This window comes from Streptomyces sp. SID486, from assembly GCF_009865385.1.
Lineage (GTDB): Bacteria > Actinomycetota > Actinomycetes > Streptomycetales > Streptomycetaceae > Streptomyces.
Map to the genome: position 1 here is coordinate 1 of NZ_WWJT01000093.1, position 41,000 is coordinate 41,000.

At 70.0% G+C, this 41,000-nt stretch carries 31 protein-coding genes, 1 tRNA gene and 1 pseudogene; 19 read left to right on the plus strand and 14 right to left on the minus strand.

Features of this window, described 5'->3' with window-relative positions:
• Positions 1-114 precede the first annotated feature (114 nt).
• The 3 genes from GT045_RS04445 to GT045_RS04455 form a co-directional block, all read right to left on the minus strand.
• On the minus strand, positions 115-453 hold the full coding sequence (locus GT045_RS04445) for a MerR family transcriptional regulator (protein WP_161287725.1): 339 nt from the start codon (positions 451-453) through the stop codon (positions 115-117).
• Between the two features lie 324 nt (positions 454-777).
• On the minus strand, positions 778-1,122 hold the full coding sequence (locus GT045_RS04450) for an ANTAR domain-containing protein (RefSeq protein ID WP_161333345.1): 345 nt from the start codon (positions 1,120-1,122) through the stop codon (positions 778-780).
• 241 nt (positions 1,123-1,363) lie between these two features.
• Entirely contained in the window at positions 1,364-3,595 is a 2,232-nt protein-coding gene (locus tag GT045_RS04455; protein ID WP_161333346.1) for a serine/threonine-protein kinase, read from the minus strand.
• Positions 3,596-3,999: 404 nt separating this feature from the next.
• Here GT045_RS04455 and GT045_RS04460 point away from each other — a divergent pair, with 404 nt between their 5' ends.
• Positions 4,000-4,548 carry a DUF4232 domain-containing protein gene (locus GT045_RS04460; protein ID WP_161287728.1) on the plus strand — a complete coding sequence of 183 codons (549 nt, stop codon included), beginning with the start codon at positions 4,000-4,002 and terminating at the stop codon, positions 4,546-4,548.
• Positions 4,549-4,639: 91 nt separating this feature from the next.
• Here GT045_RS04460 and GT045_RS04465 read toward each other — a convergent pair whose 3' ends face one another.
• Positions 4,640-7,870: an FG-GAP-like repeat-containing protein gene (locus GT045_RS04465; RefSeq protein ID WP_345942539.1), complete on the minus strand. Its 3,231-nt coding sequence runs from the start codon at positions 7,868-7,870 to the stop codon at positions 4,640-4,642.
• A gap of 995 nt (positions 7,871-8,865) precedes the next feature.
• Positions 8,866-13,956, minus strand: coding sequence for a caspase family protein (locus GT045_RS04470; RefSeq protein WP_161333347.1), 5,091 nt, complete (start codon positions 13,954-13,956; stop codon positions 8,866-8,868).
• 574 nt (positions 13,957-14,530) lie between these two features.
• Between GT045_RS04470 and GT045_RS39460 the strand changes: the two are divergent.
• A pseudogene (locus GT045_RS39460) lies at positions 14,531-14,763 on the plus strand (DNA-binding protein); the annotation flags it as partial.
• A gap of 528 nt (positions 14,764-15,291) precedes the next feature.
• Here the strand turns inward: GT045_RS39460 and GT045_RS38740 are convergent.
• Positions 15,292-15,477: a hypothetical protein gene (locus tag GT045_RS38740; RefSeq protein WP_202527150.1), complete on the minus strand. Its 186-nt coding sequence runs from the start codon at positions 15,475-15,477 to the stop codon at positions 15,292-15,294.
• A gap of 260 nt (positions 15,478-15,737) precedes the next feature.
• Here GT045_RS38740 and GT045_RS04480 point away from each other — a divergent pair, with 260 nt between their 5' ends.
• Positions 15,738-16,781, plus strand: coding sequence for a phosphotransferase (locus GT045_RS04480; protein WP_345942540.1), 1,044 nt, complete (start codon positions 15,738-15,740; stop codon positions 16,779-16,781).
• Here the strand turns inward: GT045_RS04480 and GT045_RS40650 are convergent.
• Positions 16,751-17,008, minus strand: coding sequence for a hypothetical protein (locus GT045_RS40650; RefSeq protein WP_345942541.1), 258 nt, complete (start codon positions 17,006-17,008; stop codon positions 16,751-16,753). The genes GT045_RS04480 and GT045_RS40650 overlap by 31 nt on opposite strands.
• A gap of 165 nt (positions 17,009-17,173) precedes the next feature.
• Here GT045_RS40650 and GT045_RS04490 point away from each other — a divergent pair, with 165 nt between their 5' ends.
• Positions 17,174-17,569 carry an immunity 7 family protein gene (locus GT045_RS04490; protein WP_132784709.1) on the plus strand — a complete coding sequence of 132 codons (396 nt, stop codon included), beginning with the start codon at positions 17,174-17,176 and terminating at the stop codon, positions 17,567-17,569.
• 64 nt (positions 17,570-17,633) lie between these two features.
• Here GT045_RS04490 and GT045_RS04495 read toward each other — a convergent pair.
• A tRNA-Gly gene (locus tag GT045_RS04495) sits at positions 17,634-17,704 on the minus strand.
• Between the two features lie 260 nt (positions 17,705-17,964).
• On the opposite strand from GT045_RS04495, the gene GT045_RS38745 reads away from it, so the two are divergent.
• From GT045_RS38745 to GT045_RS04505, 3 genes are all read left to right on the plus strand, one after another.
• On the plus strand, positions 17,965-18,123 hold the full coding sequence (locus GT045_RS38745) for a hypothetical protein (RefSeq protein ID WP_202515129.1): 159 nt from the start codon (positions 17,965-17,967) through the stop codon (positions 18,121-18,123).
• A 116-nt stretch (positions 18,124-18,239) separates the two neighbouring features.
• Positions 18,240-18,815, plus strand: a complete 576-nt coding sequence (gene dcd / locus GT045_RS04500) for a dCTP deaminase (protein ID WP_161287729.1) — start codon at positions 18,240-18,242, stop codon at positions 18,813-18,815.
• 13 nt (positions 18,816-18,828) lie between these two features.
• Positions 18,829-19,332 carry a phosphoribosyltransferase gene (locus GT045_RS04505; RefSeq protein WP_161287730.1) on the plus strand — a complete coding sequence of 168 codons (504 nt, stop codon included), beginning with the start codon at positions 18,829-18,831 and terminating at the stop codon, positions 19,330-19,332.
• A gap of 235 nt (positions 19,333-19,567) precedes the next feature.
• On the opposite strand, the gene GT045_RS04510 is transcribed toward GT045_RS04505, so the two are convergent.
• The gene (locus GT045_RS04510; protein ID WP_202515130.1) at positions 19,568-20,617 is read right to left on the minus strand and encodes a Yip1 family protein; all 1,050 of its coding nucleotides are present in this window, start codon (positions 20,615-20,617) and stop codon (positions 19,568-19,570) included.
• Between the two features lie 405 nt (positions 20,618-21,022).
• On the opposite strand from GT045_RS04510, the gene GT045_RS04515 reads away from it, so the two are divergent.
• Positions 21,023-21,364, plus strand: coding sequence for an antibiotic biosynthesis monooxygenase (locus GT045_RS04515; RefSeq protein WP_161287732.1), 342 nt, complete (start codon positions 21,023-21,025; stop codon positions 21,362-21,364).
• Positions 21,365-21,436: 72 nt separating this feature from the next.
• Here the strand turns inward: GT045_RS04515 and GT045_RS04520 are convergent, their stop codons facing one another.
• A complete protein-coding gene (locus GT045_RS04520) occupies positions 21,437-23,704 on the minus strand; it encodes a (Fe-S)-binding protein (RefSeq protein ID WP_161333348.1) in 2,268 nt (755 codons plus the stop codon).
• A 223-nt stretch (positions 23,705-23,927) separates the two neighbouring features.
• Here GT045_RS04520 and GT045_RS04525 point away from each other — a divergent pair, with 223 nt between their 5' ends.
• The 7 genes from GT045_RS04525 to GT045_RS04555 all read left to right on the plus strand — a co-directional run bounded on the left by GT045_RS04525 (position 23,928) and on the right by GT045_RS04555 (position 32,071).
• Positions 23,928-24,953 carry an MraY family glycosyltransferase gene (locus GT045_RS04525; RefSeq protein WP_161287734.1) on the plus strand — a complete coding sequence of 342 codons (1,026 nt, stop codon included), beginning with the start codon at positions 23,928-23,930 and terminating at the stop codon, positions 24,951-24,953.
• 94 nt (positions 24,954-25,047) lie between these two features.
• Positions 25,048-26,895, plus strand: a complete 1,848-nt coding sequence (gene dnaK / locus GT045_RS04530) for a molecular chaperone DnaK (RefSeq protein ID WP_161333349.1) — start codon at positions 25,048-25,050, stop codon at positions 26,893-26,895.
• Positions 26,892-27,536: a nucleotide exchange factor GrpE gene (gene grpE / locus GT045_RS04535; RefSeq protein WP_161287736.1), complete on the plus strand. Its 645-nt coding sequence runs from the start codon at positions 26,892-26,894 to the stop codon at positions 27,534-27,536. Before dnaK ends, grpE begins: the two co-directional genes overlap by 4 nt.
• 33 nt (positions 27,537-27,569) lie before the next feature.
• On the plus strand, positions 27,570-28,739 hold the full coding sequence (gene dnaJ / locus GT045_RS04540; protein ID WP_161287737.1) for a molecular chaperone DnaJ: 1,170 nt from the start codon (positions 27,570-27,572) through the stop codon (positions 28,737-28,739).
• Between the two features lie 4 nt (positions 28,740-28,743).
• Entirely contained in the window at positions 28,744-29,193 is a 450-nt protein-coding gene (locus tag GT045_RS04545; RefSeq protein ID WP_161287738.1) for a helix-turn-helix domain-containing protein, read from the plus strand.
• A gap of 449 nt (positions 29,194-29,642) precedes the next feature.
• Positions 29,643-30,749: a substrate-binding domain-containing protein gene (locus GT045_RS04550; protein ID WP_161287739.1), complete on the plus strand. Its 1,107-nt coding sequence runs from the start codon at positions 29,643-29,645 to the stop codon at positions 30,747-30,749.
• 293 nt (positions 30,750-31,042) lie between these two features.
• A complete protein-coding gene (locus GT045_RS04555; RefSeq protein ID WP_161287740.1) occupies positions 31,043-32,071 on the plus strand; it encodes a LuxR C-terminal-related transcriptional regulator in 1,029 nt (342 codons plus the stop codon).
• Here the strand turns inward: GT045_RS04555 and GT045_RS04560 are convergent.
• Both GT045_RS04560 and GT045_RS04565 read right to left on the minus strand, forming a co-directional pair.
• Positions 32,034-32,660, minus strand: a complete 627-nt coding sequence (locus GT045_RS04560) for a helix-turn-helix transcriptional regulator (protein WP_161333350.1) — start codon at positions 32,658-32,660, stop codon at positions 32,034-32,036. The two genes, GT045_RS04555 and GT045_RS04560, sit on opposite strands and share 38 nt — an antisense overlap.
• Before the next feature lie 4 nt (positions 32,661-32,664).
• The gene (locus tag GT045_RS04565) at positions 32,665-33,609 is read right to left on the minus strand and encodes a helix-turn-helix transcriptional regulator (protein WP_237538346.1); all 945 of its coding nucleotides are present in this window, start codon (positions 33,607-33,609) and stop codon (positions 32,665-32,667) included.
• Positions 33,610-33,975: 366 nt separating this feature from the next.
• Here GT045_RS04565 and GT045_RS04570 point away from each other — a divergent pair, with 366 nt between their 5' ends.
• Positions 33,976-34,311, plus strand: a complete 336-nt coding sequence (locus GT045_RS04570) for a hypothetical protein (protein WP_161287742.1) — start codon at positions 33,976-33,978, stop codon at positions 34,309-34,311.
• 139 nt (positions 34,312-34,450) lie between these two features.
• Here GT045_RS04570 and GT045_RS04575 read toward each other — a convergent pair whose 3' ends face one another.
• Positions 34,451-34,864, minus strand: coding sequence for a TIGR03618 family F420-dependent PPOX class oxidoreductase (locus tag GT045_RS04575; protein WP_161287743.1), 414 nt, complete (start codon positions 34,862-34,864; stop codon positions 34,451-34,453).
• Positions 34,865-34,990: 126 nt separating this feature from the next.
• On the opposite strand from GT045_RS04575, the gene clpB reads away from it, so the two are divergent.
• A complete protein-coding gene (gene clpB, locus GT045_RS04580; protein ID WP_161333352.1) occupies positions 34,991-37,588 on the plus strand; it encodes an ATP-dependent chaperone ClpB in 2,598 nt (865 codons plus the stop codon).
• A gap of 111 nt (positions 37,589-37,699) precedes the next feature.
• Positions 37,700-38,230 (plus strand): YbjN domain-containing protein, encoded by a 531-nt coding sequence (locus GT045_RS04585; protein WP_161287745.1) that lies wholly within the window; start codon positions 37,700-37,702, stop codon positions 38,228-38,230.
• A gap of 168 nt (positions 38,231-38,398) precedes the next feature.
• Here GT045_RS04585 and GT045_RS04590 read toward each other — a convergent pair whose 3' ends face one another.
• Positions 38,399-39,583, minus strand: a complete 1,185-nt coding sequence (locus GT045_RS04590; protein ID WP_161287746.1) for a pyridoxal phosphate-dependent aminotransferase — start codon at positions 39,581-39,583, stop codon at positions 38,399-38,401.
• A gap of 642 nt (positions 39,584-40,225) precedes the next feature.
• Between GT045_RS04590 and GT045_RS04595 the strand changes: the two genes are divergently transcribed.
• A partial coding sequence (locus tag GT045_RS04595) for a CAP domain-containing protein (protein WP_161333353.1) occupies positions 40,226-41,000 on the plus strand: 775 nt, incomplete at its 3' end.

A 41,000-nucleotide genomic window follows, 5' to 3' on the forward strand; every position in this document is an offset into this window, starting at 1 on the left:
AACCAAAACTGCAACTGCTATCACGCTAACACACGGCACGGGAAAAACGCAGGGCCCTGGAAAATGTCGCGGCCACCCCGGTCCGCCCGGCAAGGCATTTCTGTACCGGCGGCACTAGGTATCCAGGTCGCGCTCGCCCAGTTTCCGGCGCATTCTCTCGTTCAGCCGGAGGGCGTCGCCGAGCCGGTCCTCCAGGCTGACGATGCGGCAGGCGGCCTCGATGGGGGTCCCCTGGTCGACCAGCTCACGCGCGCGGGCGGCGACCCGCAACTGCCGGCGGGAGTAGCGGCGGTGTCCGCCGTCCGAGCGCAGCGGCGTGATCAGCTCGGCCTCGCCGACGGCCCGCAGGAAGGCCGGGGTGGTGCCGAGAACATCGGCGGCCCGACCCATGGTGTAGGCGGGATAGTCGTCGTCGTCGAGGTTGTCGGCGACGGGTGGGTTCTCGGCGGGCATAGCACCTTCGTTGAGGAAACGCGGCGAGGGATCCGGGCGTGTGCGGCGCCCCTGCTCCGGAGAAGACCCCGAAGAACTCGGCCCTCTGTCGTGGTGCCACAACCCTATCCCCGGCACACACGCAGATGTGGTCCGGCCGGGACAGGTTCTGGCGCGCTCCCCTCGTCGCGCGTTTGAACGAGCGCCCCGTGGTGACCTGTGCGGGGGAGAGCGGCCGTGCCGCATGTGGGTTCGGACCAGCAGCCGGCATTCCGGGCGTCCGTCCCCCACTCCGCCGCCCGGACGCCACAGGCCGGGCGGCGGGGCCGGCCCGGCGGGCCGGGTTCAGCCGCCCCCGGCCTCTTCCAGCGCGGCCCGCAGCGCCGGCCCGACGTCATCGGGCAGCCGGTCGCGGCTGGGCCACTCCACGATCAGCCGGGCGACGTCCGCGAGGGCACGGCCGGTGCGCCGGGAGACGGACCGCAGGACCTCGAGGCCCTCGTCGGGGCGCAGGGCACCGAGGGTGATGATCACTCCGGTCGCCTGGTCCACCACGGCGTGCGAGACGAGGGCCTCCTGAAGCCGCCGGGCCTCCCGCCGGAGTTCGCCGATCCGCCGCGCCGGGTCGGCGCCGCCGGGCGACGCGGGTGCCTCACCCCGGGCGGGGGCTGTGCTCCCTGAGCGGTCCATCGTGATCACTTCCCGTCCATGGAGGCGACAGTTCCCCTTCTACCCGCTACGCCGTCGCATGCGCATACCGGGCCACGAGCACGGAAGGTGGCCGGAAAGACCACACCGGCGATAATCATCCGGTCGAGTTTCCGACTGATTCGGTTTTCCCTCACGAATACCCACCGGCTTTCCCCCGGCGTCATCCCGATACGGGGTCCGGGGAAAACCCGGCGCCGGCTCACCGCCGTGCGACCAGCGGTCAGGAGGGTCCGTCCGGGCTCCGGGAGAACACCGTGTCACCGGCCGTCGCCACGATCGCGTCCCGGACGAGCAGCACGTGCGGCGGACAGCCCTGCGCCTTGTCCCCGGGGTCGTCCAGCGCGGACGTGCGCCAGACCTCGGCTCCGGTACGACGGTCCAGTGCCAGCAGCCGGCCGAAACGGTTGGAGAAGTAGACCCGCCCGTACGCCGCCGACACCACGGGCGCGGACAGGCTCTCCACGTCCGTCACCTTCTGCCAGAGCCGCCTGCCGCTGTCCGCCGACACCGCGGTGACCGACCCGTCGGACCGGACGAAGTAGACGACGCCGTCCACCAGGGTGGCCGCGCCGGTCAGCGGACGCGCCAGCGGTGTCCGGGTGACCTGCCCGGTCTCCGGAGCCACCCGCAGCAGCGCGTTGTACGGCCGCTCGTACCCGGCCTCGTACACGTCCTTCGCGGTCTGGGGGGCGAGGAACAGGGGGTGCCCGCCGACGGCGCCGAGCAGCTCCGCCTTCCTCGGCAGCGTGGCGGTCGCGGTCAGGCCGCCGGGCCTGAGCCTCAGCAGCTCGACCGGTGCCCGGCCCGGTTCGCTGCCGTTCGAGCACAGGGCGTAGGGGACGCCGCCCGGTGCCGACGGGGCGCAGTACTCGTCCAGCGCGGGCGCCTGCCACAACTCCTCGCCGGCCGGCCCGTACGCCCTGAACGACGAGGAGTCCGCGGACATCACCAGCAGCCCGCCGTCGTACAGGACCGCGTCCGCGGACTTGCTGATGTCGCGCTGCCACCGCCGGTGCCCGGTCGCGGCGTCGAGGGCGACCACCCGCCTGACGTCGTCGTCCGGATCCTCGTACACGTAGACCAGCCCGTCGCGCACGCCGATCGGCTGTACCTCCTGCGGGCGGGTGCCGAACCGCCACAGGGTACGGCCGGAGGCCGCGTCGATCCGGGCGGCCGTGAAGCCGGTACCACCGCAGAACAGGGCGCCTCCCCGCGTCACGCATCCGGGCCTGCCGTAGTCGAGGGGGACGCCCTTCGCGTCGTGGCGCAGCGCTCGCTGCCACGGCCGCCAGCCGGCGGGCAGCGACGCGGTACGGGCGGTGGCGCCGGACGCGGTCGTCCGGGAGGCGGCCGCGGTGGTGTCCGGACCGGAGACGAAGGCACCCGCGCCGACACCCAGCGCCGTGACGGCCAGCGCCACGCCGAGGCCGGTGAGCAGCAGCCGGGCCCGGCGCCGCCCGCCGGTGCCGGTACCGGGTTCGGTGCTGGTGCTGGTGCTGGTGGTGCTGGTGGTGCTGGTGGTGCTGCGGCTGGTGCCGCTGCCGCTGCCGGTCGGGGCGGTCGAGGGGGTGGTGGCCGCGCCCGGGGAAGCGGGGCGGACCCGAGGTCTCGTGGGCCGGGGCACCGGGGACGCGGCGGCATCGGACTCGGGCAGCGCCCGCAGCATGCGGTGTACGGCCGTCAGTTCCGGACGCGCGGCCGGATCCTTGTCCAGGCAGCGCTCGACGACGCCCCGGAGGGCCTCGGGCACCCCGTCGAGGTCCGGCGTCCCGAACACCACCTGATAGCCGGTGATGTAGGGGCTGTCGGCGTCGAACGGCCCCGTGCCGACGGCCGCGAACACCAGCAGCGACCCCAGCGAGAACACGTCCGAGGCCGGGGTGACGTCCCGGGGGGAGGCCAGCTGCTCCGGCGACATGAAGGGCGGGGTGCCGATCATCCGCCCGGTCGTGGTGAGGCTCTGGTTGTCGGAGGCGCGCGAGATGCCGAAGTCGATGACACGCGGCCCGTCCCCGGTCATCAGGACGTTGCTCGGTTTGAGGTCCCGGTGCACCAGGCCCGCCCGGTGGATGTCGCGCAGCGCCTCGGTGAGCCCCAGCCCCAGCGCGCGCAGGTCCCGCCCGCTCAGCGGCCCGTCCCTCTCCACGGTCTCGGCGAGGCTGAGCCCCGGCACGTGGAGCGTCGCCATCCACGGCCGGTCGGCGTCCGGATCGGCGTCCACGACAGGCGCGGTGAAGGCGCCGCTCACCTTGCGCGCCGCCGCGATCTCCTGCCGGAAGCGCGTCCGGAACTCCTCTTCCTCGGCGTACGGCCCATGGACGACCTTGACCGCCACCTGCCGCCCCGAGGCGGAGACTCCCAGATAGACGACGCCCATGCCGCCCGAACCGAGCCGGCCGAGGAGGGTGTAGCCGCCTATGGACTCCGGGTCCCCGGTGCTCAGGGGCGTCATCGCCGATCATCCTCCTCAGCGCCTGCCTGCCTCACGGGGATCAGCGTAGGGCCTGGCGCCCCGCGGACCGAGCCGCACACCCCCGTCCGCCGCGCCCACGCTCCGCCGTTCCACCCGGCGTTCCAGGAAAGCCACGTCCGTGCAGGTCAGAGCCGGTGCGAGCGTTCCAGCGTCCCGAACCTCCCAAGGGGGATGGCGGACGGAACGCCGCAGGGCACAGTCTTGGGCCGGCCGAACGCGGCACCCCACCGGACACGGTGACCCGGCCCGCGCAACCCGGCCCCCAGGGCACGTACTTCCGCTGCCCCGCCGGACACCGGCGCGGCACGACGAGGACACGCCCGCCCGTCACAGTCCACCGGCAGCGGATCACCTTCCTGCTGTGCAGAGAAAGCAGTTCACTCATGCGTATCGCCACTCGCCTCGCCCCCCGCGCGGCCGCCTCCTCCCTGGTCCTCGCCGCAGCCCTGGCGCTCGCCGGCCTCCAGGCCACCGAGCAGACCGCCTCCGCGGCCACCGCGAAGGCCCCCTCGATCGTCACCTGCACCACGGCGAACACCACGCTGACCGTCACCGAGGTGAGCCGCCCGATCAACCACCTGCTGCTCAAGGCCACCAACACCGGCACCCGGCCCTGCTACGCCTACAGCGCCCCCTACCTGAGGGCCGGCGCCGACGCCCAGGCCCCGCTGGCCTGGGCCGAGGAGACCACGCCGCAGGCCGTGGTGACGCTCGAGCCCGGCCGGTCCGCGTACGCCGGCATCACGACGTCCACCCCCGAGGGCGAGGGCGGAGCCAAGGAGAAGACCCTGGGCGTGTTCTTCGCCGCCGGCGACGGCAACGCCACCGGCAAGGAGAAGACCCTGACGCTGCCGAACGGCGGCGTCTTCTTCGACAGCGCCGCCACCGTCACCTACTGGCAGGACAACGCCCAGGACGCCCTCGCCTGGTAGTTCCCCGAGCCGCGGCGGGCGGACCGTCGCCGTGGTGGGTGCAGGCACGGCGGAGGGCCCGGATCAGTGACCCGGGCCCTCCGCCTCCGGCTCAGAACAGACCCTTGAACCCGTTCCAGCCGCCGGTGCCGATCAGTACCCGGGCACCGTACGTACCGGCCCCCGTGGAGGCGTACCGCCACAGCTTTCCGGCCGTGTCCCGCGCCAGCAGGTCGGTGCGTCCGTCACCGGTCAGGTCACCGGCGCCGACGAGCGCGGAGTAGGAGCCCCACCCGCCGCTGACCCGCACCCGCTTGGTCACGCCGCCGGTGGCGGTCCCGTAGTACCGCCACAGCACACCGGCGGAGTCGACCCCGAGCAGGTCACCCCGCCCGTCCCCGTTCAGGTCACCGGCGCCGACGAGCTGCCGGTACAGCTTCCAGTCCGTCTGGATCCGGACCCGGGACTTCAGCCGGTGATCGGCCGTGCCGGCGTAGAAGTAGACGTCACCGGTGGTCGTCTGGCGCGCGATCAGGTCGGCGAAGCCGTCCCCGTTCACATCACCCGGCGACGTCAGCCGGTCGTACTGGGACCAGCCAGAGCCGATCGCCGTGTACGGCGACGAGGCGGTGACGACCTTCCCGCACCCCGGCCGGTAGGCCCGCAGCACGGTGCCCACCCGCGCGAGCACGTCGGCGCACCGGTCCCCGTCCACGTCCCCGAAGGGCACGAGCAGGGAGCCGGCGGCGAACTTGTCGCCCGTCCCCGCGGTCCGCGACGCCAGCCGGCCGGCCCCGTCGCCCCTGTACAGCGACACGGCCCCGGCCGTGTCCGTCGCCAGCAGGTCGCCGAAGCCGTCGTCACCGGCCATGTCCCGCCACACGGCGGCACCGCCGGTCACCGGCACCGTCCCGGTGGCGGACAGGTCCGCCTGGACGCCGTCGGCGGGCTTCGCGGTCAGGGTCCAGGTGTACGCCCCGTTCGGCACGTACGCCCCGGCCGCGTCCCTGCCGTCCCACGACGGCGCGATCAGCCCCCGGGCCTCCCCGCCGGTGAGCGTCCGCACGGTCTTTCCGGTCGCCTTGTTCCGCAGCGCCAGCGACCACTTCGCCGCCGGCTTCGACAGCCACCAACGCGGCTTCCACACACCGCTCCTGATGTCCAGGGCAGGCGTGTCGGAGTCGATGACGCCGATCCGCGACGCCGGAACGCCCGACGGGACGATCCGCACCCGGCGGTCCTCGCCCGTGTAGGCGACATGGCCGCCGAAGCGGTCGACGGTCCACCCGGACCGGCGCCCGGTCCGGTCCCCGAGCTGGGCGGCGGTGACGATCACCCGCTGGGGCAGGCTCGCCTCCCTGCCGTCGGCCGGGAGACCGCCGTGCAGGTCGACGAGGGTGAGGCCGGCCGCGTCCGAGCGGTGGACCAGGTAGCCGTCACCGAGCAGCGTCTCGTCGCCCCCGAGCTTCACCGAGCGCCCGGTCTGCCGGTCGTAGACGCCGGCACCCCTGAAGTCGTTCCAGTAGTCGCTGCACCGCCAGTACACCCAGCGGCCCACGGCCTGCAGGTCGCTGGGGACGCACCCCGCGTCGAAGGACCCGGCCGAGGCGCCCGTCGACAGGTCCTTCGCCGTCACCCCGGTCGGCACGCCCGACGCGGTGTCGTCCCACCGGCCGGAGGCGCTCCACAGGGTGCCGCCCCAGACGGAGGCGGCGACCGGCTGGCGCCGCAGGAGCACGCTCCCGGGGCCGGTGTCCTCGAAGCGCAGGACCGCCTGCCCGCCGCCGGACGCCTGGTTCACGACGCCGTACCGGCCGGAGAGGTCGACGAGCTGCGGGCTCTGGAGCCCGGAGGTCACCTGCGGCCCCCAGGAGGCGGCGCCGTTGCGGTAGAGCATGGTGACGCCCTGCTCGGTCGCCGCCTTGCGGCCGTGCTGCCCGTCGCCGCTCGCGAACATGGTCACGCAGGAGGTGCCGTAGACGTGGCTGCAGCCGTCGTCGTCCCGGCCGGACACCAGGCCGTCGGTGGTCGAGTTCAGCTCCTCGGGCCGGCCGGAGGTCTTCAGCCAGGTGCTCCGGTAGCCGCCGATGTAGGTCCCGGGGCTGTAGTACTGCGAGTCGTCGGCCGTGGTGAGGATGCCGCTGCCCAGCGCGATGCCGGCCGGCCTGGCCTCCCGGTCCTCGACGTCCGCGAGGCGCTTGCGGGTGACGGTGCCGTCCGCGGCCGGTGTGAAGAGGTAGTACGCCCAGTCCAGCGGGCCCTGGTCGGTGGTCTTCTCCGCCCCGGCCACCAGCAGTGAGCCGTCGGGTGTGCGGTGCACGTCGGGGGAGGCGACGGCCAGCAGGGACTTCCGGTTCCCCGTGGTGTCGTGCAGGAAGAGCTGGTTGCCCCGGTACCCGCCGTCGTTGCCGGGGCTGGGCGGGGTCACGGTGACGAGGCCGTCGCCGAGTGGCCGCACGACGTCGTCGTACGAGGCGATGTCCCGCAGGTCGACGGTGGCCGGTTCCGCGTCCAGGTCGTCACGGCGGTACACCAGGGCGGAGTCGCCGGACGGCGCGCCGGACTGGAAGACGCTGTCGCGGTCGAAGGAGACGCTCTCGCCCCGCGTGGAGAGCGCCTTGACGCCTCCGGTGGCGAGGTCGACGACCCACCACCCCTGGGACATCGTGGTGTCCTCCCACTTGATGCCGCGGACGGCGACGGACCGGGCGTCGCCCTCACTGATGCTGAGGTTCCACCCCTGCGGCAGTCCCGCCAGCCGCCGGTCCTGCACCTCGCCGTTCACCAGGTGCAGGAGGTGCAGGTCCGTCACGGCGTTCTCGGGGCCGGTCCGGGTGATGACGGTGTCGCCGTACGTCGCGACGTACGTCTGGCCCTCCGGGACCGGGACCGTGCTCGACGGCCCGCCAGCGGCGCGCTGCTGGAGCGTCACGTGCGGGGCCGGGGTGTCGGCATAGAGGGCGACGGTGTCGGAGCCGTGGCCGAAGTCGCCCGGGTACCGGGTGAAGCGGAACGCGTCCACGTCGTAGTCGAGAGGCTTGGGCAGCCGCTGGTCGAGCAGGGTCGTCGCCCCGGTGGTGTAGTCGATCCAGCGAAGCCGGTCGTCCCCCTCCTGGGCGGTGAGGAAACCGGTCTCGCCGGCGTTCAGGACGATGGTGGCGCGGGGCACGAAGCGCGCGCCCGGGCTGACGACGACGGGGTCGGCCGAGGTGGCGGGGCCGTCGGCGACGGCCGTCCCGGCGGCGATGCCGATCCCGGCGGTCACGGAAAGCGTGACGGCCAGAGCGATACGGCCGAGTCCGCGCCGACGGCGCCCGGCCCGCTTGTCCAGCGGACGAATCACGAAAGAGTCCCTCCCCAGGGCGGTCGTCGCAAGGGGGGCGCTCAGTGAACCGTCGCCGCTCGTCCCTGCGCGAGCAGGGCGACAGTAGCAGCAGGGATCACCGGGCGACATCCGGGTTTCGAACGCGTCCAGGGGCGGCGGACGGCGGGGCCGGGGAACCGTCGACCGGATCGCGCGGGAACTTGGCCCCGGAGCGGCTGCCGAGCCCCGAACCCGCGCTCGCGAGGGGGGCTTCCGACGCCGGTCGGGGCCGGCTCGGACCCTGGCCGGGACGGGCCGGCAGGGGAGGTCGGTCGGGAGCTCGGCCGAGCTGGGCGCACGCGGTTCCCGGCCGTGGTGCAGCAACGTCAGTCCCCGCAACCCGGTCGTAGCCGCTGCCGCGAGATCGACGGGTTCGGCGCTGCGGTGCTGTCCTCGCTGGGTGAGGACCTCTTGGACCTGCCAGGCACGGTTGCGCGCTGTACGACAACTCCAGATCGATGCCGGGGCAGGTGGCGATGAGCCCGGCCGCCGCCCGAAGAGGGGTGAGGCGAGTCTTGGTGCCGATGCACCTCGGTGTGCGGGTGAGATCGCCGTCCTCGGTAGAAGTAGATGAGGAGCAAGTGAACGCCGCTCCCCGGAGCAGCACTTGTCTGCCTTGGGCCCTGCACGGCGAGAGTCGAGTCAGTGGTATTCGGCGTCTCTAGGCCGAGTCGTTGTCACCGTGGATCCCCGCGGCTTCCTGTTCTGTCCGGTGCGCGTGGGTGCGACGGCAGCATCCCTGCTCAGAGCCACTGACTCGGCGGCTCCGTCGTAGAGGCTGTCGAGAGGCGTGCCTTCTCCCGGACGGCCCCACGGGAACAGCGTGCTGGTGCCACCATGACAACGAGGACACGTCCCAGCGACGACCACGCCCTCTCTGTCCGGGGCAGGCCGCTGGGTGAACAGGGCCGGCTCGATCTCGCCGAGATCCTCGTCGGCGTACGCCATTCCATGATCGTGCCGGGCGGGTCCCGTCATGCGCTGTCCCCCTTGTCGGCGGTGTCCGCCAGACGGAGTGCGAACATCCCCGCATAGATCTCCAGGCGCTGCTGCACCCACTCGGGCGTCTCGTCCACGGCCCTGGCGCAGCGCTCCAACCGGTCTCGCCCGACATGGCCGGTCAGCGCCGGGAGTTTTCCGTCGTGGCCCTCAGAGAGGATCGCCAGGTCCTGCCAGCCGGGTACGACGTCGGGTAGGTCGCTGATCGAAGACGCAGTCTCCTGCAGTGCGAGGTACGGCGTGAAGCGCTGCCAGGTGTGTCGTACCGACTCGCCGAGACGGCCCGCGATACTGACCAGATCAAGCGGCAGCAGCGGGGTGCCGGGTTCGGAGACCCGGTACGCCGGATCGACCGCCACGGCATCGTGGGCGGTGGGCACCTCGTCCGGCAGGGCCGCCTCTGCCTCGGCGGTCAGCTCCGGTACGAGTGCCTCGATGGCCCGGAATGAGGCCAGAGCCCGGTAGGCCGCCCGGGTGCCGATGGTGCGGGCGCGGGCGTAACTCACCAGTCTTTGCGGTGTGAGCGGCACCCAGTGAGGGCTTTCGAACCACTCGTAGTCTGTGTCTTCGTCCGGTCCCTCGCCGACCAGGGCAGCGATCTCGTCCCATGTGGGGACGAACTCCCTCAGCTCCTCGGGCGGCCAAGGTGCCACGAGGCCGTCGCTCAGTCCCAGGTTCCGGGCCTCTTGCCGCGCGGTGTCCCACAGGACGGACAGCTTCTGGCGAAGCCGCTGACTTCCGGTGAACAGTACGGCCGAGGACGCCGGTACGGGATAGTCGGCGCCGCTCCAGCTAGGGTCCTCACCGGAGAACGCGTATCTGCTCGGCGTGGGCAGGCCGTCCCAGGCACGCAGCAGGTCCGCCGCATCCGGGATGTTCACCCCTGCCTCCCGCAACTCTTCAAGGCTGCAGCCAAGATCCTCGAACGACATCTGGTGCGAGCGGACGAAGGCTAGGTCTCGGAGCGACACGCCGTCTTCCAGACGGATGCCCGCCTGGTGTAGCCACCGTGCCAGGTGACCGGTACCGGGTGAGAGAACGGCGTCCCGCCCGGGGGAACGCCTGGTGTAGCGCCGGCGGTGTACCACTCCGAGAGACTCCGCCTCTCGGGCGAGGGCGCGCTCGGCCTCCCACACGGACAGCTCGCCCTCCGCGGCCAGTTCGATGGTGGCGGCCCAGGGCAGTACGGGCCGGCCGTCGGCGCCGAGGATGAGGTAGTCGCGCAGGACTGTGACCACCTCCGGCGGGACGCCGGCCCATCGGACGGCCAGGGCGGGATCGGGTGCGGGGCGGCCCAGCCACGCGAACTCGGCCATGCGCCGCTGCACCTCGTCCATGTCCAGGCCCGTCTCGGCTGCCACCAACGGCACGTCCCACGGATGCACGGCGGGTCGCCAGTGGTGCTTGTCCACCTGGAGGTACAGCAGCCTCAGCTCGGCTTCCGTGCAGACATGGTCGCGGTGGTGGTCCGGGACGGCGCCCAGCGGCTCGCCCACGAACGGCGCGTACCGGGCACATGCCTCGGCCAGTTTGCCGAGCGGCTCGCGAGAATGCGTGGAAGCACGGGTGATACCGGAGAGATCCCCGGGCGGGTGCCGGTAGTGGATTTCATGGGCGGCCCCGCGCTTTGGCGGCAGGGGCCGGCCCCACACGGTGAGCCTGAGGCCGTCCAGCGGATCGGGTTTGCTGCCCAGCAGCCCCTGCATGACGTACCAGTCGATGAACTCCGGCTTCCAGTCCAGGTCGCCGTCACCGACGACGGCGGGACCTGCCAGCCGCGGATGGGCGATGCGCAGGCCCCGCGTCGCGCGGAGCACCTCTGCCACGGTGCTGTCCTGCTCGTGGGCCACCAGGACCGCGTTACGCCAGTCGCCCTCGACCTTGGCCGCGATGTCCGACCAGCCCGGTTGCGGAACCGGGTGCCCGGAGAGGGACAGCGGCACCGCTTCCTTCCTGGTCCGGAACTCGGGTCCGAGGGCGGCCAGCCGCCAGGGCCGGACCGCCTCCGAGGGCTTCTCCTCCTCATGCGCCGCGCGATGATTCTGCAGGGAGGCGTCCATCCGGAACCAACCCACCTCGTCGAGGTTCACCCGTCGGTCGAGGTCATCCGACGCGAGTGCTCCTTTAAGTCGCAGGGCCTTCCAGAGGATGCGTGCGACCGAGGGCTCCCGGGATTCCATGCTCCACAGCCACTGAAGGCTCAACTCGTGGCTGTCCGCCAGCACGCGTGCACCCTGCAGAAACTGCTCGTGCGCCCAACGGGTGTCGTAGCGCTCCAACTTCTTGCGGTTAACGCTCAGTTCACCGGCATGCGGACCCGACAGATTGAGTACGTACCCGAACGTCCGCTTGTCTGTGGCGATCCCGTCGCCCACGATCGCCCCGTCGCCCGAGACCCACCACAACGTGCCCGGGACCGCCTCGACGGCGAACCTGGTGGAGAACGAGCCCTTCGCCTCGCCGGACTTGAGACGTCCGGGCAGCCAGATCTCCTCGGTGCCGTCCTGGTCACGCACCTCCAGCCGGAACTCACTGACCAGGACCAGTGAGCGCAACACCGACACGGCGGAGTCCGCGGGCAGTGCCCCCGGTCGGCGCAGGTGCAACCGGACGCGCGTGCCGCCCTCGGGCAGCGCCGCGCCCTCGCGCTCGTCCTCCTCCCGCACCCTGAAGAGGCTGCCGCTGACCGGGATCTCGACGCGCAGTGCCTTCGCGGCAGCCCGGCCGTCCGGGCTGACTGGCCGGGTCACGATCGTCATCTCGTCGGCCAGCATGAAGTAGCTGAAGACGCCGATGCCGAAGCGGCTGTTGGGGTACAGCCGCAGCGAACTGTCGTGGCGGAGCCAGGCCGCTTGCTCCCGGCGGAAGGCGTGGGACTGGTCGAAGCGGCGGCCGGCCCGGGTGAAGGTGTTCTTCAGCTGCTCGGCCGTCATGCCTACGCCGTTGTCCACACACTCGACGTACAGGCCGCGGCTGTCCTCGCCCACCTCGATTCGAATCCGGCCGACCCACGGTCCCTGCTCCCGGCCCAGAGCCCGCAGATACCTGGAGCGCATATCCCGGTACCGGCAGGCATCCATGGCGTTCTGGTACAGCTCCCGGAGCGCGAGCTGAGGCTCACCGTCGTACAGCTTCTCGCCCATCAGCAGTCGGCGGATCTCCGTCTGCGACAGCGAGAACCGGGCGAGCGGGACGTCGTACGCGTCCACGCCGTGCTCGCGCTCTGCTCTGAGCCGGTGGTCGGACAGGCGCGCGGGGAGTCCGCGCAGCAGCGCAGCCTCCTCCTGCGGAAGGTGGCGGGCCGACTCGCGCAGCAGGTGACCGTGGTCGTCGGCGTCCTCGACGACCGAGGCGAGTGCCGCGTGGATCGCCGGATGCGGGCAGACCGCGTCCAGATGCAGATACGAGGGAGCGCTCCCGTCCTGGTCGAGGTCCCAGAAAGCGTCTCTGAGCACGGAGATCACGTCGCTCGGCACCACCGGGTCGGAGACGGCGAGGTGCTCGGCGAGGACTTCCGGCATGCACCGGGCGTCGAAGGCGAGCAGCCCAGCCAGCCGCAGCAGCGCCGCGAGGGGGCGGACGCGCAGGCGATAGGGGGTTCGACGGACGACATGACGATCGTGTGACAGCCGCTGGTTGTCCGGCGGTGCTCCCACGGCCAGTCCTGCGGCAACCGTGCGCAGTGCCGTGGACAGTGTTCTTGCCCTGCCGCCGAGCTGCTCGCCTGCGGTCGGCGGTGGCAGGTCGAGGAGCCGGGCGACGAAGCCGTCGGTGGTCACGGCGGGCACTGCTTCCTCGTCGGTCGCGAAGCGCTCCTCGATCCAGCGGTGGACCAGCCACAGCGTGACGGCGTGGCGGTCGTCCGTGGGGTCGGCCAGCCACAGGTACGTGTCCGTGAGCTTCTCGGTGATCTGGGGGTAGTGCTCGGTGATCTGCTCGTAGTGCCGCCGGCGGTCGTCCGCGTCGGTACGACGCCGCACGAGCTGGGGCATCAGCTCGGCGGCCTGGCTCAGCCTGTCGGCCCACACCGTCTCGTGCAGCAGAACGCCGGCGATCAGCGCGGTGACCTCCAAGGCGGACAGCTCGACGTCCTTGGGCAGGAGCTGAGGCAGGCGGTCGGTCAGCAGCCGCACCGGGAACTCTTCGTCCGCCCATGGATCGGGCAGCCGCTTCTGGGCTAGGTGGACGTGGCGAGCGGTCTGCATGGCCAGGGAGGACAGACAGTCCTGGAAATGGGCGACGGTCTCCGCGGCAGCGTCTGTGACCCGCTCCCAGAGGGCAGGCGCGCGTACAGCGTCCTGCCAGGACTCCAGCAGGCGTCTGCCTTCGGCAACCTCGAGGAACCTGGTCTGTTCCTCCAGGTCAGAGCCGTAGCGGATCAGAACCTGCTGCGGGCCTGCCTGAGCGCGCAGTGAGAAGCTCCGGGTGTCACGTTCGGCCTGCGCGTACACCTGCTCCACGGTGGTGGCCTCGGTCAGTGGGTCGAAGGCCCGGGCAAGCGCCGACGTGAAGAAGCTGCCCCCTTCCGCGAAGCCACTGGTCTCACCGGGCCCGCAGCTCGTCATCATGGCGAACCCGCTGTGCGGCGGCCCTTTGACGACGTTGCTGCCGAATGCGGGGCCCTGCTCCGCCCAGCGGCAGGCGTCGATCAGCCACAGCACGGTGCCCGCCGTGCACTTGGCCAGATACCGGCTGATGTCGGCTCCCAGCAGCGACTCCTGGACGTGGGGCTGCTCCCATCCGGTCGTGCCGTCGGTGCCGGCAGGGGCACGCGCGTCGGACGGCACCAAGTAGTCGGTGGCCCCGATGCGGATGCCATGGCCGGTGAAGTACAGGAGCAGAGTGCTGCCGGGCGGTGCGCTCGACGACAGATCGGTGATGCGCTCGGTGATCGCGTTCCGAGTGGGGTTCAGCAGCGTTTCCACCGCGTAACCGCTGCCCTCCAGGGCGGCGCCCAGTGCGCGCAGGTCTATGACGACCGTTGCCGCAAGGAAGGGAAGAAGATGTTCCGCTCCCGGATTCTCGCCCACGCCGATGAGCAGGGCTATGCGCTTGTTGTCTTCCACTCGCCCCTCATCCCCGACTCCGACTCGCCCTATTTTTCACCGGGACAGGCCACGGCGGGGGTGGATCGGCCGAGTGCCCGGCGGACGAGCCAAGATGCTCGCTCGGGTGCCACCCCAACGACACGATGCTCCGCGCCCGCTGATCATCCGAGCGTGCCACAGTGATTTTTCTGGACGACAAGAGACCCCCAGGACCCTGACCTGGGGGCTTCGCGTGGAGCGGGTGACGAGAATCGAACTCGCGCTCTCAGCTTGGGAAGCGACGGCGCTTGCACAGGATCCACCGCTCTGGCCAGCGCGGATACCTGAGCCTTGGGGTGGTCGTGAGCGTCGGATCACCCCGCTGTTGACCGTGATTTACCGCCCTGACGGGGCTCGTGGAGGGCAGGGCATCTGGGAAGGGGGTAGGTCGGCGCCACCGAGGGGACAACTACGCGGTCTGCCCGGTGCGGAGATCAGCTGTTGAAGGGGTGTTGCGGCTGCAGAGCATCCACTAGCCTCCGCCACCAAAGTCCTCCGCCATCCGGTCAGAGCCAGTAGCGGGTGATGGCGTGGCATCGCACCGATGCCCCGCGATGCCGTAGTGAAGTGGGCCCTGTCCGCCTGAGTGTCGAGCCGGTGCCCCAGACCGTCGCGCAATCCGCTGCCGCTTTGCTGCGCGCAACGGGACTGCATGGCCGCAACTAGTGCTATCGACGCCATGCTGTGCGCTACCGCCCTGCAGCATCCCGGCTGGGTGACGGTCCTGACTTCCGGTTCGGGCTGCTCACTGCCGACAACGCACGCACGAGTACGCAGAAGGTCTGACTCGAGGCGCTTTGTGTAGATGGCGCTTGCTGTGCGGAGGTTGCCCTGAAGGTGACCGTGGCGGTGGTTCCGGCTTGCCCTTGCACCCCGCTTCTGGGCGGGCCCTCGCGGAGGCCCTCTTGATGCGTACACGTCGTCACCGGTGGGCCGAAGCAACGATCAGCGTATTGGAGCGAATCTGGCACGCGACCACTGATCACAGGGGACTGCAAAAGGCCCGGGCCACCGACCTGGGAATTCTTCGTGGAGCGGGTGCTGGTAATCGAAACCGCGCTCCCGATGGCGGAAGGGGAACGGACGGCTTTGCTTGTGTCAGCAACAACTTCTCAGGGTGATCGTCCGCTTTCACGGAGACCAGGTCCGCGCTGCCTGCGTCGGTTGGGATGTGGCGGTCATCTGGCTGAAGATCCTAGACGTCGGCAGATGCGACGCCGTGTCACAGTGACCGTCCTTCCCCGCACGGATGCAATTGGGCCGTTCCCTCCCACGAGCCCGGCGAGTTGACTACCGTTGGGCGCCGTGTACGAGTCAGATGCCGCTCTCCTCGCCGCCCAGGTGCTGCATCGCGTACACGTGCTCCTCCGGATGCCGCGCCAGCCGTGCCAGCACCCATGCCGTGCGGCCGTCCATGCCTGGGCCGAACTCGGCCGCGAGGCGGCGTGCCTGCCACGTGGTTCGAGGTGCGAGCGCCCAGCGCGCGAATGAGAAACCCACGTGGCCGGGGCTGGCCGGGGTCCCATCTGCTGGGTCGGTGCCGTTGTCCGAGGAGGCACCTGGGCCGCCCCATGTCGTGTCCGCCACCCGGCGAGTCTCGCGACGCGGTTGTCCTCGTCGGTGCTGATCATCCCTGTGACCACCGAAAAGAGTGACCCAGGTTCGCTTCGTTGATGACGGGGGACGGGCACCAGGACGAGTAGCAGGCGTCAGGGTGATCGCTGTGCCCGAATGGGGCGTGCTCGCGTATCGTCCGTAGGGTGATCGGTGCCACCGTGGCGGCCCGAAGCGGTATCGCCGAGAGCGTGCTCGGGGAATTGATAGATGCCTTCGGCCTCGGACAGGTGCGGGAGTCCCGCTATCTCGCTGACGGGCTGATGAACGCGAACTGGAAGCTGGATACCCCGGTCGGGCAGTTCGCTTTGAAGCGGGTCACGGATGTCTCGCCGGAGCGGTTGCAGCGCAATCTTGGCGCGCTGGCCGCCCTCGGCGCCGGCGGCGTCCCTGTCAGTGCCCCCGTCCCCACGATCTCGGGGTCGCTGGTGGCCCAGGCCAGTGACGGCGCCTGGTGCCTGTTCCCATGGGTGGCCGGCTCCCATGTGCCGGGTGTCGATCTCACCTTGTCCCAGGTGAGCGCACTGGGCGCGCACCTGGGACGCCTGCATGTGAGCCTGGGCAGGGCTTGTGGTCGGGGGCTGCTGCCCGGTGTGCCAGAGACGATCAGCGCGGACGTCACGTCGCCGGAGCGAGCGGTGGAGAAGGTCGAGCGGCTGTCCGCGGCCGTACGCGCCCTCGGAACGGGCAGCGAATTCGACCGAGCAGTCGCTGGCGCCTTGGAGCATCGGCGGGCCCTCGTCCTCAAGTACGCCGATCATCGTCCGCGGTCCGCGACGCCTGAGGGGGACCACGGGTGGACGCATGGCGACGTGCAGTACCGAAATCTGCTCTGGGAAGACGGGGCACTTGCCGCCATCCTGGACTGGGACCGGATCGCGGTGCGCCCGTACGCGGAAGAGGCCGTACGGACGGCGCAGGTGCAGTTCGGCGTGGGCGGGGTGTTCGACCTCGCGCGGGTCTCCGCGTTCGTCGAGGGGTATCGGTCCGTGGTGCCGCTTGAGCCGTCTGCGCTGGTGGATGGTGTTCGTCGGCTGTGGTGGAAGCGGATGACGGACTTCTGGCAGCTGGAGTTCCACTACGACCGCGGGGACTTCTCCTTCGATGAGCTGTTCACCGCGGAAGAGGCGTTGCTGCACTGGTGGACGGACCGGCTGCATCAGGTCGAGGGCGCGTTCGCCGCAGGGTAGACCCCGAGGCGTTCGAGGTCCGGCAGAGGGGGGCGGCCGAAGGCGGTCGCTTGTTGCCGAGCTTCCTCTCCCAGCGTGTGGTGGTCGGCGGCGCGGAGGGCCGCCACCCACTCTTCCGCGCCGGCCTCGGCGGAGAGCACGATCCCTGTGTTGCCCAGGGCTTCGGAGATGCCACCCCGGTCAGTGCCGATGCTCGGGGTGCCATGCAGGGCAGCTTCGATGATCACGCGGGGAAAGGCGCCCTCAACCGTGGACGGCACGAGCAGGAGGCAGGAGGCGGTGGCTGCGGTAGAGGGGATCCACGTCACAGACCCTGATCGCCAAGTTCCAGGAGTACGGCAGGCGGTACGGTATCCAGCCCGTGATCGACTCGAAACCGCCGTGAGAGGCACATGTACGAGTTCCATGGCTGGTTCGGCATCGCCGAGTCCCCCGAAGAGGCGGACGCGGGAACCCTCGAGGAGGGCGTGGCCGAACTGCGGGCGGCCATCGACCGCATCGACTGGGCGACCGGCGAGGCGACGCTGAAGGTCCACAACGGTGAGTACTTCGTGCGCACCGACGGTCTGGTGAACCGGCGCCGTGACGAGGCCGAGGAGCTGGACGCCCTGATCCATTTCATCGCGCGCCGCTTCCCCGGCTCATGGGGCCTGCTCTACGAACGCTCCGCCGACATGGACCACCCGCCGGGCCCGGGAGCCTTCCGGGTTCGTGTCTTGGCCAGGGGGGAGGTAAAGGACCGGCTCGACCCGTTCCTGTCACCCTGTCGTCCGGTCATCGAGGACTGACCGACGGTCGATGCACGCCGCCGACACTGAAAAACCCCAGGCCACTGACCTGGGGTTCTCACAGAGCGGGTGACGAGAATCGAACTCGCGCTCTCAGCTTGGGAAGCTGATGTTCTACCATTAAACTACACCCGCATATGTACGGACATGACCCTCGGTGGAGTCCTTGTCCGGACGCTCGCTCACTTTACATCATCGTAGACCCCCGGTGCTCGAAGCCCGGGGGTTTGAGTCGGTTTCAGCGTGGGATCCGGCTGTGGGCGGGCCGAGTTGGGGCGTACCGTGGAGGCCGGAGTGCCGCCTGGAGAGTCCTTCGTTCGATCCCGTAATGTGGCTTTTGTCGTCCGGGCAGAACCGTCGGACGCGGCTCTTGGGGAAGGGACTTGAGGGACTTGATGGAACGCACCGTGGTCCGTTGCGCGGACGGGCACGTCTTCAGCACCACTTCGTTCCCGATGCAGCAGGCCGAGCGGCTCGGCCCCGGCCGGCTCGTGCGCTGTCCGCGCTGTGCCCGGCTCCGCAGCGCGGTGCCCGTGGTCATGGAGAAGCGGTGAGAGATGGCAGGCCGTAAAGCCGGAGGTCAGGGACCGGCTGTAGTCGGAGTGTGACTGCGGGCGCGCGGAGGCGTCGCGATTGCGAGGGCTCCGCGCGCCTTGCGTATCCTCGCTACGTGCTTCTCTCAGACAAGGACATCCGGGCCGAGATCGACGCCGGACGGGTACGGATCGATCCCTATGACGAATCCATGGTGCAGCCGTCGAGCATCGACGTGCGGCTGGACCGGTACTTCCGGGTGTTCGAGAACCACCGGTACCCGCACATCGACCCCTCCGTCGAGCAGGCGGACCTGACCCGGCTGGTGGAGCCCGAGGGCGACGAGCCGTTCATCCTCCACCCCGGGGAGTTCGTGCTCGCCTCCACCTACGAGGTCATCACGCTGCCCGACGATCTCGCCTCGCGCCTGGAGGGCAAGAGTTCGCTCGGCCGGCTCGGGCTGGTCACCCACTCCACCGCCGGGTTCATCGACCCCGGCTTCAGCGGGCACGTCACCCTCGAGCTGTCCAACCTCGCCACGCTCCCCATCAAGCTGTGGCCGGGCATGAAGATCGGCCAGCTGTGCATGTTCCGGCTGACCTCGCCCGCCGAGTCCCCGTACGGCAGTGAGCGGTACGGCTCCCGGTACCAGGGGCAGCGCGGGCCGACCGCCTCGCGGTCCTATCTCAACTTCCATCGGACCCAGGTGTGAGGGCTACGACGACATGAGTGACGCAGAGGTGCGCGAGAACCTGACCTACGAGCGGTTCGGGAACGCCGTCCGGGAGCTGGCGCAGACCATCGCCGACGACGGCTACGAGCCCGACATCGTGCTGAGCATCGCGCGCGGCGGAGTGTTCGTGGCCGGCGGGCTCGCCTACGCCCTCGACTGCAAGAACATCCACCTGGTGAACGTCGAGTTCTACACCGGTGTGGGCACCACTCTGGAGATGCCGGTCATGCTCGCGCCCGTGCCGAACGTGATCGACTTCTCCGACAAGAAGGTGCTGATCACGGACGACGTCGCGGACACCGGCAAGACGCTGAAGCTCGTCCGCGACTTCTGCCTCGACACGGTCGCCGAGGTGCGCTCCGCGGTCGTCTACGAGAAGTCCCATTCCCTCGTGAAGTGCGAGTACGTGTGGAAGCGGACCGACGACTGGATCAACTTCCCGTGGAGCGTCGAGCCGCCCGTCGTGAAGCGGGCCGGGCAGGTTCTCGACGCCTAGGCGCACAGCCACCTGGTCGCCTGGTCGCGTGGTCGCCTGGTCGCGCGGCCGCCTAGCCGCGTGGCCGTGTGGCCGCATGGACGTCTGTGCGCCTGGGCGGGTACGGCGACGTCACTCCCCAGCGCGCGAAAAGGGCCCCCGGACGAGTTCCGGGGGCCCTTTCCCGTGCGCCGGGGGCCGTGGGCCCGGTGCCGTACGTCGTGGCCCGGTGCCGTACGTCGTGTGCCGCGGGGTGCTAGAACGTGCCCAGCTTCACGATCGACAGCAGCGCCACCAGCTGGATCGCCGACGCGCCCAGCGCCTTCGGCCAGGGCAGGTCGTGGGAGCGGGAGACCATCAGCGTCAGCAGGGCGCCCGCGCCGATCCAGGTGGCCCAGCCGAGGATCTGCACGAAGCCGGCGTCGCCGCCGAAGAACATGGCGAAGACCAGCCGGGGCGTGTCCGTGAGGGCCGTGATCAGCATGGAAAGGCCCACAGTGGGCTGCCAGGCGCCGTCGCCGCCGAGCTGGCGGGCCAGGGTGTGGGTGACCACGCCGAGGACGAACAGGCCCAGCACCATCGCGATCGCCGCGAACAGCACCATCGGCACCGTGGTGGAGAACGAGGAGTCGATCGCGTCCTTGCGGGCGTCGTCGAAGCCGAAGACGGCCAGCAGGCCGTAGAGGAAGCTCACGACGAGGGCGGGGACCCACATCGTGTAGTCCCGCATGCGCAGGAACGTCTGGTCGGGGGAGAGGATGATCCCCTTCAGCAGTTCCTTCCAGTGCAGCGGCGGGCCGACCGGTCCGGCGGGCGCGGTGGCGGAGCCGGCGTGGTAGGTCGCGCCCTGGGTGTAACCCGCCGCCTCGTCGACCGAGAACGCCTGGGTGTGCCCCGGATTGTTGGCGGCGTACGGGTCGTGTGCGCCGGGCCCGGGAGCCGCGTAGCCGCCGTCGCCGAAGTACTCCGGTCCGTCGTCGGCCGGCCCCGGGTAGCCGTACTGCTGGCCCTGCTGCGGGTACGACGGCTGTGGCGCCGACGGGTAGCCGTACGAGGGGCCCGACGGGCCCGGCCGCCCCTGCGGCGGCTGACCGTACGACGGTCTGCCGGGCTGAGCGGGACCGTTTCCGCTCCCGTGCCCGTACGGCGGCGCTCCCTGGGGCGCCTGCTGTCCTTGGGGGGTGCGGTTGTCCCGGCCCCCGCGTCCGATCCTGAATCCAGCCACGTCATCGAACGTACCTGGTCCCGGCGGCCCACGGGCCGGGGCCGGTGGTCCGGGCCCGGCTTTGCGGCCGACCTGTGACATCCCCTAAGGGGCCGTCAGGCCCGACGCCGGGGGTTCCTCGGGGTTCCTAGGGGATCCTCGCGATTCCCGTCTTCACGGCCGGGCGTTCCCGACCATGTGGCCACACCGCGCGTTCACGACGACATGCCCACGACGTGTCCACGGCCGTGCGTTCACGACGACATGCCCACGACGACATGCCCACGACGTGTCCACGGCCGTGCGTTCACGACGACGTGTCCACGACGACGAGTCCACAGCCGTGCGTTCACGTCCACAGCCGTGCGTCCACGACGACGTGTCCATGACCCGTCCACGGCCGCGCGTTCACGACAGCGTGGCCACGGCCGTGCGCGCGACCTCTTTCACGGCCGCTTCACGACCGCGTTCCGCGGCCGGCCGGGGGGCATGGTCCAGGATGGGGCCATGAGCGTAGTGAAGATCAACGTGCTGACCGTGCCCGCCGAGCAGCGTCAGACGCTGGAGAAGCGGTTCGCCTCGCGGGCCCACGCCGTGGAGAACAGCGACGGGTTCGAGTGGTTCGAGCTGCTGCGGCCCGTCGAAGGCACCGACCAGTACCTCGTGTACACGCGCTGGCGTGACGAGGAGTCCTTCCAGGCGTGGATGGAAGGCCCGATGAAGTCCGCCCACCAGGGCGGTGGCGAGGGCGGTGGCGAGGGCGGCGGTGAGCGTCCGAAGCCCGCGGCCTCCGGTTCCACCCTGTGGTCCTTCGACGTGGTGCAGCAGGCGGGGCCGAAGGGCGCCTGACCCGGCCGGGGATACGACGGCGCCCCCTGCCTGTGCGGGTCAGGGGGCGCCGTCGGGTCTCTCAGCGGAGGGTCACTGCACCGGCTCCGGCTCCGGCTCGCTCTCCGTCTCGGGCTCGCCCGCCGGGTCCACCGGCGTCCGCACCGAGTCCAGGAGGAGCTGGGCGACGTCCACGACCTGGATCGACTCCTTCGCCTTGCCGTCGTTCTTCTTGCCGTTCACCGAGTCGGTGAGCATGACCAGGCAGAACGGGCAGGCGGTGGAGACGATGTCGGGGTTGAGGGAGAGGGCCTCGTCGACGCGCTCGTTGTTGATGCGCTTGCCGATCCGCTCCTCCATCCACATCCGCGCGCCGCCGGCGCCGCAGCAGAAGCCGCGCTCCTTGTGGCGGTGCATCTCCTCGTTCCGCAGACCGGGGACCTTGCCGATGATCTCGCGCGGGGGCGTGTAGATCTTGTTGTGGCGGCCCAGGTAGCACGGGTCGTGGTAGGTGATGATGCCCTCGACCGGGGTCACGGGGATCAGCTTGCCCTCGTCCACCAGGTGCTGGAGCAGCTGGGTGTGGTGGATGACCTCGTAGTCGCCGCCGAGCTGCGGGTACTCGTTGCCGAGGGTGTTCAGGCAGTGCGGGCAGGTGGCGACGATCTTCTTCGCCGACTTCGGCTTCCGGGTGGACTCGTCCTCGTCGTCCTCGCCGAACGCCATGTTCAGCGCGGCGACGTTCTCCATGCCCAGTTCCTGGAACAGGGGCTCGTTGCCCAGGCGGCGGGCGGAGTCACCGGTGCACTTCTCGTCGCCGCCCATGATCGCGAACTTGACGCCCGCGATGTGCAGGAGTTCCGCGAACGCCTTGGTGGTCTTCTTGGCGCGGTCCTCCAGGGCGCCGGCGCAGCCGACCCAGTACAGGTACTCGACCTCGGTGAGGTCCTCGATGTCCTTGCCGACGACCGGGACCTCGAAGTCGACCTCCTTCAGCCACTCCAGGCGCTGCTTCTTGGCCAGGCCCCAGGGGTTGCCCTTCTTCTCCAGGTTCTTGAGCATCGTGCCCGCCTCGGAGGGGAAGGCACTCTCGATCATGACCTGGTAGCGGCGCATGTCCACGATGTGGTCGACGTGCTCGATGTCCACCGGGCACTGCTCGACACAGGCGCCGCAGGTGGTGCAGGACCACAGCACGTCCGGGTCGATGACGCCGTTCTCCTCGGCGGTGCCGATCAGCGGGCGCTCGGCCTCCGCGAGGGCGGCGGCGGGGACGTCCTTCAGCTGCTCCTCGGACGCCTTCTCCTCGCCCTCCATGGTCTTGCCGCCGCCGGCCAGCAGGTACGGGGCCTTGGCGTGCGCGTGGTCGCGCAGCGACATGATCAGGAGCTTCGGGGAGAGCGGCTTGCCGGTGTTCCAGGCCGGGCACTGCGACTGGCAGCGGCCGCACTCGGTGCAGGTGGAGAAGTCCAGCAGGCCCTTCCAGGAGAACTGCTCGACCTGGGAGACGCCGAAGACGTCGTCCTCGCCGGGGTCGGCGAAGTCGATCGGCTTGCCGCCGGACGTCATCGGCAGCAGTGCGCCCAGCGCGGTCTCGCCCTTGGCGTTCCGCTTGAACCAGATGTTCGGGAAGGCGAGGAACCGGTGCCAGGCCACGCCCATGTCGGTCTTCAGGGCGACCGTGATCATCCAGATGAAGGAGGTCGCGATCTTCAGGCCGGCGAAGAAGTAGGTGAGGTTCTGGAGCGTGGAGACGTCCATGCCCCGGAACCAGGCGACGACCGGGTACGAGATGAAGAAGGAGGCCTCGTAGCCGTCCACGTGGTGCTGGGCGCCTTCGAGGGCGTGCAGCGTGAAGATGCAGACGCCGACGATGAGGATGACGGTCTCGACGAAGTACGCCTGGCCGAAGCTGGAGCCGGCGAAGCGGGACTTGCGGCCCGGCTTGTTCGGCTTGCTCAGCTGGCGGATCACGATCAGGACGAGGATGCCGAGGACCGTCATCGTGCCGATGAACTCGACGAAGACGTTGTACGGCGCCCACTCGCCGATGACCGGCAGCAGCCAGTCCGCCTGGAACAGCTGTCCGATCGCGTTCACGATCGTCAGCAGCAGGGAGAAGAAGCCGACCGCCACGAACCAGTGCGCCACGCCGACGATGCCCCAGCGGTTCATCCGGGTGTGGCCGAGGAACTCCCTGGCCACGGTGATGGTGCGCTGTGCGGGATCGTCCGTCCGCGTGCCGGCGGGCACGGGCTGGCCCAGCCGCATGTAGTTGAAGATCTGCAGGACGGCGCGGCCGAACAGTGCCACGCCGACCACGATCAGGACCAGCGACACGATGATCGCGGCGAGTTGCATTGGGGCTCCTGGGGCGGCCTCGGTCGAAACGAGCTGACTGAGCTGGGCGACATTACTAAGCGGTAACTTATGTAGTCCGTTCGAGACTACCCCCATCTTCCTTCGGGACGCAGCAGAGCGCGGGGTGATCTGGGTCGCTGAGGGTTACCTCCGTTGTCGTACCGCAGGCAATCCGATCGTGTTATTCATCCCGAATTGCTACATTCGCCCCTACCTTAGAGCCGTGCTCTACGGGATCGCAGCCGCCACCGCCGCCCTACTTCTCACCGCCGTGCTCGCGGCGGCGCTCCGGCTGCCCGCACTGAGGCTCGGAATCCTGGACCGGCGCAGACAGCGCCCGCTGCCGCTGCTCGGCGGGTTCGCCGTCGTGGCCGTCACCTGTCTGGTCGCCGGGACGGGGGAGTGGAGCCGGGTCGCCCCGCTCGGGGACGGGGTCGGGGAGCTGCTGGCGGCCGCCGCGGCGGTGGCCGGGCTGGGCCTGGTGGCCGACGTCTGGCGGCTGCGCGCGCGCGTGCTCGTCGCCGGCACCTTCGTGGCGGCGGTCTGGGTGGTGCCGTACGACGAGACGGGGCTGCCGGGCGGGGTGCTGGCCGTCGGCTGGATCGTCCTCGCCTCGCTCGCCTTCAAGGGGCTGGACCACGCCGACGGGCTCGCCGGGACGGTCGGGGTGGTGACCGCCTTCGGCGTGGGCGCCTGTGCCGCCGCGGAGGTGATGGACGGGCTGGCCGTCCTGCTGAGCGTGGTCGCGGCCGCCCTCACCGGCTTCCTGATGCACAACTGGCACCCCGCGCGGGTCGGTCTCGGCGCGTGCGGCTCGCTGTTCACGGGGTTCCTGCTGTCCTCCGCCGTCGTCTTCACGCGCGCGGGCTACGAGCTGGGACCGAGCGTGGCGGTGGTGTTCTGCCTCAGCGCCGTCGCCGTCGCCGACGCCCTGCTCGTGGTCCTCGCCCGGGGGCTGGCCCGGCGTCCGCTGCTGCGGCGCGGCCCGGACCACCTCGCACACCGGCTGCGGCGGTTCGGGCTGACTCCGCAGGGGTCGGTCGTGCTGCTGGGGGCGGCTTCCTTTTCCTCCGTGCTGGTCGGGGTACTGGTGCACGTGGGGTGGACGGGGGACGGGGCCGCGCTGTGGGTGGCGGGGGGTGTGGTCGTCGCCGTGGTGGCGCTCGTACTCCTTCGGGGCTCTGCTCAGCAGCCCCGTCCTACCGAATCGACGCAGGTCAGCGGGTCATTGCGTGTAAGGAACGGATAAGAGTTGAGTCCGGCTGGCTCAGGTCTGTTGACCCGTTCGCTCTCCTCGTGCACACTTGAGTCTGTTCCACTCAAGTCAGCTGGAGGAATCAACCATGGCACGTGCGGTCGGCATCGACCTGGGCACGACTAACTCCGTCGTCAGCGTTCTGGAGGGCGGCGAGCCCACCGTCATCACCAACGCCGAGGGCGCCAGGACCACGCCGTCCGTCGTCGCCTTCGCCAAGAACGGTGAGGTGCTCGTCGGCGAGGTCGCGAAGCGTCAGGCGGTCACGAACGTCGACAGGACCATCCGGTCGGTCAAGCGCCACATGGGCACCGACTGGAAGATCAACCTGGACGGCAAGGACTTCAACCCCCAGCAGATCTCCGCGTTCATCCTGCAGAAGCTGAAGCGGGACGCCGAGGCATACCTGGGCGAGAAGGTGACCGACGCGGTCATCACCGTCCCCGCCTACTTCAACGACTCCGAGCGTCAGGCGACCAAGGAGGCCGGCGAGATCGCGGGCCTGAACGTCCTGCGCATCGTCAACGAGCCGACCGCCGCCGCGCTGGCGTACGGCCTCGACAAGGACGACCAGACGATCCTCGTCTTCGACCTCGGTGGCGGCACCTTCGACGTGTCCCTCCTGGAGATCGGTGACGGCGTCGTCGAGGTGAAGGCCACCAACGGCGACAACCACCTCGGTGGTGACGACTGGGACCAGCGTGTCGTCGACTACCTGGTCAAGCAGTTCCAGTCGGGCCACGGCGTGGACCTGTCCAAGGACAAGATGGCCCTCCAGCGCCTGCGTGAGGCCGCGGAGAAGGCCAAGATCGAGCTGTCCTCCTCCACGGAGACCTCGATCAACCTGCCGTACATCACCGCGTCCGCCGAGGGCCCGCTGCACCTGGACGAGAAGCTCACCCGGGCCCAGTTCCAGCAGCTGACGGCCGACCTGCTGGAGCGCTGCAAGACGCCGTTCCACAACGTCATCAAGGACGCCGGTATCGCCCTCAGCGAGATCGACCACGTCGTCCTCGTCGGTGGCTCCACCCGTATGCCCGCCGTCGCCGAGCTGGTCAAGGAGCTGACCGGCGGCAACGAGGCCAACAAGGGCGTCAACCCGGACGAGGTCGTCGCCATCGGCGCCGCGCTCCAGGCCGGTGTCCTCAAGGGCGAGGTCAAGGACGTCCTGCTGCTCGACGTCACCCCGCTGTCCCTCGGTATCGAGACCAAGGGCGGCATCATGACCAAGCTGATCGAGCGCAACACCACGATCCCGACCAAGCGGTCCGAGATCTTCACGACGGCCGAGGACAACCAGCCGTCGGTGCAGATCCAGGTCTACCAGGGCGAGCGTGAGATCGCGGCGTACAACAAGAAGCTCGGCATGTTCGAGCTGACCGGTCTGCCGCCGGCCCCGCGTGGTGTCCCGCAGATCGAGGTCGCCTTCGACATCGACGCCAACGGCATCATGCACGTGACCGCCAAGGACCTGGGCACGGGCAAGGAGCAGAAGATGACCGTCACCGGCGGCTCCTCGCTGCCGAAGGACGAGGTCGACCGCATGCGCCAGGAGGCCGAGAAGTACGCGGAGGAGGACCACGCCCGCCGCGAGGCCGCCGAGACCCGCAACCAGGGCGAGCAGCTCGTCTACCAGACCGAGAAGTTCCTCAAGGACAACGAGGACAAGGTCCCCGGCGAGATCAAGACCGAGGTCGAGGCCGCGGTCGGCGAGCTGAAGGAAGCCCTCAAGGGCGAGGACACCGCCGGTATCCGCACCGCCACCGAGAAGGTGGCCGCCGTCTCGCAGAAGCTGGGCCAGGCCATGTACGCCGACGCCCAGGGCGCGCAGGCCGCGGGCGGCGCCGGTGAGGCCGGTGCCGGCGAGGCCAAGGCCGACGACGACGTCGTCGACGCCGAGATCGTGGACGACGAGCGCAAGGACGGTGCCGCGTGACGGAGGAGACCCCGGGCTTCGAGGAGAAGCCCGACGTCCCCTCCGGCGCCACCTCCGACGACGCCGAGCCGAAGGCCGCCTCCTCCGAGGAGGCGGCCCCGGCCGGGGACGCGAACGAAAGTGCCGGGCTGGTCGCCCAGCTGGACCAGGTGCGTACGGCGCTCGGCGAGCGCACGGCGGACCTCCAGCGCCTCCAGGCCGAGTACCAGAACTACCGCCGCCGCGTCGAGCGCGACCGGGTCGCGGTCAAGGAGATCGCCGTCGCGAACCTCCTGACCGAACTCCTGCCGGTGCTCGACGACATCGGACGCGCACGGGAACACGGCGAACTGGTCGGCGGCTTCAAGTCGGTGGCCGAGTCGCTGGAGACCGTCGCGGCCAAGATGGGCCTGCAGCAGTTCGGCAAGGAGGGCGAGCCCTTCGACCCGACCATCCACGAGGCCCTGATGCACAGCTACGCACCGGACGTCACCGAGACGACCTGCGTGGCGATCCTGCAGCCCGGGTACCGGATCGGCGAGCGCACCATCCGCCCCGCGCGGGTGGCCGTCGCCGAACCGCAGCCCGGCGCGCAGACGGTCAAGGCCGACGAGGAGTCCGAGGCCGGCGACGAGAAGGACAACGGCCCTGAGGAGGGCTGACGTCGACACCGAACGGAAGGAGGGGCGTCGGGGATGAGCACCAAGGACTTCATCGAGAAGGACTACTACAAGGTCCTCGGCGTCCCCAAGGACGCCACCGAGGCCGAGATCAAGAAGGCGTACCGGAAGCTCGCCCGCGAGTTCCACCCGGACGCCAACAAGGGCAACGTCAAGGCCGAGGAGCGCTTCAAGGAGATCTCCGAGGCGAACGACATCCTCGGCGACCCCAAGAAGCGCAAGGAGTACGACGAGGCGCGCGCGCTGTTCGGCAACGGAGGCTTCCGTCCCGGACCGGGCGCGGGCGGCGGCTCCTTCAACTTCGACCTGGGAGACCTCTTCGGAGGCGGCAACGCCCAGGGCGGAGGCTTCGGCGGCGGCATCGGTGACGTCTTCGGGGGCCTGTTCAACCGCGGCGGCGCCGCGGGCCCGCGTACCCAGCCCCGGCGCGGCCAGGACATCGAGTCCGAGGTCACGCTGAGCTTCACGGAGGCCATCGAGGGCGCCACGGTGCCCCTGCGGATGTCCTCCCAGTCCCCCTGCAAGGCGTGTTCGGGTACCGGCGACAAGAACGGCACACCGCGTGTGTGCCCGACCTGCGTCGGTACGGGGCAGGTCGCGCGGGGCTCCGGCGGCGGCTTCTCGCTCACCGACCCCTGCCCCGACTGCAAGGGCCGCGGGCTGATCGCCGAGCACCCCTGCGCGGAGTGCAAGGGCAGCGGCCGCGCCAAGTCGTCCCGGACCATGCAGGTCCGTGTCCCGGCGGGCGTGACCGACGGCCAGCGCATCCGGCTGCGCGGCAAGGGCGCGCCCGGCGAGCGGGGCGGCCCGGCGGGCGACCTGTACGTGGTCGTCCATGTCGGGGAGCACCCGGTGTTCGGACGCAAGGACGACAACCTCACCGTCACCGTGCCGGTGACCTACGCCGAGGCGGCCCTCGGCGGCGAGGTGCGGGTGCCGACCCTGGGCGGACCGCCCGTCACCCTGAAACTGCCGCCCGGCACCCCCAACGGCCGCACCATGCGGGCGCGGGGCAAGGGCGCGGTCCGCAAGGACGGCACCCGCGGCGACCTGCTGGTCACCGTCGAGGTGAGTGTCCCGACGGACCTGTCGGGGAAGGCTCGTGACGCGCTGGAGGCGTATCGCGAGGCGACCGCGGGCGAGGACCCGCGGGCGGAGCTGTTCGAGGCCGCGAAGGGAGCCTGAGAGTATGGACGGCCGTCGGCGTAATCCGTATGAATTGACCGAGGAGACCCCGGTCTACGTCATCTCGGTGGCGGCCCAGCTCTCCGGACTCCACCCGCAGACGCTGCGCCAGTACGACCGCCTGGGCCTGGTCTCCCCGGACCGCACCGCGGGCCGGGGCCGGCGCTACTCGGCCCGTGACATCGAACTGCTCCGTCAGGTGCAGCAGCTGTCGCAGGACGAGGGCATCAACCTGGCCGGCATCAAACGGATCATCGAACTGGAGAACCAGGTCGCCGCGCTGCAGTCCCGCCTCGCGGAGATGCAGGCGGCCCTGGACGGCGCGGCGGCGACGATGCAGCAGCGCGAGGCCGCGGTGCACGCCTCCTACCGGCGCGACCTCGTGCCGTACCAGGAGGTACAGCAGACCAGTGCGCTGGTGGTGTGGCGGCCGAAGCGGCAGCAGCAGGACTGAGACGCGCACGGCGTCACACGCGGAGAGGGGCCCGGAATCCGGGCCCCTCTCACGCGTTCCGGGAGCGGGCCGCCCGGTGGCCGCCGGGCGGCGGGTTTCGTCCGGGCCGCCCGGTCGTTCTCCGCGGTCGCGTCGCGCGCGTGGCCGGGTTCATTCGTTCGTCTGATCGAGTCGGAGCACGGCCGCCGGTCGCCGGTGACGGCGACTCGTGCCGAACCGGGCCGGTTGTACGGATCTTTGCCGGACCGTGGACATCCTTTGGATGGACGGGTCGTAAAGAGCCCTTGAAGACGGTTTCGCGTGACCTTCACAGGTGGAGCTGAGCGTGGTGTTGCGCACTCGTTAAGTGATTCTTCTTGACGCCGGGTGCGGCACCCGCGTTGTCTTTTCAGACACCTGGGTCGTATAGCAGCGCCCTGGTCCGGAACGCACCTGAAGTGAGCCCTCGAATGCGTCGTATCGCCATATCCGTGGCCCTGTCCACGATGACCCTCTCGCTCGCCGGCTGCGGCGTGCTGAACGCCACGGGGGACAGCGCGAGCGCGAGCCCGACCAAGGGCGACGACGTCACCGTGGGTCTGCTGCTGCCCGAGAAGGCGAACTCCCGCTACGACAAGTTCGACTACCCCATCATCAAGAACAAGGTCGCCGAACTCACCAGGAAGCAGGGCAAGGTCGAGTACGCCAACGCCGACGCGAGCGCCGCCCGGCAGGCCGAGCAGCTGCAGGGCATGATCGACAGCAAGGTCGACGTCATCCTGCTCGACGCCGTCGACGCGCGCGCCATCGCCGACGGGGTGAAGAAGGCCAAGGACGCCGGCATCCCGGTCATCGCCTACGACCGTCTCGCCGAGGGGCCGATCGACGCCTACATCTCCTTCGACAACGAACTCGTCGGTGAGGTGCAGGGCCGCACCCTGCTGGACGCCCTCGGGTCGGGCGTCGACACCTCCGACAAGATCGTCATGATGAACGGCTCGCCCACCGACCCGAACGCCAAGCAGTTCAAGGAGGGCGCGCTCTCCGAGCTGAACGGCAAGGTGACGATCGCCGAGAGCTACGACACCACGGGCTGGAAGCCGGAGATCGCCGAGGAGCACATGGCCGAGGCGATCGCGAAGATCGGCAAGAACAACATCGCCGGCGTCTACTCGGCCAACGACGGCATGGCCGGCGGCATCATCAAGGCCCTGGAGGCGGCCGGCGTCACCCAGCTGCCCCCGATCACCGGCCAGGACGCCGAACTGGACGCGGTGCAGCGCGTCGTGGCCGGCGAGCAGTACATGAGCGTCTACAAGTCCTACCCGGACGAGGCCGAGGCCGCCGCGCAGATGGCCGTCACCAAGATCCAGGGCAAGGACATCCAGTTCGACGCCCTCACCCAGGACCGGGTGGACAGCCCCACCCTCAAGGACATCCCCGCCAAGCTGGTCCAGGTGAGCGCGCTCACCAAGAAGACCGTCAAGGACACGGTCGTCGCCGACGGCATCTACTCGGTCGACGACATCTGCACCGCCAAGTACAAGGCGGCCTGCGCGGCGATCGGTCTCAAGTAGGCACGGCACCGCACCCCGTGGGGTCCCCGCGCGGACCCGGCCGAGGTGGGGGAACCCCGGCCGGGACCGCTCCGGGTGCCGGTGGCACCCGGGGGAAGCGGCACCGACGATGCCGAAGCGACGCCGGCACCACCACCTTCATCTTGTGGCAATGCGCGGGGCGGACCCTTGTCAAACCCGGGCACAGTGCCGCTTTTCGGATGCCCCCGTCGGGAGAGCCGTGTTGCGGACCCGGTCGGCGCCGCGCATAGTTGCGCTGCGGAAGTGGCAGCACACCGGGGGTGGAATGGGCGATGGCCGGGCGCGGGGCGGAGGAGCATCCTCACGGTGCCGACCGGCTGTGCGAGGCCGGGGATCGGGTGTACTCCCGTGCCGTACGCCGGGGACGGGTGCCGCGCACGGACGCCGACCTCGTGCCCTGCCTGCTGGAACTGGCTCTGCTGCATCCGGATCCCGACGACATGGACTGGCTGGTGCCGACCTCCCCGCAGGAGGTCATGACCCGGCTGCTGCGCGGGGTCTACGACGAGGTGAGCGCCAGTCAGCGGCGGGTGGGGTCGGCGGTGGCCGCCTTCGAGTGGTACGCGGGCCTGGGCCGGCAGCTGAACGCGCTCGCGGCGCCGGCGGAGGGCAGCGCCATCCGCGTCCTGGACGGGCTCTCCCGCATCCAGGCCGCGATGGACGAGGCGACGGAGGCGTGCACCACCGAGGTCCTCACCGTGCAGCCCGGCGGCATCCGGCGGGAGGCCGAACTGACCGAGGGCCTGCACCGGGCCCTCGCCCTGCGTGGCCGGGGCGTCCGCATGCGGGACCTCTACACGCATGTCGCCCGGCACGGACAGGGACTGCTCAACTACCTGGAACTGATGGGTGACACGGTCGAGGCCCGCACCCTGGACGAGGTCATCGACCGGCTCATCCTCTTCGACCGCACGGTGGCCTTCATCCCGGCCAACACCGACCGCACGATGGCCCTCGAACTGCGCCATCCGGCACTGGTCGAATACCTGGTGACGGTCTTCGAACGGCTCTGGCGGCTCGCCATCCCGCTGACGGCCGCACTCCCCGACACGGGCATCGAGGGCATCTCACACCGCGAGCAGTCCATCGCGGCGCTGCTCGCGGAGGGCCACCAGGACGCGGTGATCGCCGAGCGGCTGGGCATCAGCGTGCGCACCTGCCGCGCCCACATCGCCCGCCTGTCGGAGACACTGGGTGCGGCCAGCCGCACCCAGCTGGGCGTCCGCATCGCCCAGGTCGGCCTGGACGGCCGGCGTACCGCGCTCACCGCTCCGGATCAAGAACCCCCGACCGGCCGATGAGATAACCGAGCTGCGCCCGGCTCTCGCTGCCGAGGGTGGCGGCGAGCTTGGCGATGTGCAGCCGCGCGGTACGGACGTTCATCCCGAGCCGGTCGGCGACGACGGCATCCGTGTGCCCCTCCACGAGAAGGGCGGCTATGGCGCGCTGGCGGGGGGTTATGCCGTTGAGCGACGGCGTCCGGACCGCTTGCGGGTACATGGGGGTGGCGAGGTGCCAGAGGCGGTCGAAGGTCGTCACGAAGTACCGGAGCAGCGCGGGGTGACGTACCTCCAGGGCGAGGGTGCCGTCCGTGTTCGCCGGAAGGAAGGCGACCTCACCGTCCACGACGATCAGCCGGTCGGTGACCTGGTCCAGGGTGCGGACCTCATGGTCGCCGTTCAGCTGCTCCTGGTAGGCGATGATGTCGGGGGCGTGGCGCAGGGTGTGCTGCGCCGGGTGCAGCAGTCCGGAGTCGATGAGGCAGGGCGCGTCGGTGGCGTCGGCGGCGGACACGTGGCCCTCCCGCAGCGCGCGCTCGTAGAGCTCGCGTCCGGCCGCGCACAGGTCCTCGACACGGTGTGGGTGATGTGGGGTACCAGAGCCGCTCATCGCGTCACAGGTCCCGGTCCAGGATGCCGGACTGGGCGATGAGATAGCCCAGCTGAGCGCGGCTGCCGCTGCCGAGTGCCTGGGCGAGCTTGGCGATGTGGGCCCGGCACGTACGGACGTTCATGCCGAGGCGGCGGGCGATGGCCTCGTCGACATGGCCCTCCACCAGGAGCTTGGCGATGGAGTGCTGGATCTCGGTGATGCCGTCGGGGGCGGTCTCGTAGGGGGCGCCGGCGCTCAGTGGGACCGCACGGCCCCACATGAACTCGAACACCTTGATGAGGTAGCGGACGAGGCCGGGGTGACGCAGTTCCAGAGCGACCTGCTGATCGTCCCGCGTGGGGATGAAGGCGACGCTCTCGTCGCAGATGATGAGGCGCTCCACCAACTCGTCGATGGTGCGGTACTCGGCCTTGCCGTTGGCGAGCTGACCCACATAGGCCAGCTTCTCGGGGTTGTACCGTGCGGTGTGCTGGTACAGCGTCCGGATGCGCACGCCACGCTCGATGAGTGGCCTGTCGCGCTCCAGTCCCCGCAGAAGACTGCGCTCCGAGTAGCGGTTGCTGGGCTGGACCGTGAGCACCTCGGCCTGGCACTGGGCAGTAGCCAGGTTCAGAGCGGCGTTGATACGCTCCCCGCCCTCCAGGACCGTGATCGAATCGGTGGTGGCCTCCGTTTGGCTGCTCAGTGCCATGAACGGCTCGAACACATCCGCCAGCCGAATGGACAGTCGCCTGCGTTCGGTGATCTCCCGTTCTATGGGGTTGAGCCGCTGGGCCAGTGCCACGGACGCGGGTACGGGGCGGAGCCATTCCGGGTCGTCGGGGTCGGGGTGCAGGAGGGCGAACTCCAACAGGCACGGGGCGGCTTCCGCCTCGGCGCGGGCGATGCGCCCGGCGCGCAGGGCGTCGGCGTAGAGGCGGCCACCTTGCTCGCACATCTCGGTCATCGCATGGGGATGTGCAGCTTTAGTCGGATTCGTTGCCAAATCTCCACCCCCCAGGGTCCTGAACATGCAGGAACATGATGCATTGATTATGTGGCCACGACATGCCCGAATGAGCCATCGTCGTACCCGACGGGGGAAGAGGGGACCTTCAAGTGAGGACGAAGCCGACTATGGGCAAGAGACTGCTTCGCTCGATACTTGTCGTCGCCTTCTCCGTCGTCGCGGCCGCAGGAGCGCTGGGTGGCCTCGCGAGTGAGAACGGCGACGCTCGAGCGGACACCAGCTGGCCGGCGGTGGCCGCGACCACCGTGACCGCCAGTGATACCAGTTGGCCGGTTCATATCAAGGACGGCGTGAGGAGCTGACGTGACGACCCCGCCCGACGACCGCTCCTTCCGTCGTGAAATGGCCACCGCCTACCGTTCCGGCTGGCACTTCATCGACCTCGTCACCGCCATCCCCCACAGCGGTGACTCCCTGATGGTGACCGTGTTCGGTGAGCCGGTCGTCGTCACGCGGGACGAGGACGGCGACGTGCGGGCGTACCGATGCCTGCGCAAGCCGCGTGGCGCGCCGCAGCCGGTGCGATGCGCCATCCGGTACGGAATGATCTTTGTGAACCTTGACCAGCGGGACCACCGGCTGTGCGAGCCGGCGGAGTCCGACCTGACGACCATCTCGGCCACCCCCCGCAGTGCCTGACGCGATTCCCCCGTCGTAACACATCGCTCAGGCGCTTCCCCCCGCAGCGGCGTCACCGTGACCTGAACACGGTGACGCCGCTGCAGTTTCGGGGGGACATCTCCCGGTACGGGCCCACTGTCACGGTGGCTGAAACTCTTCACCCGTGCCCCAGTGCCCGGTCGACCTCGATCTCGATCACCACGCGTGCCGGATTGATACGCGGTGTCCGTTCGTAGCGTTCGGCGTAGCGCCGTTCCGCGTCCGCCACCCGTTCCGGCTCCGTCCGCACCCGCGCGCGTCCCTCCAGCGTGGCCCAGCGCCGGCCGGCCACCTGGCACACCGCGACCCGGGCGCCCTCGGGTCCGGCCGCGCGCACGTTCCTGGCCTTGGTGCTGGTTCCGCTGGTGATCACCCGGGCCAGCCGGGTCTCGGCGTCGTACGTCACCCCCACCGGCACCACGTGCGGGCTGCCGTCCGGGCGCAGGGTCGTCAGGGTGCACACGTGCCGTTCGCGCCAGAAGGCGAGGTACGGCTCGTCGGGGGAAGTCGGGTCCACGGAGTGCCTCGTCATGGGCGCAACCTAGCCCCGGAGCGCCCCGGAAAGCACTCCCCCTGCCGCCTTGAGTGGAATAGACTCAACTTTGTGTACGCTGGTTAAGTCAGCAGTGGAGCGCGGTCGAGGAGGAGAACGGACAACGTGGACGCCGAGCTGACCAACAGGAGCCGGGACGCGATCAACGCGGCGAGCAATCGTGCCCTCACCGAAGGGCACCCGGACCTCACCCCCGCCCACCTGCTGCTGGCTCTGCTCCAGGGGCAGGAGAACGAGAACATCACCGATCTGCTCGCCGCCGTCGACGCCGACCAGGCGGCCGTGCGCGCGGGCGCGGAGCGGATCCTGGGCTCGCTGCCCAGCGTGGCCGGATCCACCGTGGCGCCGCCGCAGCCCAACCGTGAGCTGCTGGCCGTGATCGCGGACGCCGGGGAGCGCGCGAAGGACCTCGGGGACGAGTACCTGTCCACCGAGCACCTGCTGATCGGCCTCGCCGCGAAGGGCGGCGCGGCCGGTGACCTGCTCAAGGAGCAGGGCGCCGAGGCGAAGAAGCTGCTGGAGGCCTTCAGGAAGGCCAGGGGAGGACGCCGCGTGACCACCGCCGACCCCGAGGGTCAGTACAAGGCCCTGGAGAAGTTCGGCACCGACTTCACCGCCGCCGCCCGCGAGGGCCGGCTGGATCCGGTCATCGGACGGGACCAGGAGATCCGGCGGGTCGTGCAGGTGCTCAGCCGCAGGACGAAGAACAACCCCGTGCTCATCGGCGAGCCGGGCGTCGGCAAGACCGCCGTCGTGGAGGGGCTCGCCCAGCGGATCGTCAAGGGGGACGTGCCCGAGTCGTTGAAGGACAAGCGGCTGGTCGCGCTCGACCTCGGCGCGATGGTCGCCGGCGCCAAGTACCGCGGCGAGTTCGAGGAGCGGCTGAAGGCCGTCCTCGCCGAGATCAAGGACTCCGACGGGCAGATCATCACCTTCATCGACGAGCTGCACACCGTGGTGGGCGCGGGCGCCGGCGGCGACTCCGCGATGGACGCGGGCAACATGCTCAAGCCCATGCTCGCCCGCGGTGAGCTGCGCATGGTCGGCGCCACCACGCTGGACGAGTACCGGGAGCGGATCGAGAAGGACCCCGCCCTGGAGCGCCGCTTCCAGCAGGTGCTGGTCGCCGAGCCGAGCGTCGAGGACACCATCGCCATTCTGCGGGGTCTGAAGGGGCGCTACGAGGCGCACCACAAGGTGCAGATCGCCGACAGCGCGCTGGTGGCCGCCGCGACCCTGTCCGACCGCTACATCACCTCCCGCTTCCTGCCGGACAAGGCCATCGACCTGGTGGACGAGGCGGCTTCCCGGCTGCGCATGGAGATCGACTCCTCCCCGGTGGAGATCGACGAGCTCCAGCGGGCGGTGGACCGGCTGCGGATGGAGGAGCTGGCCATCGGCAAGGAGACCGATCCGGCCTCCCTCGCCCGCCTGGAGAAGCTGCGCCGCGACCTCGCGGACAAGGAGGAGGAGCTGCGTGGCCTCACCGCCCGCTGGGAGAAGGAGAAGCAGTCCCTCAACCGGGTCGGTGAGCTGAAGGAGAAGCTGGACGACCTGCGTGGCCAGGCCGAGCGGGCGCAGCGGGACGGCGACTTCGACACCGCCGCCAAGCTCCTCTACGGCGAGATCCCGCAGCTGGAGAAGGAGCTGGAGGCCGCCTCCGAGGCCGAGGAGGAGGCCGCCAAGGACACCATGGTCAAGGAGGAGGTCGGCTCCGACGACATCGCCGACGTCGTCGCCGCCTGGACCGGAATCCCGGCCGGCCGCCTGCTGGAGGGCGAGACGCAGAAGCTGCTGCGGATGGAGGACGAGATCGGCCGCCGGCTCATCGGGCAGGGCGAGGCCGTCCGGGCCGTCAGTGACGCCGTGCGGCGCTCGCGGGCCGGGATCGCCGACCCCGACCGGCCCACCGGCTCCTTCCTCTTCCTCGGCCCGACCGGTGTCGGCAAGACCGAACTGGCCAAGGCGCTCGCGGACTTCCTCTTCGACGACGAGCGGGCCATGGTCCGCATCGACATGTCGGAGTACGGCGAGAAGCACAGCGTGGCCCGGCTGGTCGGCGCACCCCCCGGCTACGTCGGCTACGAGGAGGGCGGCCAGCTGACGGAGGCGGTGCGGCGGCGCCCGTACAGCGTCGTCCTGCTGGACGAGGTGGAGAAGGCCCACCCCGAGGTCTTCGACATCCTGCTCCAGGTGCTGGACGACGGCCGCCTGACGGACGGCCAGGGCCGCACGGTCGACTTCCGCAACACCATCCTGGTGCTCACCTCCAACCTGGGCAGCCAGTTCCTGGTCGACCCGACCACCAGCGAGGCCGAGAAGAGGGAGCAGGTGCTGGAGGTCGTCCGCGCCTCTTTCAAGCCGGAGTTCCTCAACCGGCTCGACGACTTCGTGGTGTTCTCCGCGCTGACCAAGCCCGAGCTGGAGCGGATCGCGCAGCTCCAGATCGACCGCCTGGCCAAGCGGCTCGCCGAGCGGCGCCTCACCCTGGAGATCACCCAGGAGGCGCTGGCCTGGCTCGCCGAGGAGGGCCTCGACCCGGCCTACGGCGCCCGGCCGCTGCGCCGCCTCGTCCAGAGCGCCATCGGCGACCGGCTCGCCAAGGAGATCCTGTCCGGCGAGATCAAGGACGGCGACACGGTCCGCGTCGACCGTTTCGGCGAGGGACTGCTGGTCGGACCGGCGACGGGCAAGACACTGTGACGCCAAGGCGGTGGATCCTGTCAGCCGACGGCTGACAGGCCCCGTCGGGGCTTGCCACGCCCCTCCCCGCATGGGGGAGGATGGCGGCATCCGCATGAAGGGAAAAACACGGTGAGCATCGACCCGTCCTCGATTCCGAATTTCGGGGGCCAGCCCGAACCGCAGCCTCAAGGACCGGCGGGCCCCGTCCTTCCGGATCAGGACCTGGTGAAGCAGCTTCTCGACCAGATGGAGCTGAAGTACGTCGTCGACGAGGAGGGTGACCTCGCCGCGCCGTGGGAGCAGTTCCGCACCTACTTCATGTTCCGCGGTGAGGAGGAGCAGGCGATCTTCTCGGTGCGGACGTTCTACGACCGCCCCCACAAGATCGACGAGAAGCCGCAGCTGCTGGAGGCCCTCGACGACTGGAACCGCCGCACCCTGTGGCCCAAGGTGTACACCCACACCCACGACGACGGCACCGTCCGCCTCATCGGCGAGGCGCAGATGCTGATCGGCACGGGCGTCGACATCAACCACTTCGTCTCCTCCACGGTCAGCTGGGTGCGGGCCGCGATCGAGTTCGACAAGTGGCTGGTCGAGCAGCTCGGCCTGGAGGAGGAGGTCGACGGCTCCGACGAGCCCGAGGGCGGCGAGGAGTAGCGTTTTCGGCCGGTCCGGGGGCGGCGAGCCCCCGGACCGCTCCCGCGTGTGCCGTGGTCGCGGGTGAGCCCCGGGACCGCGCTCCTGCGTGTGCCGTGGTCGCGGGTGAGCCCCGGGACCACGCTCCCGCGTGTGCCGTTGCCGCGGATGAGCCTCCGCGAGCCCCTCTCACATGGCCCGCAGCCGTTCCGCCGCCTCGCGGAGCACCTCTTCCCGCTTGCAGAAGGCGAACCGCACGAACGGCGCCCCCGCCTCCCGGTCGTCGTAGAAGACCGCGTTGGGGATGGCCACCACCCCCGCCCGCTCGGGCAGGGCCCGGCAGAAGGCGAAGCCGTCCTTCTCACCCAGGGGGCGGATGTCGGTGGTGATGAAGTAGGTGCCGGCCGGCCGGAACACCTCGAAGCCCGCCGCCGTCAGCCCGTCCGCCAGGATGTCCCGGCGCTCCCGCATGCTCCGGCGGAACTCCTCGAAGTAGGAGTCGGGCAGGGCGAGCGCCTCGGCCACCGCGTACTGGAACGGGCCCGCGGAGACGTAGGTCAGGAACTGCTTCACCGCGCGGACCGCGCCGACCAGCTCCCGCGGCCCCGTCACCCAGCCGACCTTCCAGCCCGTGAACGAGAACGTCTTGCCCGCCGACCCGATGCTCACCGTGCGCTCGCGCATCCCCGGGAACGCGGCCGGCGGCAGGTGCTCGGCGCCGTCGAAGACGAGGTGCTCGTAGACCTCGTCGGTCACCACCAGCAGGTCCCGCTCGACCGCCAGCTCGGCGATCGCGGCCAGCTCCTCGCGGGTGAGGACCGTACCGGTGGGATTGTGCGGAGTGTTGATCAGCAGCAGCCGGGTGCGGTCGGTGACCGCGGCACGCAGCTCGTCCAGGTCCAGGCGGAAGCTTCCCTCGTGGGGCCGGAGGGTCACCGGCACCCGCTTGCCGCCCGCCATCGCGATGCTCGCCGCGTACGAGTCGTAGTACGGCTCCAGTGCCACCACCTCGTCGCCCGGCTCGACCAGGGCCAGCAGCGAGGCCGCGATCGCCTCCGTCGCACCCGCCGTGACCAGCACCTCCGTGTCGGGGTCACAGGCCAGGCCGTAGCGGCGCTGCTGGTGCGCGGCGATCGCGGTGCGCAGCTCGGGGATGCCGGGGCCCGGCGGGTACTGGTTGCCGCGGCCGTCGCGCAGGGCCCGGACGGCGGCCTCCCGGATCTCCTCGGGGCCGTCGGTGTCGGGGAAGCCCTGGCCCAGGTTGATCGACCCGGTGGCCACGGCGAGCGCGGACATCTCGGCGAAGATCGTCGTCCCGAACTCGGCGAGCCGGCGGTTGAGGTGAGGGCGTGCGCTGGAGGTCATGCCGGTCATCCTGCGCTCAAGCTCTGGAGTTCCTCAACACCCCTTCGCGGTGAGCGCCTGCGGTGGGATCTGCCGAGCTGTTCCTGACCAGGGGCAGAGCCGTCGGCAACCGTCATCGTCTGGGGCAGGCGGCCGTCCTCGGACGGCCGCAGAAGCCCCGATGGTGCCGGTATCACGGCCCTCGATGCCAAAGCCGCATGTCAGGAGGGCGGCAAGTCGTTGGTCCGCACTCGGTACGGGATCACGTCGAGCACCTGCCGACGGTCTCGAACCCGGCCGCGACGCTTACTGCCGACCGGCAGAAACGGTCACAGCCGCTCCCTCTCGGCAGCGCCCACATCAACGACCCGATCACGCGGCAACGCATGACCGAGCATTGAGGTGCTTGTTAAGGCAACGCCGACCTGACCGCAACCGCAGGGCGAAAATTCACCCGAATGGCGCAATGGGTGATAGCTGGGACAGCCGGAATACGCCGAACGGGGGATGCTTGACCCGTAAACCCGGCGCGCCATTCATCGTGATCGGCGAACGGGCATCTCGATATCTCTCCGCCGGGTTCAGGTAAGTCGATCGGCGCGGGGCGGCCTGAACGAGCGAGGCTTCCCCGCCTTCTGGCCATCGATGACATCCATATCGGCGGAGTGTCCGATGAATGCGAAACCCCTTGCAACAGCAGCTGCGATGATATGCGGCCTGATCATGATGGGGCCGGCAACCGTCGCCGTCGCGCAGGTTCGCGCCGTTCCGGTGCCTGGCGCCGATGAGAGAGCCCCCGTGTGCCCCTCGGCCACCGCCCCACCCGGCACCGGCTCGCAGATAAGCACCGCCGATGCTGCTGACATCGTCCGAGCCCATAATGAAGCACGCCGCGAGGCTGTCCAGAAGTACAGCCCCGGCCTCTCTGTGGTTCCTGTGAAATGGGACCCCAAGCTCGCCTGTGATGCGCAGGCTTGGGCCGACGACCCCGCCTCCAGTCAGGGCGGTGCGCTGCACCACAGCGGCCGTGGCCAAAACGGCGACGAAGGGGAGAATCTCTTCAATGCCTTCCCCGGCCCGGCGCGTCCGATGATGGCGCTGGACCCCTCGGTGAACTTCAGTTGGATTGCTGAGAAGTCCAAGTTCGACGCCGACAACAACGCACCCGTCAACGACAAGGCGGCACCTGGAACCAACCACCATGCCTGGGGTCATTACTCGCAGATGGTGTGGATGTCCCCGACATCACCCACCACGTCGATCGGGTGTGGCGTGAAGCAAGGCGTGCCCGTCTCCACCGGTACAGGGTGGATCCTGGTGTGCCGCTACCTCGCGGCAGGAAACAACGACGGACAGCAGGCGATCCCCGGCGGCGGTGGCCCGGTTCCACCGCCCAAGCCTTCTTCCCTTTCCGGCGCTGCGGTGACGATGGCGCAGCAGTCGGACA

Excerpts from the sequence above, each read along its gene's own strand:
- GT045_RS04510 (WP_202515130.1), bottom strand. The coding sequence starts at position 20,617 with ATGTCACAGGTCGGCCGCAAAGCCGGGCCCGGACCACCGGCCCCGGCC.
- GT045_RS04515 (WP_161287732.1), top strand. The coding sequence starts at position 21,023 with ATGAGCGTAGTGAAGATCAACGTGCTGACCGTGCCCGCCGAGCAGCGT.
- dnaJ (WP_161287737.1), top strand. The coding sequence starts at position 27,570 with ATGAGCACCAAGGACTTCATCGAGAAGGACTACTACAAGGTCCTCGGC.
- GT045_RS04575 (WP_161287743.1), bottom strand. The coding sequence starts at position 34,864 with ATGACGAGGCACTCCGTGGACCCGACTTCCCCCGACGAGCCGTACCTC.
- GT045_RS04490 (WP_132784709.1), top strand. The coding sequence starts at position 17,174 with ATGTACGAGTTCCATGGCTGGTTCGGCATCGCCGAGTCCCCCGAAGAG.
- GT045_RS04550 (WP_161287739.1), top strand. The coding sequence starts at position 29,643 with ATGCGTCGTATCGCCATATCCGTGGCCCTGTCCACGATGACCCTCTCG.
- GT045_RS04555 (WP_161287740.1), top strand. The coding sequence starts at position 31,043 with ATGGCCGGGCGCGGGGCGGAGGAGCATCCTCACGGTGCCGACCGGCTG.
- GT045_RS04455 (WP_161333346.1), bottom strand. The coding sequence starts at position 3,595 with ATGACGCCCCTGAGCACCGGGGACCCGGAGTCCATAGGCGGCTACACC.
- GT045_RS04460 (WP_161287728.1), top strand. The coding sequence starts at position 4,000 with ATGCGTATCGCCACTCGCCTCGCCCCCCGCGCGGCCGCCTCCTCCCTG.
- GT045_RS04590 (WP_161287746.1), bottom strand. The coding sequence starts at position 39,583 with ATGACCGGCATGACCTCCAGCGCACGCCCTCACCTCAACCGCCGGCTC.
- GT045_RS04505 (WP_161287730.1), top strand. The coding sequence starts at position 18,829 with ATGAGTGACGCAGAGGTGCGCGAGAACCTGACCTACGAGCGGTTCGGG.
- GT045_RS04565 (WP_237538346.1), bottom strand. The coding sequence starts at position 33,609 with ATGACCGAGATGTGCGAGCAAGGTGGCCGCCTCTACGCCGACGCCCTG.
- dnaK (WP_161333349.1), top strand. The coding sequence starts at position 25,048 with ATGGCACGTGCGGTCGGCATCGACCTGGGCACGACTAACTCCGTCGTC.
- GT045_RS04560 (WP_161333350.1), bottom strand. The coding sequence starts at position 32,660 with ATGAGCGGCTCTGGTACCCCACATCACCCACACCGTGTCGAGGACCTG.
- GT045_RS04445 (WP_161287725.1), bottom strand. The coding sequence starts at position 453 with ATGCCCGCCGAGAACCCACCCGTCGCCGACAACCTCGACGACGACGAC.
- GT045_RS04545 (WP_161287738.1), top strand. The coding sequence starts at position 28,744 with ATGGACGGCCGTCGGCGTAATCCGTATGAATTGACCGAGGAGACCCCG.
- GT045_RS38745 (WP_202515129.1), top strand. The coding sequence starts at position 17,965 with ATGGAACGCACCGTGGTCCGTTGCGCGGACGGGCACGTCTTCAGCACC.
- GT045_RS04520 (WP_161333348.1), bottom strand. The coding sequence starts at position 23,704 with ATGCAACTCGCCGCGATCATCGTGTCGCTGGTCCTGATCGTGGTCGGC.
- GT045_RS04450 (WP_161333345.1), bottom strand. The coding sequence starts at position 1,122 with ATGGACCGCTCAGGGAGCACAGCCCCCGCCCGGGGTGAGGCACCCGCG.